General features: G+C 70.8%; 54 protein-coding genes (2 of these 54 running past the window's edge). 28 read left to right on the forward strand and 26 right to left on the reverse strand.

Annotated features, from left to right (window positions below):
* The 6 genes from ACFWNN_RS16790 to ACFWNN_RS16815 all read left to right on the forward strand — a co-directional run.
* Positions 1–1,197, forward strand: partial view of a type IIA DNA topoisomerase subunit B gene (locus ACFWNN_RS16790; protein WP_382440809.1) — the 3' portion only. Its footprint begins 855 nt before the window's first position; the window shows 1,197 of its 2,052 coding nt (coding positions 856–2,052); its start codon lies off the left edge, out of view; it ends in the stop codon at positions 1,195–1,197.
* A 34-nt stretch (positions 1,198–1,231) separates the two neighbouring features.
* The gene (locus ACFWNN_RS16795; RefSeq protein WP_382440810.1) at positions 1,232–3,712 is read left to right on the forward strand and encodes a DNA topoisomerase (ATP-hydrolyzing) subunit A; all 2,481 of its coding nucleotides are present in this window, start codon (positions 1,232–1,234) and stop codon (positions 3,710–3,712) included.
* A gap of 318 nt (positions 3,713–4,030) precedes the next feature.
* Entirely contained in the window at positions 4,031–5,212 is a 1,182-nt protein-coding gene (locus ACFWNN_RS16800) for a hypothetical protein (protein WP_382440811.1), read from the forward strand.
* Entirely contained in the window at positions 5,209–7,347 is a 2,139-nt protein-coding gene (locus tag ACFWNN_RS16805; RefSeq protein ID WP_382440812.1) for a tetratricopeptide repeat protein, read from the forward strand. The genes ACFWNN_RS16800 and ACFWNN_RS16805 overlap by 4 nt, the downstream gene beginning before the upstream one ends.
* Complete coding sequence (locus ACFWNN_RS16810) at positions 7,344–7,829, forward strand: flavin reductase family protein (protein ID WP_382440813.1); 486 nt, start codon at positions 7,344–7,346, stop codon at positions 7,827–7,829. The genes ACFWNN_RS16805 and ACFWNN_RS16810 overlap by 4 nt, the downstream gene beginning before the upstream one ends.
* Before the next feature lie 42 nt (positions 7,830–7,871).
* Positions 7,872–10,661 carry a BTAD domain-containing putative transcriptional regulator gene (locus tag ACFWNN_RS16815; protein WP_382440814.1) on the forward strand — a complete coding sequence of 930 codons (2,790 nt, stop codon included), beginning with the start codon at positions 7,872–7,874 and terminating at the stop codon, positions 10,659–10,661.
* Positions 10,662–10,677: 16 nt separating this feature from the next.
* Here ACFWNN_RS16815 and ACFWNN_RS16820 read toward each other — a convergent pair whose 3' ends face one another.
* Positions 10,678–11,232, reverse strand: a complete 555-nt coding sequence (locus tag ACFWNN_RS16820) for a TetR/AcrR family transcriptional regulator (protein WP_382440815.1) — start codon at positions 11,230–11,232, stop codon at positions 10,678–10,680.
* A gap of 38 nt (positions 11,233–11,270) precedes the next feature.
* Between ACFWNN_RS16820 and ACFWNN_RS16825 the strand changes: the two genes are divergently transcribed.
* From ACFWNN_RS16825 to ACFWNN_RS16835, 3 genes are read left to right on the forward strand one after another with little or no spacing between them, the layout of a single operon-like run.
* Positions 11,271–12,338, forward strand: a complete 1,068-nt coding sequence (locus ACFWNN_RS16825) for an epoxide hydrolase family protein (protein ID WP_382440816.1) — start codon at positions 11,271–11,273, stop codon at positions 12,336–12,338.
* 37 nt (positions 12,339–12,375) lie between these two features.
* Positions 12,376–12,927: a methyltransferase gene (locus ACFWNN_RS16830; protein WP_382440817.1), complete on the forward strand. Its 552-nt coding sequence runs from the start codon at positions 12,376–12,378 to the stop codon at positions 12,925–12,927.
* Positions 12,917–13,150: a methyltransferase gene (locus tag ACFWNN_RS16835; protein WP_382440818.1), complete on the forward strand. Its 234-nt coding sequence runs from the start codon at positions 12,917–12,919 to the stop codon at positions 13,148–13,150. Before ACFWNN_RS16830 ends, ACFWNN_RS16835 begins: the two co-directional genes overlap by 11 nt.
* Here the strand turns inward: ACFWNN_RS16835 and ACFWNN_RS16840 are convergent.
* On the reverse strand, positions 13,147–15,456 hold the full coding sequence (locus ACFWNN_RS16840; protein WP_382440819.1) for a pyruvate dehydrogenase: 2,310 nt from the start codon (positions 15,454–15,456) through the stop codon (positions 13,147–13,149). The two genes, ACFWNN_RS16835 and ACFWNN_RS16840, sit on opposite strands and share 4 nt — an antisense overlap.
* 131 nt (positions 15,457–15,587) lie before the next feature.
* On the opposite strand from ACFWNN_RS16840, the gene ACFWNN_RS16845 reads away from it, so the two are divergent.
* The 3 genes from ACFWNN_RS16845 to ACFWNN_RS16855 all read left to right on the forward strand — a co-directional run bounded on the left by ACFWNN_RS16845 (position 15,588) and on the right by ACFWNN_RS16855 (position 20,454).
* On the forward strand, positions 15,588–16,025 hold the full coding sequence (locus tag ACFWNN_RS16845; protein WP_285631181.1) for an Lrp/AsnC family transcriptional regulator: 438 nt from the start codon (positions 15,588–15,590) through the stop codon (positions 16,023–16,025).
* Between the two features lie 237 nt (positions 16,026–16,262).
* Positions 16,263–17,960, forward strand: a complete 1,698-nt coding sequence (locus ACFWNN_RS16850; RefSeq protein ID WP_382440820.1) for an EAL domain-containing protein — start codon at positions 16,263–16,265, stop codon at positions 17,958–17,960.
* A 112-nt stretch (positions 17,961–18,072) separates the two neighbouring features.
* Positions 18,073–20,454, forward strand: coding sequence for a glycoside hydrolase family 32 protein (locus tag ACFWNN_RS16855; protein WP_382440821.1), 2,382 nt, complete (start codon positions 18,073–18,075; stop codon positions 20,452–20,454).
* Positions 20,455–20,480: 26 nt separating this feature from the next.
* Here ACFWNN_RS16855 and ACFWNN_RS16860 read toward each other — a convergent pair whose 3' ends face one another.
* Both ACFWNN_RS16860 and ACFWNN_RS16865 read right to left on the reverse strand, forming a co-directional pair.
* A complete protein-coding gene (locus ACFWNN_RS16860) occupies positions 20,481–21,230 on the reverse strand; it encodes an SDR family NAD(P)-dependent oxidoreductase (RefSeq protein ID WP_382440822.1) in 750 nt (249 codons plus the stop codon).
* A gap of 113 nt (positions 21,231–21,343) precedes the next feature.
* Entirely contained in the window at positions 21,344–21,895 is a 552-nt protein-coding gene (locus tag ACFWNN_RS16865; RefSeq protein ID WP_382440823.1) for a DivIVA domain-containing protein, read from the reverse strand.
* A 95-nt stretch (positions 21,896–21,990) separates the two neighbouring features.
* Here ACFWNN_RS16865 and ACFWNN_RS16870 point away from each other — a divergent pair, with 95 nt between their 5' ends.
* The 4 genes from ACFWNN_RS16870 to ACFWNN_RS16885 all read left to right on the forward strand — a co-directional run bounded on the left by ACFWNN_RS16870 (position 21,991) and on the right by ACFWNN_RS16885 (position 26,394).
* Positions 21,991–22,359 carry a YchJ family protein gene (locus ACFWNN_RS16870; RefSeq protein ID WP_382440824.1) on the forward strand — a complete coding sequence of 123 codons (369 nt, stop codon included), beginning with the start codon at positions 21,991–21,993 and terminating at the stop codon, positions 22,357–22,359.
* Positions 22,356–23,033 carry a hypothetical protein gene (locus ACFWNN_RS16875; protein ID WP_382440825.1) on the forward strand — a complete coding sequence of 226 codons (678 nt, stop codon included), beginning with the start codon at positions 22,356–22,358 and terminating at the stop codon, positions 23,031–23,033. The genes ACFWNN_RS16870 and ACFWNN_RS16875 overlap by 4 nt, the downstream gene beginning before the upstream one ends.
* A gap of 203 nt (positions 23,034–23,236) precedes the next feature.
* Positions 23,237–25,549 (forward strand): hypothetical protein, encoded by a 2,313-nt coding sequence (locus ACFWNN_RS16880; RefSeq protein WP_382440826.1) that lies wholly within the window; start codon positions 23,237–23,239, stop codon positions 25,547–25,549.
* Positions 25,550–25,605: 56 nt separating this feature from the next.
* Entirely contained in the window at positions 25,606–26,394 is a 789-nt protein-coding gene (locus ACFWNN_RS16885; RefSeq protein WP_382440827.1) for a carboxylesterase family protein, read from the forward strand.
* Here the strand turns inward: ACFWNN_RS16885 and ACFWNN_RS16890 are convergent.
* Positions 26,391–27,398: a GDSL-type esterase/lipase family protein gene (locus ACFWNN_RS16890; RefSeq protein ID WP_382440828.1), complete on the reverse strand. Its 1,008-nt coding sequence runs from the start codon at positions 27,396–27,398 to the stop codon at positions 26,391–26,393. The two genes, ACFWNN_RS16885 and ACFWNN_RS16890, sit on opposite strands and share 4 nt — an antisense overlap.
* Before the next feature lie 105 nt (positions 27,399–27,503).
* Between ACFWNN_RS16890 and ACFWNN_RS16895 the strand changes: the two genes are divergently transcribed.
* On the forward strand, positions 27,504–28,442 hold the full coding sequence (locus tag ACFWNN_RS16895; protein WP_382440829.1) for a GlxA family transcriptional regulator: 939 nt from the start codon (positions 27,504–27,506) through the stop codon (positions 28,440–28,442).
* On the forward strand, positions 28,442–29,062 hold the full coding sequence (locus ACFWNN_RS16900; protein ID WP_382440830.1) for a DJ-1/PfpI family protein: 621 nt from the start codon (positions 28,442–28,444) through the stop codon (positions 29,060–29,062). Before ACFWNN_RS16895 ends, ACFWNN_RS16900 begins: the two co-directional genes overlap by 1 nt.
* Here ACFWNN_RS16900 and ACFWNN_RS16905 read toward each other — a convergent pair.
* Entirely contained in the window at positions 29,048–29,692 is a 645-nt protein-coding gene (locus ACFWNN_RS16905; RefSeq protein WP_382440831.1) for a response regulator, read from the reverse strand. The two genes, ACFWNN_RS16900 and ACFWNN_RS16905, sit on opposite strands and share 15 nt — an antisense overlap.
* Entirely contained in the window at positions 29,689–30,738 is a 1,050-nt protein-coding gene (locus tag ACFWNN_RS16910; protein ID WP_382440832.1) for a sensor histidine kinase, read from the reverse strand. The genes ACFWNN_RS16905 and ACFWNN_RS16910 overlap by 4 nt, the downstream gene beginning before the upstream one ends.
* A 99-nt stretch (positions 30,739–30,837) precedes the next feature.
* On the opposite strand from ACFWNN_RS16910, the gene ACFWNN_RS16915 reads away from it, so the two are divergent.
* The 3 genes from ACFWNN_RS16915 to ACFWNN_RS16925 all read left to right on the forward strand — a co-directional run bounded on the left by ACFWNN_RS16915 (position 30,838) and on the right by ACFWNN_RS16925 (position 32,889).
* On the forward strand, positions 30,838–31,698 hold the full coding sequence (locus tag ACFWNN_RS16915; RefSeq protein WP_382440833.1) for an ABC transporter ATP-binding protein: 861 nt from the start codon (positions 30,838–30,840) through the stop codon (positions 31,696–31,698).
* Positions 31,698–32,513: an ABC transporter permease gene (locus ACFWNN_RS16920; RefSeq protein WP_382440834.1), complete on the forward strand. Its 816-nt coding sequence runs from the start codon at positions 31,698–31,700 to the stop codon at positions 32,511–32,513. Before ACFWNN_RS16915 ends, ACFWNN_RS16920 begins: the two co-directional genes overlap by 1 nt.
* A 136-nt stretch (positions 32,514–32,649) precedes the next feature.
* Positions 32,650–32,889, forward strand: a complete 240-nt coding sequence (locus ACFWNN_RS16925; protein ID WP_382440835.1) for a hypothetical protein — start codon at positions 32,650–32,652, stop codon at positions 32,887–32,889.
* Here the strand turns inward: ACFWNN_RS16925 and ACFWNN_RS16930 are convergent.
* The 4 genes from ACFWNN_RS16930 to ACFWNN_RS16945 are packed head-to-tail and all read right to left on the reverse strand — an operon-like array spanning position 32,879 to position 35,800.
* Positions 32,879–33,925 carry a molybdopterin-dependent oxidoreductase gene (locus ACFWNN_RS16930; RefSeq protein WP_382440836.1) on the reverse strand — a complete coding sequence of 349 codons (1,047 nt, stop codon included), beginning with the start codon at positions 33,923–33,925 and terminating at the stop codon, positions 32,879–32,881. The two genes, ACFWNN_RS16925 and ACFWNN_RS16930, sit on opposite strands and share 11 nt — an antisense overlap.
* Positions 33,922–34,518: a class I SAM-dependent methyltransferase gene (locus tag ACFWNN_RS16935; protein ID WP_382440938.1), complete on the reverse strand. Its 597-nt coding sequence runs from the start codon at positions 34,516–34,518 to the stop codon at positions 33,922–33,924. The genes ACFWNN_RS16930 and ACFWNN_RS16935 overlap by 4 nt, the downstream gene beginning before the upstream one ends.
* The gene (locus ACFWNN_RS16940) at positions 34,518–35,165 is read right to left on the reverse strand and encodes a DUF2064 domain-containing protein (protein WP_382440837.1); all 648 of its coding nucleotides are present in this window, start codon (positions 35,163–35,165) and stop codon (positions 34,518–34,520) included. The genes ACFWNN_RS16935 and ACFWNN_RS16940 overlap by 1 nt, the downstream gene beginning before the upstream one ends.
* Entirely contained in the window at positions 35,162–35,800 is a 639-nt protein-coding gene (locus ACFWNN_RS16945) for a glycosyltransferase family 2 protein (protein WP_382440838.1), read from the reverse strand. Before ACFWNN_RS16945 ends, ACFWNN_RS16940 begins: the two co-directional genes overlap by 4 nt.
* A 121-nt stretch (positions 35,801–35,921) precedes the next feature.
* Here ACFWNN_RS16945 and ACFWNN_RS16950 point away from each other — a divergent pair, with 121 nt between their 5' ends.
* Positions 35,922–37,097, forward strand: a complete 1,176-nt coding sequence (locus ACFWNN_RS16950) for a hypothetical protein (RefSeq protein WP_382440839.1) — start codon at positions 35,922–35,924, stop codon at positions 37,095–37,097.
* Here ACFWNN_RS16950 and ACFWNN_RS16955 read toward each other — a convergent pair.
* From ACFWNN_RS16955 to ACFWNN_RS16970, 4 genes are all read right to left on the reverse strand, one after another.
* Positions 37,084–38,124, reverse strand: a complete 1,041-nt coding sequence (locus ACFWNN_RS16955; protein WP_382440840.1) for an NAD-dependent epimerase/dehydratase family protein — start codon at positions 38,122–38,124, stop codon at positions 37,084–37,086. The two genes, ACFWNN_RS16950 and ACFWNN_RS16955, sit on opposite strands and share 14 nt — an antisense overlap.
* 18 nt (positions 38,125–38,142) lie before the next feature.
* Positions 38,143–39,402 (reverse strand): sensor histidine kinase, encoded by a 1,260-nt coding sequence (locus ACFWNN_RS16960; protein WP_382440841.1) that lies wholly within the window; start codon positions 39,400–39,402, stop codon positions 38,143–38,145.
* On the reverse strand, positions 39,399–40,070 hold the full coding sequence (locus tag ACFWNN_RS16965) for a response regulator transcription factor (RefSeq protein ID WP_382440842.1): 672 nt from the start codon (positions 40,068–40,070) through the stop codon (positions 39,399–39,401). The genes ACFWNN_RS16960 and ACFWNN_RS16965 overlap by 4 nt, the downstream gene beginning before the upstream one ends.
* Before the next feature lie 82 nt (positions 40,071–40,152).
* The gene (locus ACFWNN_RS16970) at positions 40,153–41,319 is read right to left on the reverse strand and encodes a beta-1,3-glucanase family protein (protein ID WP_382440843.1); all 1,167 of its coding nucleotides are present in this window, start codon (positions 41,317–41,319) and stop codon (positions 40,153–40,155) included.
* An 83-nt stretch (positions 41,320–41,402) separates the two neighbouring features.
* Between ACFWNN_RS16970 and ACFWNN_RS16975 the strand changes: the two genes are divergently transcribed.
* Positions 41,403–42,374, forward strand: coding sequence for an alcohol dehydrogenase catalytic domain-containing protein (locus tag ACFWNN_RS16975; RefSeq protein ID WP_382440844.1), 972 nt, complete (start codon positions 41,403–41,405; stop codon positions 42,372–42,374).
* Here the strand turns inward: ACFWNN_RS16975 and ACFWNN_RS16980 are convergent.
* Together ACFWNN_RS16980 and ACFWNN_RS16985 are read right to left on the reverse strand one after the other, a co-directional pair.
* The gene (locus ACFWNN_RS16980) at positions 42,292–43,341 is read right to left on the reverse strand and encodes a YbfB/YjiJ family MFS transporter (RefSeq protein WP_382440845.1); all 1,050 of its coding nucleotides are present in this window, start codon (positions 43,339–43,341) and stop codon (positions 42,292–42,294) included. The two genes, ACFWNN_RS16975 and ACFWNN_RS16980, sit on opposite strands and share 83 nt — an antisense overlap.
* The gene (locus ACFWNN_RS16985) at positions 43,338–43,625 is read right to left on the reverse strand and encodes a muconolactone Delta-isomerase family protein (RefSeq protein ID WP_382440846.1); all 288 of its coding nucleotides are present in this window, start codon (positions 43,623–43,625) and stop codon (positions 43,338–43,340) included. Before ACFWNN_RS16985 ends, ACFWNN_RS16980 begins: the two co-directional genes overlap by 4 nt.
* Positions 43,626–43,711: 86 nt before the next feature.
* On the opposite strand from ACFWNN_RS16985, the gene ACFWNN_RS16990 reads away from it, so the two are divergent.
* The 3 genes from ACFWNN_RS16990 (at position 43,712) to ACFWNN_RS17000 (ending at position 45,703) form a co-directional block, all read left to right on the forward strand.
* The gene (locus tag ACFWNN_RS16990; protein WP_382440847.1) at positions 43,712–44,563 is read left to right on the forward strand and encodes a LysR family transcriptional regulator; all 852 of its coding nucleotides are present in this window, start codon (positions 43,712–43,714) and stop codon (positions 44,561–44,563) included.
* A 103-nt stretch (positions 44,564–44,666) separates the two neighbouring features.
* Positions 44,667–45,365, forward strand: a complete 699-nt coding sequence (locus ACFWNN_RS16995) for an SDR family NAD(P)-dependent oxidoreductase (RefSeq protein WP_382440848.1) — start codon at positions 44,667–44,669, stop codon at positions 45,363–45,365.
* 2 nt (positions 45,366–45,367) lie between these two features.
* Positions 45,368–45,703: a YybH family protein gene (locus tag ACFWNN_RS17000; RefSeq protein WP_382440849.1), complete on the forward strand. Its 336-nt coding sequence runs from the start codon at positions 45,368–45,370 to the stop codon at positions 45,701–45,703.
* Here ACFWNN_RS17000 and ACFWNN_RS17005 read toward each other — a convergent pair.
* The 3 genes from ACFWNN_RS17005 to ACFWNN_RS17015 all read right to left on the reverse strand — a co-directional run bounded on the left by ACFWNN_RS17005 (position 45,700) and on the right by ACFWNN_RS17015 (position 49,479).
* Positions 45,700–48,033, reverse strand: coding sequence for a glycoside hydrolase family 65 protein (locus ACFWNN_RS17005; protein WP_382440850.1), 2,334 nt, complete (start codon positions 48,031–48,033; stop codon positions 45,700–45,702). The genes ACFWNN_RS17000 and ACFWNN_RS17005 overlap by 4 nt on opposite strands.
* Entirely contained in the window at positions 48,030–48,707 is a 678-nt protein-coding gene (locus ACFWNN_RS17010) for an HAD family hydrolase (RefSeq protein WP_382440851.1), read from the reverse strand. The genes ACFWNN_RS17005 and ACFWNN_RS17010 overlap by 4 nt, the downstream gene beginning before the upstream one ends.
* A 70-nt stretch (positions 48,708–48,777) precedes the next feature.
* Positions 48,778–49,479 (reverse strand): VIT family protein, encoded by a 702-nt coding sequence (locus tag ACFWNN_RS17015; RefSeq protein WP_382440852.1) that lies wholly within the window; start codon positions 49,477–49,479, stop codon positions 48,778–48,780.
* Between the two features lie 176 nt (positions 49,480–49,655).
* Here ACFWNN_RS17015 and ACFWNN_RS17020 point away from each other — a divergent pair, with 176 nt between their 5' ends.
* Together ACFWNN_RS17020 and ACFWNN_RS17025 are read left to right on the forward strand one after the other, a co-directional pair.
* Entirely contained in the window at positions 49,656–50,300 is a 645-nt protein-coding gene (locus tag ACFWNN_RS17020) for a hypothetical protein (protein ID WP_382440853.1), read from the forward strand.
* A gap of 362 nt (positions 50,301–50,662) precedes the next feature.
* Positions 50,663–50,965: an iron-sulfur cluster biosynthesis protein gene (locus tag ACFWNN_RS17025; RefSeq protein ID WP_382440854.1), complete on the forward strand. Its 303-nt coding sequence runs from the start codon at positions 50,663–50,665 to the stop codon at positions 50,963–50,965.
* Positions 50,966–51,031: 66 nt separating this feature from the next.
* Here ACFWNN_RS17025 and ACFWNN_RS17030 read toward each other — a convergent pair whose 3' ends face one another.
* The 6 genes from ACFWNN_RS17030 to ACFWNN_RS17055 form a co-directional block, all read right to left on the reverse strand.
* On the reverse strand, positions 51,032–51,595 hold the full coding sequence (locus ACFWNN_RS17030) for a LysM peptidoglycan-binding domain-containing protein (protein WP_382440855.1): 564 nt from the start codon (positions 51,593–51,595) through the stop codon (positions 51,032–51,034).
* Between the two features lie 168 nt (positions 51,596–51,763).
* Complete coding sequence (locus ACFWNN_RS17035; protein ID WP_382440856.1) at positions 51,764–52,750, reverse strand: NlpC/P60 family protein; 987 nt, start codon at positions 52,748–52,750, stop codon at positions 51,764–51,766.
* Positions 52,751–52,971: 221 nt separating this feature from the next.
* Positions 52,972–53,940 carry a C40 family peptidase gene (locus ACFWNN_RS17040; protein WP_382440857.1) on the reverse strand — a complete coding sequence of 323 codons (969 nt, stop codon included), beginning with the start codon at positions 53,938–53,940 and terminating at the stop codon, positions 52,972–52,974.
* Between the two features lie 63 nt (positions 53,941–54,003).
* The gene (locus tag ACFWNN_RS17045; RefSeq protein ID WP_382440858.1) at positions 54,004–54,156 is read right to left on the reverse strand and encodes a hypothetical protein; all 153 of its coding nucleotides are present in this window, start codon (positions 54,154–54,156) and stop codon (positions 54,004–54,006) included.
* A 51-nt stretch (positions 54,157–54,207) separates the two neighbouring features.
* Positions 54,208–54,525, reverse strand: coding sequence for a hypothetical protein (locus ACFWNN_RS17050; protein ID WP_382440859.1), 318 nt, complete (start codon positions 54,523–54,525; stop codon positions 54,208–54,210).
* A gap of 28 nt (positions 54,526–54,553) precedes the next feature.
* On the reverse strand, positions 54,554–55,523 hold the 3' portion of the coding sequence (locus ACFWNN_RS17055) for an MFS transporter (protein ID WP_382440860.1). 260 nt of this gene lie beyond the right edge of the window; only the last 970 of its 1,230 coding nucleotides appear in the window; its start codon lies beyond the right edge, outside the window — the gene reads right to left on this strand; its stop codon occupies positions 54,554–54,556.

Consider the following 55,523-nt stretch of genomic DNA (forward strand, 5'->3'; position numbering starts at 1 on the left):
CGTCAAGCCGAGATCGAGGTCGCCCTCCGCTGGGGCACCGGCTACGACCGCACCGTCGAATGCTTCACCAACACCATCCGCAACGTGCACGGCGGCACCCACCGCCGGGGCTTCGACCGCGCGGTGGTGAAGTCGATCCAGGACGCCATCTCCAAGACCCGGGGGCTGCTGAAGCCCAAGGAGGAGATGCCCACGCTGGACGACGTGCTGGAAGGCATGACGGCCGTAGTCCACGTCCGCATCCCCGAACCGCAGTTCACCTCGCAGACCAAGGACGAGCTCTCCACCGCCGGCATCACCAAGGTGCTCCAGGGCGTCGTGGACGCCCACGTCCGCGCGTGGACCGAGGACCGCAAGAGCAAGGTGGAGGCCAAGACCGTCCTGCAGAAGGTCGTCGACGCCTCCCGCGTGCGGCTGACCCAGAAGCAGCAGAAGGACGCGGCCCGCCGCAAGACGGCCCTCGAAGGCGCCGCGATGCCGGCGAAGCTCGTCGACTGCCGCACCACAGGTGTTTCGCGGTCCGAGCTGTTCCTCGTCGAGGGCGACAGCGCCCTCGGCTCAGCGCGCATGGCCCGCGTCTCCGAGTACCAGGCGCTGCTCCCGTTGCGCGGCAAGATCCTCAACGTCCAGAAGGCCTCCCTCGCCGACACCCTGCGCAACGCCGAGATCGCCTCGATCGTCCAGGTCCTCGGCGCCGGCACCGGCCGCACGTTCGACATCTCGGCCATGCGCTACGGCCGCGTCATCCTGATGGCCGACGCGGACGTCGACGGCAGCCACATCCGCACGTTGCTGATCACGCTGTTCGCCAAGTACATGCGCCCGGTCATCGAGGACGGCCGCCTGTACGCGGCCATGCCCCCGTTGCACAAGGTCATGACCCGCGGCCGCAACGCCGAGACGCACTTCACCTTCACCCAGCGCCAGATGGAGCAGAAGGTCGCGTCCCTCGAAAAGGCGGGCAAGCAGGTCGTCACCCCGGTGCCGCGGTTCAAGGGCCTCGGCGAGATGGACGCGGACGAACTGTGGGAGACCACGATGAACCCGTCCAGCCGCTCGGTCCGCCGCATCACCATGGACGACGCCGACGCCGCCGAAGAAGCCCTCGAACTGCTGATGGGCGAAAAGGTCGAGCCGCGCCGCAACTGGCTCGTCGAGTCCGCCGCCAGGGTCGACCAGTCGGCCATCGACCTCTAAGCCTTCTTCAACGGACAGACGGAGTTACGAAGTCATGGCACGCCGCAAGGGACCCACGACCAAGGTCGACCCAGCCGCGTTCGACCGCGCCGGTGCGACGGTCCTCGACAACTCGCTGAAGACGGAGATCGAGGACTCCTACCTGGAGTACGCGTACTCGGTCATTCACTCGCGCGCCCTCCCGGACGCGCGCGACGGCCTCAAGCCGGTGCACCGCCGAATCCTCTACTCGATGCACGAGCAGGGCTACCGGCCGACGCACGCGTACGTGAAGTCGTCGCGCGTCGTAGGCGACTGCATGGGCAAGTACCACCCGCACGGCGACACGGCCATCTACGACGCCCTCGTGCGTCTCGCCCAGGACTTCAGCCTCAACGAGCCGTTGATCGACGGCCACGGCAACTTCGGTAGCCCGGACGACGGCCCGGCCGCGTCGCGTTACACGGAGTGCCGCATGTCCCCGGTCGCCATGCAGCTGGTCGGCGAGCTCAACGAGGAGACCGTCGACTTCCGCCCGAACTACGACGGCTCGCTCCAGGAGCCCGCCGTGCTTCCGGCGGCGTTCCCGAACCTGCTGGTCAACGGCACGTCCGGGATCGCGGTCGGCATGGCCACGAACATGATCCCGCACAACCTGCGCGAGGTCGTGGGCGCGGCGCGGTGGCTGATCAACCACCCGACGGCCGACCTCGACAAGCTGATGGAGTTCGTGCCGGGCCCGGACCTGCCGACCGGCGGCATCCTGCTCGGCCTCGACGAGGTCCGGAAGGCCTACGAGACCGGCCGCGGCGTCGTGCGCATGCGCGCCAAGGTCGAGATCGGCCCGCTGGAGGGCTCGCGCGGCCGTCAGGCCATCACGGTCACCGAGCTGCCGTACGGCGTGGGTTCCGAGCGGATCGTCGAGAAGATCACCGACGAGGTCAACAAGTCCAAGCGCCTCACCGGCATCGCGGACGTCAAGGACCTGACCGACCGCGAGAACGGCATCCGCCTCGTCATCGAGTGCAAGGTGGGCGTGAACCCGCAGGCGTTGCTGGCGGACCTCTACCGGCTGACGCCGATGGAGCAGTCGTTCGGCATCAACAACCTGGTGCTCGTCAACGGGCAGCCGCAGACGTTGGGTCTCAAGGAGCTGCTGGAGGTCTTCCTCCAGCACCGCTACGAGGTCGTCACGCGCCGCACGAAGTTCCGCCGCCGCAAGCGCGAGGAACGACTGCACCTCGTCGAGGGTCTGTTGCTGGCCCTGCTCGACATCGACAAGGTCATCAAGCTGATCCGGGGCAGCGAGAACGCCGCTGCCGCCAAGGACGGCCTGATGAAGCAGTTCAAGCTGTCGGAGATCCAGGCGAGCTACATCCTCGACACGCCGCTGCGCCGCCTCACCAAGTACGACAAGCTCGAGCTCGAGAACGAGCAGGACAAGCTCCGCCAGGAGATCGCCGAGCTGACCGCGATCCTCGACGACGAGGGCGTGCTGAAGAAGCTCGTGTCCACCGAGCTCGCGGCCGTGGCGAAGGAACTGGGCGGCGAGCGCCGCACGAGCCTCATCGACGGCGACCTGAAGGAGGTCCTGGCGGCCTCGAAGCCGGCGGGCCCGCTGGAGGTGGCCGACGACCCGTGCCAGGTCATCCTGAGCGCCGCGGGTCTCGTGGCGCGCACCGCGGCCGAGTCGGAGGAGGCCTCCGAAGGCAAGCGCCGGGCGGGCCGCGTGAAGCACGACGCCGTCGCGGCCGTCGTGCACTCCACGGCACGGGGCCAGGTCGTCCTGATCACGAATCTGGGCCGAGCCTTCAAGACGGACGTCCTGCCACTGCCGGTGCTACCGGAACAGAGCGGCACCGTGTCGTTGCGCGGCGGCATGGCGGCCTCCGAACTGGTCCCGCTCGACAAGGGCGAGAAGGTCGTCGGCATCGCGCCGCTGGACCCGAAGGACTCGCCGGGCATGGCGCTGGGCACGAAGCTCGGCACGGTCAAGGTGTGCGTGCCGGAGTGGCCGGTGAGGTCGGACGAGTTCGAGGTCATCACCCTCAAGGACGGCGACGAGATCGTCGGCTGCACCTGGCTCACCGACGGCAGTGAGACGCTGGCGTTCGTCAGCTCCGACTCGTCCCTGCTGCGTTACGACGCCAAACTCGTGCGCCCGCAAGGCCTCAAGGGCGGCGGCATGGCGGGCATCAACCTGAGCGGCGACGCCCAGGTGGTCTTCTTCGGCGCCATCCGCACGGACGACGACGTGCACGGCGAGCCGATGGTCGTCACCTCCTCCGGCCAGAGCGTGAAGGTCACCCCTTTCAGCGAGTACCCGGCCAAGGGACGCGCCACCGGCGGCGTCCGCTCGCAGCGCTTCCTCAAGGGCGAAGACCACCTGGTGCTCGCCTGGATCGGGTCCCGCCCGGCGGGTGCCGACGACAAGGGCAGCCCGGTGGAGCTCCCGGACATCGATCCGCGCCGTGACGGCTCGGGCCACGCGCACCCCGGCCCGGACGTGATCGGCCACCTGATCGAACGCGACTAGCTCGCGAGGTTCCACGCACGGGTGAGGGCGAGGCCACAGGCCTCGCCCTCACCCGTTTTCGCGTTCGAGGCCATCTCCCCACCGTCGACCGACTGTCGACGGACTGCAGACGACCCCTGGCAACTTCAAGGGCGTCGTTTGACCCGTGGGGAGGAGGAACCATGCAGAAGATGTCGATTCGCAAGGCCGGGACGATCCGCCTGACCAGCCCGAGCTACTACTGCCCGTGCTCGGCCAGCTGATCCCGTGACACGACCGGGGCCGGCCTGCGGATGGCGCGTCCGGCCCCGGTCTTCCACCTCAGAAAGGGTGTGCCGCATGTCCGTGCGCCTGCACCGGCTCACGATGGTGGCGGAACGCGACGGCGTCATGGTCGGTCGCCCGGACACCGGTTCCTACGCGATGTTCCCGGAGGAGGGCGCGGAGACGTTGCGCCGGTTGGGGGCCGGGACGCCGCTCGACGAGGTTGCCGCCTGGTACGAGCGGGAATGCGGTACGCCGCTGGATTTCGACGACTTCTTCGAGGTGCTCGACGACCTCGGCTTCCTGGTGGCCGAGGGTGCTGACGCACCGGTGCCCGAGCCGGTGCGCTGGCAGCGTGCGGGACGGTGGGCGTTCTCGTGGCCGGCGTGGTGCCTCTACGTCGCGTTGATCGTGGGCGCGGTCGTGGCGATGGTGCGGGTGCCATCGCTTCGGCCCTCGTACGAGGCGTTCTTCTTCACCGACCACATCTCGTTGATCCCGATCGTGCTGACCTTCACGCAGATCCCGCTGGTCTTGTTGCACGAGTGGTTCCACGTGCTGGCGGGGCGGCGGCTCGGGTTGCCGTCGACGCTCGGGATCGGGCGGCGGTTGTACTACCTGGTCGCGGAGACTCGGCTGGACTCGTTGCTGAGCGTGCCGCGACGGCAGCGGTACTTGCCGTTCCTGGCGGGGATGTTGCTGGACACGATTTTGGTGGCGGTGTTCACGTTGAGCGCTGCCGCACTCGACGACACCGTGCCGGCGTGGGTGTCAGGGATGCTGCTCGCGATCTCGTTCAGCACGTTGCTGCGGCTGGTGTGGCAGTTCATGTTCTACCTCGAAACCGATCTGTACCACGTGATCGCGACGGCGCTGCGCTGTGCGGACCTGCAGAACGCCACGCGGTTCCTGATCAAGTCGCGGTTCCGGCGGCTGCTCGGGCGCGCGCCTGCAGCTCCCGACGAGGAGTGGACGGACCGGGACCTCGTGGTGGCGCGCTGGTACGCGCCGCTGCTGGTCCTCGGGTACGGGTTCTCGCTGGGAAGCCTTGCGTGGGCGGGGATTCCCACGGTGTGGCGGTTCTGGTCGACGGTGTTCGAACGGCTCGCGGCGCCGGGCACGCCCACCTCGGAAGTGATCGACACCTTCATCTTCCTCGGCATGGCCGCCGCGCAGGCGGGTCTGCTGATCTACGTCACCGTGCGGGACCGGCGCGCCCGGAACCGCACCAGGGCTCGGCAAGGAGCGTTCGCATGACCTCATCGCAGGCCCGGCACAGCTGGGCCGTCACCTCGGACTCGCTGGCACCGGCGCCTGTCGCGCACGTCGGCGTCACGTGTCACCGCCGGCTGCGCGGGCCGTACACCGGCGCTGGTGCGCTGCTGCGGCAGATCGTGCCGGAACTGTTGGCGCACAACGCCGATCTGGTGCTGCCCAGGGCCACGAACGTCGTGGCGATCGCGCCGGAGCTCGCCGCCGTGCTGCCGTTGCCGGAGAAGACGCTCACCGAGGCGGCCGCTCCCAGGGAACGCACGCGGTTCTACTCCGCGGGCCGCACCGAACGGCTGGTGCACGGCGTCGCGGAGCTGCTGATGGACTGGGCACGGGTGCGGCACCCGGACGGTGTCGTCGTCGCGTTCCGGGACGTGGCGCAGGCCGATGAGACCGATCGCGAACTGCTGCGGGTGCTGTTGCGCCGCTGCGACCCGCGCGAGCTGACGGTGGTCGTCGAGCTCGACGACCCCGGTGAGGACACTGTGCTCGCGGAGGCGTTGACGAGGTACGCGACGACGAGCGCCCGCCTGCTGCAGAAGCCCGTGCTGGACGGGGACCTGGCGCAGCTGCACATCGACTCGGACGGCGTGCTCGACGTCGAGGAGGTGTTGAGGGCGTACGACGCGCTGGCGCCGGACGACCGGGCCCGCCGGCACGCCGAACGGGCGGAAGTGCTTGCGGCGTGGGGAGATCCGAGCTTCGAGCTCGGCGCCATCCCGTACCACCTGGAACGCGGCACGGACCTCGCCGCCGCGGGCGAGGCACTGCTCACCGCCACCACCCGATGCCTCGAGCTGGGCTACTACCACGCGTCGATGGATCTGGCGCTGCGCGGACGGGAGCTCGTCTCGGCGCAGGAGCACCCGCACCTGTACTGGAACCTGACGACGAAGGTCGCCGCGTGCCTGTCGTACCTCGGGCCGGGGGAGGAGGCCGCGCGGTACCTCGGCGAGCTGCGGCACACCACCGACGCCGAGATGCACATGCGGTCGAGCTACATGACGGCGATGCTGCACACCCGCTACCTGCCGAAGGACACCCTCGACCACGAGCTCGCGCTGGAGTGGTCGAACATCTCGATCGTCCTCGCCGACAACTACCCGAAGCCCGAGCGGCGCACGTTCAACGGCGCGTTCATGCGCAACGGCAAGGCGTTGGTGGAGTTGCACCGCGGGGATCTCCAGGCCGCGCTGGACCTCGTGAACGAGGCGATCCGGATGACCGACTCCCACCTGGGGCACGAGGAACAGCTGCTGCACCGCTCGGTGCTCACGCACAACCGGGCGCAGGTGCTCGCGGCGATGGGGAGGCACGCCGAGGCGTTGCTCGACTACGACGACGTCATCCGGCGCGATCCGAACTACGGCGAGTACTACTTCGACCGGGCCACCGTGCGCCGGGCGGCGGGGCGTGAGGCCGAGGCGCTCGAGGACTACGCGGCGGCGATCCGGCTGAGCCCGCCGTTCCACGAGGCCCACTACAACCGCGCGGACCTGCTGCGCGAACTCGGCGACGACGAGGCGGCGCTGCGGGACCTCGACTACGCGCTGGTGCTCGAACCGGACCACGTCGACTCGCTCGTCAACCGGGTCGACCTGCTGCTCGCGAACGGGGACGTGGAACGGGCGGCCGCGGACGTCGGCCACGGGCTCACGCTCGACCCGCGCAACGCCCGGTTGCTCGCGGCCCGCGGGAGCCTGCTCGCCGACGTCGGCGAGAACGAGGCCGCCTGGGAGCACTACTCCGCCGCGCTGGCCGAGGACTCGACGCTCGTGGCGGCCTGGGCGAACCGGGCGGTGCTGGCGTTCACGACCGGCAGGCCGGACCAGGCGGTGGAGGACCTCACGGAGGCGATCCGGCTGGAGGACGGTGGAACGCTGCGCGCGAACCGCGCGATCGCGTTGCAGGAGCTGGGAAACCACCGCCAGGCCGTCCGGGACCTCGACGCCGCGCTGGCCGGCGGCGCCGACGACCCGGACCTGCTCTACCTGCGGGGTGTGAGCCGGCACGCCGTCGGGGACGCCATCGGTGCCCGCGCGGACTGGGAGGCGCACCTCGCGGCCTACGGCGACGACGTCTCCCCGTACGCGGACCGGATCGCGGAGGGCGTGGCGTGACGACGACGGTTCCGGAGGGGCTTTCCTCGGCGCTGCATCAGCACGCCAAGGGCGTCGCCGTGGTCACCGCGGGACTGGTCACGCCGGTCGGGTTCTGCGCCACGTCGATCGCGCCGGTGTCGCTCGACCCTCCGCTGCTCTCCTTCGCCATCAGCACGAAGTCGGCGTCCTGGGCCGTCGTCGAGACCGCCGAGCACGTCGTGGTCAACCTGCTGGCGGACGACCAGGAGGACGTCGCCCGCGCGTTCAGCAGGCCGGGTGCGGACAAGTTCGGCCCTGGGACCCGGTGGTACCGCGACAGCGCGGGGTTGCCCGCGCTGCCCGGTGTCCTCTCGCGCTGGAGGATCGCGCCGCTGGAACGGATCCGGGTCGGCCGGCACGCGCTCGTCGTCGGTCTCGTGGTGGCCGTCGAACGCGAGTCGCCAGCCAGGAAGCCCCTCGTGCACTACGACGGCGGGTATGGCCGTTTGGCCCGCGGATGACCGTTTCTCTTGTGCGGCGGCAGTTTTGTCGCTCTGAGACAGATGCGTATCCCGGTTGTCGCGGGCGACTCCTTGTACAGCGTGGACACGGACCTCGCCGCGCGACAGCCCCAGTTCCAGGTGCTGGGGCCGTTCGAGGTGCGCGTGGACGACGAGGTGCTCGACCTGGGCGGGCCGCGGATCCGGACGTTGCTCGCGCTGCTGACGGCGAACGCGGGCCGGGTGACGACGGTCGCCACGATGGTGGAAGCGTTGTGGGGCGCGGTGTCCCCGCCCGACGCGCACCGCACCGTCCGCAGCTACGTCTCCCGGCTGCGCCGCGCACTCGCCGTCGAGCGGCTGATCGTCACGCACCGGGCGGGGTACGTGCTGCGGCTCGAACCGCACCTCGTGGACGCCCGGCGGTTCGAGCGGCTCGTCGAGGCGGGCCGGGACGCCCTGGCCGCAGGGCGGGCCGCGAACGCCGCCGAACAGCTCTCGCTCGCGCTGACGATGTGGCGTGGTGATGCGTACGGCGAGTTCGCCGCCACGCCGGTGCTGCGCACCGAGGCGGCCCGGCTGGAAGGAGTGCGGCTCGGGGCTGTGGAGGACCGCGTCGACGCCGACCTCGCGACCGGTGCGGGTGTGACGCTGGTCGAGGAGCTCGCCGAGCTGACCGAACGGCATCCCGGCAGGGAACGCCTGTGGGGACAGCTGATGACCGCCCTCTACCGGGCCGGCCGGCAGGCCGAGGCGTTGCAGTCCTACCTGCGCGCCCGTGCCGTGCTGATCGACCGGTTCGGGCTCGACCCGTCCCCGCGCCTCGCAGAGATCCACCAGCAGGTGCTGGACAACGACGCCCGGCTGTTCGGCGTGCCCGTCGTGGCACAGCACGATCCCGCCCGCGACGACCTCCCCGGCGACGTGCCCGACTTCGCCGGCCGCGACGCCGAGCTGGCGTTGCTGGAGACCGCGCGGGCCGCAGGCAGGCACGCCGTCGTGATCGAGGCGATCGACGGGATGGCCGGGGTCGGCAAGACCACGCTCGTCGTGCACGCCGCGCACCGGTTCGCCGGGGACTACCACGACCGGCTGTTCATCGACCTGCACGGGCACGCGCCCAGCCAGCAGCCGATGGCGCCGATGACCGCGCTGGACACGTTGCTGCGCGCCCTGGACGTGCCGCCGGACCGGATCCCGCAGGACCCGGACGCACGCGCGGCGCTGTGGCGGGCCGAGCTCGCGACGCGGTCGGTGCTCGTCGTGCTGGACAACGCCGCCGACGCGGCGCAGGTGCGCCCGCTGCTGCCCGGCACGTCGCGCAGCCTGACCCTGATCACGAGCCGGCGCCGCCTGGTCGACCTCGACGCGACCAGGGTCGTGTCGCTCGACGTGCTGCCGGAAGCCGACGCGGTCGCGTTGTTCACCAGCGTCGCGGGCGGCGGCGACGATCCGGCGGTGCACGAGGTCGTGGCGCTGTGCGGCCACCTCCCTCTGGCGATCCGCATCGCGGCCGCCCGGTTGCGGGCCCGTCCCGCGTGGACGGTCGGCTACCTGGCCGAGAGGCTGCGCCAGGCGCACTCGCCGCTCGTCGAGCTGGAGGCGGGGGACCGCAGCGTCGCGGCGGCGTTCGCCCTGTCCTACCAACACCTTCCGGCACCGCAGCGCCGCCTGTTCCGGTTGCTCGGCGTCCACCCCGGCCCGGACTTCGACGCGCACGCGGCGGCGGCGCTCGCGGCCGTGGACCTGGTGGAAGCCGAACGGCTGCTGCAGAACCTCGTCGACGACCACCTGCTGCAGGAACCCGCGCCGGGCCGGTACCGCTTCCACGATCTGGTCCGCCAGCACGCCCATTCCGTGGCGCTGGACGACGAGCCGGAGCGGGACGGGGCACTGCGGCGCGTCGTCGGCTACTACCTGCACACCGCGCACGACGGCAGCAGGCTGCTCGACCGGCAACACCCGCCGATCGCCCTGGACGCGGCCGACTGCGTCCCCCACCCGTTGCCTGATGGCGCGGCGGCGATGGCGTGGTTCGACGCCAACCACCGCTGTGTCCTGGCCGCGCGCGCCGAGGCCGAGAACGCGGGCTGGGACACGGTGGTGTGGCAGCTCGCCTGGTCGCTCGACAACTACCACTACCGCCGCGGGCACCTGCACGACAACATCGCCTCCTGGCAGGCGGGACTCACCGCCGCGCAACGACTGGGCGACCTCGCCGTGCAGGCCCGCGCCCACCGCAGGCTCGGCCTCGTGTACGCGCCGCTGGGCCGCGACGAGGACGCGTTGCTCCACTTGAGACGGTCGCTGGGGCTGTCCGCGGAGGTCGGCGACACCCTCGGCGAGGCGGGCGCGCACCTGGTCCTGGCGCTCGCGCTGACGTGGCGCAAGGACGACCTCGCCGTGCTGACCCACCTCACCGAGGCCAGGAACCTGTACCGGGTCGCCGGGAACACGCGGTGGGAGATCCGCGCCCTGAGCATGATGGGCGCCGCCTTCACCCGCCTGGGGCACCACGCCCGCGCCCACCGCATCTGCGAGGCCGCGCTCGCGCTGTGCCGGCGGGACGACGACGTCTACGGCCAGGCCGACAGCCTGGACAGCCTCGGCGCCATCGCCGGCAACACCGGGGACCACCGCCAGGCGCTCCAGCACTACACGAGCGCGCTGGCGCTGTGGCGCGACCTCGACAACACCTACCGGCAGGCGGGCACGTTCGCCGCGCTCGGCGACACGCACCGCGATCTCGGCGAACCCGAGCAGGCGAGGCGGTGCTGGCAGTCGGCGGTCGACCTCTACCGCGGCCAGAACCTCCACCAGGCGGCCGACCGCATCGCCCGGCGCGCGGGCTGAAGGCCTGTCGGCAGGCTCACCCGTCGGCGAGGCGCTGGATGGCGGCTCCCAGCCAGGCTTCGAGCTCCGCCGGGTCGCCCAGCTCGTCGCGCAGCACCCGCCGCCGGGTCGACACACCGAGGACGAGCGCGTCGATGGCCGCCGCCCTGCCGAACGCGTCCGCGACGCCGTTGTCGTGCAGGTAGCGCCGCAGCGGCAGCAGGGAGTGGGTGTCGAGGAACGCGGCCAAGGTCTCCGCCACCTCCGGGCGGTCGCCCGATGCCCGGTGCAGCACCAGCAACGGGTCCTCGCCCGGCTGGCCGCACCAGCGGCGCACGATGTTCGCCGCGAGTCGCGCGCCCAGGCCGGAGAGGTCGCCGTCGAAGGAGTTCTCGACGGGGATCTCCACCTCGCCGGCGGCGAGGAACAGGCCGTCCTTGCCGCCGAAGTAGCGGGTGATGAGGTTCGGCGAGACGCCGGCCGCGTCGGCCACCCCCTTGACCGTGACCGCCGTGTACCCGTGCTGGGCGAACTGGTGGCGTGCCTGGTCGAGGATCCGGGACCGGGTGGCGGCGGCGTTGCGGGACGTCATGTGTACGACCATACACAACGATGTGTATGGTCGTACACATGACTGAGGAGACACGCGAACGACTTCGCCGCACGCGACGCGTGACGACGCCCTGGGCCGACGACCCGGCAAGGGGGATCAGGCGTGCGCGCCTGGACGAGCTGCTGGAGCGGTGGGCTGACGGCTACGACTGGGCCGTGCACGAACGGCGCATCGCCGCGCTCCCGTGGGAGACGGTGCCGGCCGGTGAGATCGACCTGCGCGTGATCCACCGGCGGGCTGCGGACCCCGATGCTCCGGTCGTGGTCCTGCTGCACGGCTGGCCGGACTCGGTGCTGCGGTTCGAGCGCGTCCTGCCGCTGCTGACCGACGTGCACCTGGTGGTCCCCGCGCTGCCGGGTTTTCCCTTCGCGCCACCGCTGGACACCCCCGGCGTCTCGGTGGAGCGGATCGCCACGGTGATCGCGGCCGCCTTGGACGAACTCGGCTACGAGCGGTACACCGTGTCCGGCGGGGACGTGGGCGGCACGGTGGCGGAGATCCTCGCGACCCGGCACCCGGACCGCGTGGCCTCGCTGCACCTGACGAACGTGGCCCCGCAACGCGCCCTGACCGCGGACGCGGCGACGCTCGCCCCCGACGCCGCGGCCTACCTCGCCCGCACGGCGCAGTGGTTCCGGACCGACGGCGCCTACATCGCGGCGCAGTCGACCCGGCCGAACACGCTCGCCGTCGCGCTCGGCGACTCGCCGGCGGGCCTGGCCGCGTGGATCGCCGAGAAGCTGGAGTCGTGGTCGGACGACTCGGCCTTCGGCACCGACGACCTGCTCACCTGGATCACCGCCTACTGGGTCACCGGCACGATCGGCACCTCGTTCACCACCTACACCGAGCCCGCCGCGCTGTCCGGCCGGGTCGAGACGCCGACCGTGTTGTCGATCTTCCCGCGCGACATCAAGCCCGAGCCGCGAAGCTACGCCGAGGCGTTCCTGAACGTGTGCGAGTACGTCGAACACCCGGCGGGAGGTCACTTCGCGGCCTGGGAGCAGCCGGCGGCCTACGTCGAGGACCTGCGCCGCGCGGTCGCGCTGGTAGGTGGCCCCTTTGCTGCGGTCGCCGACATCTGACAGCTGAAATCGTGAACACGCGGCGAAAGAGCGTCCTGTGTGGACTTTCGGCGAGGCGCGCTCCTACCTGAAGTCCGCCGCCCTGCGCGCGGTGGCGCAACTCGGGGTCGCCGACCGGCTGGGCGACGAGCCGCGGCATGTCGAGGAACTGGCCGCGGAGACCGGTGCGGACGCCGATCACCTCAGGCGGGTGCTGCGGTTGCTCGCGACCATCGGGGTGTTCCGGCAGGAGGCGGACGGCCGTTTCGCCCTGACGGAGCTCGGGCAGGGGCTGCGCACCGACTCGCCTTACTCCGCGCGGTGGGGAGTGGTCATGAGCACCATGCACACGCACTGGGCCAGCGCGTTCGACCTCGGCCACAGCATCCGGACCGGTGAGCCGTCGTTCCCGGCGCTGTTCGGCAAACCGTTCTTCGACTACGTCGCGGGGGACGCGCGGGCCGAGTTCCACGGTGGGATGGGGAGTTTCTCCGGGGCGGCCCGGCGGCTCGCACTGGACGTCTACGACTTTCCCACCACCGGCACCGTGGTGGACGTCGGAGGCGGGACCGGGGGCTTCCTGCGTGACGTCCTGCACGGTGCCGAGTGACGTCGCACCCGCGCGGTGGAGCGAAGTGGCCGGTGACTTCTTCGACGGGGTGCCGCCCGCAGACCTCTACGTGCTGTCGTGCGTGCTGCACGACTGGAACGACGACGAGTGCGTGTGCATCCTCACCAACTGCCGCAAGGCGATGAGGCCCGGCGGCCGGATCGCCGTGTTCAACGCCGTCGTCCGGCCCGGCGACGAGCCGGACGACGCGAAGTTGGTCTAGGGGATCACGTCCAGGGCGGCGCTGATGATGCTGTCCGTGTCGATGCCGTGGTGGCGGTAGACGCTGTCGAGGTCGCCGGACTGACCGAACGCAGAGACGCCCAGGTGCACGGCGCCCCGGCCGGTGACGCCCGCCAGGAACGCCAGGGTGTGCGGGTGGCCGTCCAGCACGGTGACGAGGGGTGTGGGGGACGGGAAGAGCGTGTCGAGGATCCACGTCGGCGCGGACGAACGTCCGCGACGTGCCTGCACCGCGCGGAAGATCAGGTCCGGGCTCGTCAGGCAGACGACGTCGGCGGTGGTGCCGAGCGCGGCGAGGCGGTCGGCGGCGAGGAGGGCCTCGGTGACGAGCGCGCCCATGGTCACGATCGTCACGTCCGCGGTGGCGTTGCGGCGCAGCGGGTAGCCGCCTGCCACCACCTGGCGACGGCGTCGTTCGCGGGCGGCGGGGTCCACAGGCACCGCTGCCAGGGTCTGGTCGACCGGGCGGGTGGAGAGGCGCAGGTAGGTGGAGGTGCCGTCGGGGCGGCCGAGTTGGCCCAGGGCGGCCAGCAGGCACCACTCGGTGTCCAGGGCGAACGCCGGTTCCCAGGTGGTGCAGCCGGGCTGTTCGATGCCGATGGACGGCGTGGTGATCGACTGGTGCGCGCCGCCCTCGGGGGCCAGCGTGACGCCGGACGGGGTGCCGACGAGGATCGACTGGCCGCCCGCGTACAGGCCGAACGACCACGGCTCCAGGGCGCGGGACACGAACGGGTCGTAGAGCACGCCGATCGGCAGAAGTGGCTGGCCCCAACGGTTCCAGGTCGCGCCCAGCTCGCCCAGCAGGCCGACGAGGTTGGTCTCGGCGATGCCGAGTTCGATGTGCCGGCCGGTCGGGCGTTCGCGCCAGTGCAGGATCGTCTCGGCGTCGTCGGCGAACCAGTCGACGTTCTCGCTGGTCGACCAGACGCCGACCTTGTTCACCCAGCCGCCCAGGTTCGTGCTGGAGCTGACGTCCGGCGAGACCGTGACGACCCGCGCGCCCGCCTCGGGTGCCACCCGGTTCAGGTCGAGCAGGGTGCGGCCGAGAGCCGACTGCGTGGTCGCGGTTCCGGACGGCGTGCGGCCCAGATCCGTTGGCACGGCGGGAGGAGCGGACGGCGGAATCGGCTCGCGGCGCAGGCGGGCAGCGGCGGAGAAGCACAGCAGTTGCTCGGCGGAGCCGTCGGCAAAGCGTTGCCACGGCTGGGAAGCGGACATCCCCGACCGCTCGGCCAGCTCCTCGAACTGGGCGCCGGTCAGCAGCGCCGAGTGGTTCTGCGGGTGCCCGGCGGTCGGCAGGCCGTGTCCCTTCACGGTGTAGGCGATGATCACGGTCGGCCGGCTGTCGTCGATCTCGGCGAACGCCCCGCGCAACGCGGCGTGGTCGTGCCCGCCCAGGGAGCGCAACGCCGTCGCGAGCTCCGCATCGTCCAAATCGGACACCAGCGAGGCGATGCGCGCGGCGTCGGGGCCGTCGCCGGGCAGCAACGAGCGCAGCTTTTCCGGGGTGTGGCGCAGAAGTCGCTGGTACTCGGCGTTCGTCATGGTGTCGATGCGGTCGCGCAACGCCTCCCCGCCGGGCCGGCGGAACAGCGCCTCCAGCGCCGCGCCGTACTTGACGGTGATCACCTGCCAGCCCGCCGCCGTGAACAACGCGCGCATCCGGTCGGCCGCGAGCACCGGCACCACCCGGTCCAGCGACTGGCGGTTGAAGTCGACGATCCACACGATCTCGCCCAGGCGCTCGACCATCGGGTCGCAGAGGGCCTCCCAGACCGCGCCCTCGTCCAGTTCGGCGTCGCCCACCAGCGAGTACTGCCGGCCCAGCGGCTGCTCGGCGAAGTGCCCGCCGACGTACCGCCGCGACAGCGCGCCCCAGATCGGCGCCGTCGCCCCGATGCCCACGGAACCGGTCGAGTAGTCGGCCGGCACCGGGTCCTTCGTGCGCGACGGGTAGCTCTGCAGGCCGCCGAACGCGCGCAACGTCGTCAGGTGCTCGGCGTCGAGCTGCCCCAGCAGGAACTCGATCGCGTGCAGCACGGGGGAGGCGTGCGGCTTGACCGAGACGCGGTCCTCCGGCCGCAGGTGCTCGAAGTAGAGCGCGGTCATGATGCTCGTGATCGACGCGCTGGACGCCTGGTGGCCTCCCACCTTGAGGCCCGAGGCGTTGGGGCGCACCCGGTTCGCGTGGTCCACGATCGCCGTCGACAGCCACAGCACGCGCTGCTCCACGCTCTGCAGCACATCCAGGTCCGTCGCGGTGGGCGCGCTCAACGTCGTCATGCACGAAGTGGAGACGAGCCCGCGAACGCGCCGCAAGTATCACGCGCGATTTCGAGGTCATCGTGCAGTTTTCCGTCGCGGAAACCGCCACGACCTGATGGAAAACTGCGCAAACCACTAGAGTTTGGCTCATGGCGGACTCGATCGACGACCTGGACCGCGAGATCCTCGCGCTGCTGATCGAGGACGGCCGCCGGTCGCTGGTCGACATCGCCGATCGGGTGAGTCTGTCGCCCGCCCCGGTGAAGCGCCGCATCGAACGGCTGGAGCGCCTCGGCGTCATCACCGGCTACACCGCGCTCGTCGACCACGGCAAGCTCGGCGCGGGCCTGGAGGCGTGGGTGGAGCTCCGGTTCGCGGGCGACGTCAGCGTCGAGGAGGTCACCGACGCGATGATGCGCATCCCCGAGGTGCAGGAGATCGTCACCGTCGCGGGTGATCCCGACGCCCTGGCCCGCGTGCGGCTGACCAACGTCGCCCAGGTGCGCGACGTGATCGATCGGATGCGCGAGGGCGGCTTCGTGATCGGCACCAAGACGTTGATGGTGCTGGGCCGCAAACGTCGCTGAGCCACGCCTGCGTGTACCGTCGATCAAGCGCATCTGCGCAGGTCAGCAGGCCAAGTCGGGTGGAATTCGGTGGCGGGTGAACCGAATGCGTTTTCGGCCCGAACGTTGTCGAGGGGACCCCCGTGGAGAGGAACGGACGGTGGAAGCGATGAACCTCGGCATCGATGTCACCCCGTTGGCGCAACCTCCGGGGTATTGCTCTTGTGCTGCCCGAACGGCTTGGTGTGAGGTATCGCGGTGACGACGTCCAGCGGTGCCCCGCAGCGCTTCGACGCGTTCTTCCGCGCCTGCCCGGCGGCCGCGGTCATCACGGATCCCGATGGCGTCGTGCGGGCCGCCAACCCCGCGTTCACCGACCTCGTCGAGAAGACCGAGATCGGGGCGCGCCTGGGGTTCGGCATCGGCGAGATGGCGACGACGAGCACCACCGGGGCGTTCCTGGCCGACGCGGTGAACAAGCTGCGGCTCAACGCCGACCTGGTCGTGCGCGGCGAGGCGGAGATCGTCTCGGCCGAGACGCCGAGCCGGTACGTGCGCGTGTCGGCCACGGCCCTGCCGGAGGAAGGGCTGCTGTTCCTGTTCGAGGACGAGCAGGAGCTGCGGCAGCTGCAGGAGACGTTCCGGCACCAGACGTTGCACGACTCGTTGACGGGCCTGCCGAACGACGCCTACTTCCGCTCCAAGCTGGAGGGCATGGTCGCGGGTGACGGCGACCGGATCGCCGTGCTGTTCGTGGACGTCGACGGGTTCGGCGTGATCAACGACGGCCTCGGGCCCGACCTCGCGAACCGTGTCCTGCACGCCACCGCCGCCACCCTGCGCGAGGTCTTCGCCGGCGAGGACGCGTTCATCGCGCGGCTGTACCGCGACGAGTTCGCCGTGGCGCTCAAGGGAGATCTCACCCAGCAGTCGGTCGTGGCGCTGGTCGAGGAGATGATCGACCGGCTCGCGCAGCCCGTCTACCACGGCTCCGACATCGGGGTCGGCGTGAGCGCCAGCGTGGGCATCGTGGTCGCGGACCGCGCGGGCGCCGACCACGCGGCGCTGGCCCGGTCCGCCGAGGTCGCGTTGCACCGGGCCAAGGAGCTCGGCAAGTCGCAGTGGGTCCTGTTCGACCCGGAGACGGACCGCGCGGCGCGGGACCGCTACTTCCTGGCGGCGTCGCTCGCCGGTGCGATCGAGGTCGGTGAGGTCGGCTTCGTCTACCAGCCGCAGGTCGTCCTGCCCGACGCCCCGGTCATCACCTCGCTCAAGGCGAGCCTGGCCTGGCGGCACCCGTCGCTCGGGATGCTGCGCGCGGACGAGGTGTACGCCCTCGCCGAGCTCACCGGCATGACCATGCCGCTGGGCCGGCACCTGCTCGCGGAGTCCGTCGAGACCGCCGCCGACTGGTACGCCCGGTTCGCGGACGGAGCGCCGGTCGTGTGCCTGAACCTGCCCCAGCGCATGGCGATCGACCCCGACCTGGTCCGCATCATCCGCACCGAGCTCGAGCGCCACGGCCTGGAGGCGCGGCGGCTGATGCTGTGCACGAACAGCGCGTCGCTGCTGGACAAGCGGGGCGACCTGCAGGAGTCGATCGGCGTGCTGGCGCGGCTCGGCATCGTGTTCGTGATGGACGTGGCCGGGCTGCCCGACCTCGAACTGCTGTCCGCGCTGGAGCTGCCGGTGCCCGGGGTGATGCTCGTCGGCCCGGTCGTGGCCGTCACCGCCACCGGCGACGCTCCCGAGTGGGCCCGGCGCCAGATCAGCCACATCGTCGAGCGGGCGGCGGAACTGGGCATCGTGGTGGGCGCGCACGGCGTGGCCTCGCAGGCGCAGGCTGACCTGCTGCACTCGCTCGGCGTGCTCGTCGCCGCCGGCCCGTACCTGCCCCAGTACGAGAGCAGGGAAGAGGCCGAGATCTGGGCCGGCCGCGTCTGGTCTGCGGGCTGACGGTCCCTGTCGAGACGGAGTGGGAACGCTCTCACCCATCCGGACGGTTGTGACGCGCGCTCGTTCCGGGCCACGGTGACCAACGGCTGACAACGTTGTCCCGGGAGGTCTCGTGCGTGCGCTGCTGGTCGTGCTGCTCGTCGCCCTGTTCGTCCCGGTCGGTCCCGCTGCGGCGGGCACGACCCCGGAGTACCCAGAGTTCCCTTACGCGCCAACGACTTACTCCGAGCCGTTCCGCGGTCAGTTCCACTTCAGCTCGCAGTCGGGGTGGATGAACGACCCCAACGGGCTGGTGTTCGCCAACGGCCTCTACCACTTCTTCTACCAGCACAACCCGCACGGCCTCGAGTGGGACACGATGCACTGGGGCCACGCGACGAGCCCGGATCTCGTGCACTGGACCCAGAAGACCGTGGCGCTGGAACCGGGCGTGCACCCCGGCACGCTGTTCTCCGGCGGCGGGGTGGTCGACCAGGCCAACACCTCGGGACTCAAGACCGGTGCGCTCGACCCGATCGTGGTCTTCTCCAACGTCAACGGCGTCAGCGTGTTCTACAGCAACGACAACGGCCGCAGCTTCCAGGCGTACGACGGCGGGCGCAAGCAGATCGAGATCCCGGAGGAGAGCCGCGACCCCAACGTCGTCTGGGACGCCGAGCGACGGCAGTGGGTCATGGTCGTCTGGTCGAACCGCGGCGGCAACGGCGTCGACGTCTACACCTCGCCGAACCTCCTCAAGTGGACGTTCGCCAGCCGATACGCCGCCGACTGGTTGTTCGAGTGCCCGGAGCTCTTCGTGGTGCCGCTCAACGGGGTTCCGCGCTGGGTGATCACCTCGGCGACCGGCGAGTACGTCGTGGGCTCGTTCGACGGCAAGGCGTTCCGCACCGACCAGCCGCAGCCGAAGAAGATGAACCACGGCACCACGTTCCCCGGCGGCACCTTCTACGCCGCCGAGACGTTCCACAACACCCCGGACGGCCGCGTGGTGCAGATGGCCTGGCAGGGCGGCAACCGGGGCAGCGTCTGGACCGGCAACGCGACCTTCCCGGTGGCGCTGGGCTTGATCAGCTCACCCGACGGCCCGCGCATCACCCGGACACCCGTTGCCGAACTGGACTCGCTCCGCGCCGACACCCGGACCTGGCGCAACACCACCGTGACGGCCACGAACAACCCGTTCTCCGGCGTGCTCGCCGACACCTACGAGATCACCGCCCGCTTCGACCTGCGCGGCGCGACCGCCCGCGAGTTCGGCTTCGCGCTGCACAGCCGTTCCGACGGCAGCGCCGACCGGACCGTCACCTACGACCGCGCCGCGAAGACGTTGTACGGCAAGCCCTTCCAGCCCAACGGTGACGAGGTGAGCGTCAAGCTCCTGGTCGACCGCGGCCAGCTGGAGATCTTCGGCGGCGACGGCGTGTTCTCGTTGGCGGACAACGTGAACTTCGACTCCGCCGCCGTCAGCCAGGGCATCAGGTTGTTCGCCGACGGCGGCACGGTCCGGTTGGTGGACGCGAAGTTCACCCGCCTCAGCACGAGCTGGGGCACCGCCCAGTCCACTTTGGAGAGCAACCTGCGCGGCCCCTGGTCCGCCACCGCCGGTTCCTGGACGGACGTCGCCGGCGGCAAGCGCGCCCAGGCGACCGGTGACGCGTTCTACCTGAGCGCGAGCACGGCCGCCGACGCGACCTACGAGGGCGACCTGCGCCTGGACGGGGCCCAGGCGGCCGGTCTGGTGTTCCGCGCGGGTGCCGACGGCGCCGGCTACACCGCCAACATCGACGCCTCGGGCGTGGTGAAGCTGTGGCGGCCCGGTCGTGACATCGCGACCTTCGCCATGCCGATCGCGCAGGGCCGCAGCTACCACCTGAAGGTCCAGGCGACCGGGTCGCGGTTGCGGGTCTGGCTCAACCACGGCACGAACCCGATCATCGACGCGACCGACACGGCGCACACCTCCGGGCGGTTCGGTGCGAACGTCTACCGCGGCGCGGCGACCGTGCAGAACCTGAACACCGGCGGGTCCGGCTTCACCGCGTTCCCGTCCGGCCCGTGGACCGCCCCGAGCGGCACCTGGACCACGACCCCGGACTCGTTGCGCGCCCAGACCCCCGGCGACGCCTTCTACCTCAGCGACCGCACCGCGTCCGACCTCGTCTACGAAGGCGACCTGACGATCGTCAACGGCGGGGCGGCCGGGCTGACGTTCCGCGCGGGTGCCGACGGTGCCGGGTACACGGCCAACATCGACGCCTCGGGTGTGGTGAAGCTGTGGCGGCCGGGACGGGACATCGCGGCCGTCGCCGCGCCGATCGTGCCCGGACGGAGCCACCACCTGAAGGTGCAGGCCACGGGGCAGCGGATCCAGGTGTGGTTCGACCGGGGTGCGGCGCCGGTGATCGACGCGACCGACTCGGCGTACGGGGAAGGGAGGATCGGGGTGAACGCGTACGCCGGCACCGCCACGATGCGCAACCTCGTGCTCGGTTAGCGCCACGAGGGCGTCCTGGTGCTCGGCTAGAGGCCGAAGCCGCCCGACACCTCGACGTTCTGCGCGGTGATCCACCGCCCGTCCGCACCCGCCAGCGCCGCGATCGCCACGGCCACGTCGTCCGGTTCGCCGACGCGGCCCAGCGCGGTGTTCGCGGCCAGGGCGGGGATCACCTCCGGGTACTTCTCGAAGGCGTCGCCGCCCAGCCGGGTGCGGGTGGCGCCGGGGGAGACGGAGTTGACGCGGATGCCGCGCGGGCTCAGCTCCTTGGCCAGGTAGCGGGTCAGCACGACCAGCGCGCCCTTCATGGTCGCGTAGCCGGAATAGCCGGGTTCGGCCTGCTCGGTGGAGCTGCTCGTCGTGTTGACCACCGCGCCGCCGTCCGCGAGGAGGGGGAGCAGGGTCTGGGTGAGGAAGAACGGGCCCTTGAGCAGCACGCGGTAGAACCTGTCGAACAACTCCTCGGTGGTGTCGGGGAACAGAGCGGTCTCGGCGAAGCCCGCGTTGTTCACGAGCACGTCGAAGGTGTCCCTGCCCCAGCCGCGCAGCACCTCGGCGACCTGTGAGCGGAACGCGGCGAAGGTGTCGCTGCGGCCCAGGTCCAGGTGCAGGGCGGTGGCCCGGCCGCCGTTCTGCTCGATCAGGGCGACGGCCTGCTTGGCGCCTGCCTCGTTGGAGCCGTAGGTGAGGATCACGGCGGAGCCGCGCCCGGCGAGTTCGACGGCCGTGCTCCAGCCGATGCCGGAGCTGCTGCCGGTGACGATCGCTACTGACATGTTCCTGCCGCCTTGTCGGTTCGCTCGGATTTCCGGTGAACCAATAAGACCAAGCAGACACCTGTGGTCGGGAGACCGAAGCTCCCAAACTCTTGCCTGATCCTCCCAAACCGCTACTCGATGTGCAGGCTCTGGATCTTGGCCTCGGCGACGATGCGTTCGGCCTCGTCGCGGGCCACGTTGCGGAGCTCGGCCAACGCGCGCATGGCCTCGGCGCGGCGTGCGGACATCGCGAGACGGAAGTCCTCGCGGATCTCCTCGCGCTGGGCGGCCGACTGTTCGTCCAGGTCACGGGCTCGTTGCTCGGCCTCGCCCACGATCATCAACGCCTTGAGCTGGGCGTCGCGGATGACGTCCCGGCGCTCCTCCTCGGCGAGGGCGACCATGCGGGCGAGCCGTTCGGGCAGGCCCTTCGGGTCGATCGGGGTGAGGCAGATGCGGTGCAGGCCGTCCTGAAGGGCGGCGTTCTCCTCCTGCACGGTGACCAGCCTGGTGGCCAGGGCCTCCGCGCGGGCTTCCGACGCGTCGCGGTCGGCCGTGACCAGGCGGAGCTCGGCCTCCAGCTCGGCGACGTAGTCGTCCACCTCGTCCCTGTCGTAGCCGCGCCAGCGCAGCCCGAACCACGTGCGCAGCGGTACGAGCTCTGTCCTGCTGTCGACACTCACTGCCGTCTCCTCTGCCTCCCGCGAGTCAGTCTTGCCAAGGGGTACGTACAGAGCGCGGCATCGGTTCTAACGGGATTACCAGGCACAATGTCGGCGTGAACAACAAACTGTGTCCCTGCGGCACCGGCGGCTCCTATGTGGACTGCTGTGGCGCGCTGCACTCGGGAGCCCGCAAGGCGGCCACCGCGGAGCAGCTGATGCGGTCCCGGTACAGCGCTTTCGCGGTGCACGACGAGGACTACCTGCTGCGCACGTGGGCCGCTCGGCACCGCCCGTCGAGCGCCGGGATCGACTCGACCGACCGCTGGCTGAAGCTCGAGGTCCTGGAGACGGTGAACGGCGGGTTGCTCCAGAACGAGGGCGTCGTGGAGTTCCGCGCGCACTACGTCGGCGGCATCGTGCACGAGCGCAGCAAGTTCGTCCGGGAGAACGGCCAGTGGGTGTACCTGGAGGGCCAGGAATGAGCGCGGTGAGGGTCGCGAGCAGGTTCAACGGACCGCCCGGCATGGGCAACGGCGGCTACTCGGCGGGGCTGCTCGCCGCGCACGTCGACGCGTCCGCCGTGAGTGTCCGGTTGCGCAAGCCCGTGCCGCTCGACCGCGACCTCGAGGTCGTGAACGGCGAGCTGCTCGACGGCGAGACCGTGATCGCCTCGGCCGAGCCCGCGACGCTCGACCTGGAGGTGCCCGCCGCGCCCAACCTCGAAGAGGCGCTCAAGGCGTCCGCGCAGGTCCCGTGGCGCGACAGGCACCCGTTCCCGACGTGTTTCGGCTGCGGCCCGAACCGGGAGGACGGCATCGCCGCGTTGCTCGGCCCGCTGGAGGGCCGCAGCGAGTGGGCGGGCGTGTGGCGGCCTGCCGAGATCCTGCCGAACGACGGCGTGAGCGTGCTGCCGGAGATCGTGTGGGCCGCGCTCGACTGCCCTTCCGCGCAGCCCGTCGCCCCGGACGGCGGACCGGCGTTCGTGCTCGGCACGTTCGTGGCCCAGGTCGAGCAGCCGGTGAAACTGGGCGTGGACCACGTGCTGCTGGCGTGGGAGCTTGGCAAGGACGGGCGCAAGGCCTACTCGGCGTCCGCGATCATCGGCCCTGACGGAGTGTGTGGACGAGCACGCGCTGTGTGGGTCTCGATCGGATGAGATCAAACCACCCGACTGGGTGACACGAGTGCGGCGCGTCTTGATAGCGTGCACGACCGTTGCCCGATTACACCGAAAGGGCGAGTGACCGGGATGGCACGGAGGTGATCAGGCGCTTGTTGGGCCGACGTGCCGCCGCCCAAGGCGAGCAGCAACCACAGATCCAGCAGACCCAGCAGAGTTCTGGCCAGAGCGTTTTCGGGGTGCAGACCATCACGAGCACTGAGCAGGACCAGGATCTGTACGAGCCGCCCCCGGCCGCGGTGCCGCCGCCGGAGCCGGTGTCGGTGCCCCAGAGGACGCCGTTCGCGGCCAACCTCGTGGGGGCGACGCTCGTCGTCTCCGCTCCGGACGGCCCGAGCCAGGGCGCCACGGGCCTCGCCCGCGCGCTGCCCGCCGACCCCGGTCGCACGGTGGTCGTCGTCGACTTCCCGAGCGGGGACCAGAGCACTTTCTGGCCGCACGTCGTGACGGCGCTGCACGGCCGTGGGCCCATCCGGCTCGCGGTGTCGCACGCCGGCACGATGCGGCCGACCGCGCCCGCGCAGTGGCTCACCGAGCAGCTGCAGGCCGAGGTCGTCGCGCCGGACGGCGTGCTGACCACCGTGCCCGGTGCCGCGTTCGTCGTCGGCACCCAGGGCTACGGCAGCTGGGTCAAGTTCCAGCCGAACGCGTCCCCGATGCCGTTCGGCCGCCGCTTCCCGGTGCCGCAGTGGGAGGCGATGGACCCGAACTCGCCGTGGCCGACGGGCGAGATCGGCATCTCCGAACCCATCCCGAGCGGCATGTGGCTGCGCGCGCAGGTGCCGCCGTTCGACCCGGCCGCCCAGGACTCGCGGCCGATCGTGGCGCTGCCGTGCCGCGACAACGTGCTGACGGTCGTCGTCGGCGGGCCCGGCCAGTCGGCGATCCCGATCGACGAGGTGTGCCGCCTGCTCACGGCGCTGCCCCAGGCGGCCCGGTCGCGCGTGCGGCTCGTCCCGTACGGCATCGACGCCAACATCGGCGGCCTCGTCGCCGACGAGATCGGCGAACCGATCGCCATGTTCACCGGCCTGCCGGTGGGCAACCTGCGCACCGGCGGTCCCGCGGTGATCGCGGTCGACCCGCGCGGCCAGCAGACCTGGCGGCCGTTCGTCACCGAGGTCACCTGCCTGCCGAACGAGTCCGTGCCCGTCGTGTCCGGCTACCGGGCACCCGTGCAGGGCCTCACCGAGGTCTCGCCCGGCGTGTTCGCGCTCGGCGACGGCGTGGTGCTGGAGGTCGTTCCGTCCGGTCTGTGGGTGCGTGAGCAGGACGAGCCGTACAACGCGGCCGAAGTGCGCACACAGCCGTTGGACCCGGAGTGGGCGCGTCTGACCGTGGGCACGCCGGGACGCACGACGCCCGGTGCGGTCGCGGTGCACGGCGCTGCTCTCGTGGAACGTCTTGAGCCCGAGGTGCGCAAGCTGCTGCGTCTCGTGTTCTGCGACTCGAAGGTGACGGCACCGCCGCCGCCTCCGCCACCCGCTCCCGAACCGGCGCCCAGCACGGCCGCACACGCGTTGACGCGGCGTGAGTCGTCGGACAGCGGCACGGGTTTCTTCACGCCCGCCACCCCGGCCGAGTCCGGCCCCGCCTACGCGTCCATCAGCGCCGGTCCGGCGATCGCGAAGGTCACCTCGCACGCGCTGGACGACCCGGACGAGGCCGCGTTCCCGTCGGACGACCCGGACTCGACCCCGATCAGGTTCCGCGTCGACGGCCCGCTGCCGTTGCAGCCGCTGGCGATGTGGGAGGCCCCGCCCGAGGACGACGGCGAGCGCGAGACGGTCGCCCGCGAACACAGCAGCACGGACGCGGAACGCGACACGGTCCGCCGCGCGCTCGGCGAGCGTTACGGCGTGCACGCCGCGACGGTCGTGCGGCTGCTCTCCCAGCGCCCGGACGCCGAGGAGGACCCGGCCGCGTTCGAGGCCACGGTCACCGACCTCACGGCGTTGCTGGCGTGCGTGTCGCAGGACGAGGACATGGTCGTCGAGACGCTCCGCATGGGACGCCTGGGCCGCCTGCGCCCGTACGTCGCGTGCATCGTCTCGGGCCTGAACCGCCTGCCGGTGCACAGCGGCGTGGCGACGGTCTGGGGCGTCAGCGGCCCGACCGGACCGCGCCGGTACCGCAGCGGTGACGTCCTGGTCGACCACGGCCTGCTGGACACCATCGCGAACCCGCAGCAACGCATCGACGGCGTCACCGAGTACCTGATCTGGTCGGTCACCGGCCGCCGGGTCGAGGTCTCGGACCGCGTCACGGTGTCCACCGAGGAACGCGTGGTCTTCGCGCCCGGCACGCCGTTCCGGGTGCTGGCCGTCGCCGACGCCGAGGGCGATCACCCGCAGCAGGTGCTGCTGCAGGAGATGGCCGGGCCGATGGCGGACCAGGAGATCGCGGGCCTGCGCCCGAGCGTGCTCTCGCAGCTGGAACGGGCGGCCGCCAACCTGCGCGTGCTGCCGGTCTCGCACCAGGTGACGGCCTGAACCTGGGCATCCGCTACGCCGAACCCCCGGTCGGCTCGCTCCGCCTCCACCCACCGGTGGACCGCGACGGCGAGCCGACCGGCGCGTTCGGGGACGCGCACACGCTGAACGTCTGGTCCGAAGTGGACGGTCCGGCGCCGGTGCTGCTGTGGGTGCACGGCGGCGCGAACACCGTCGGCTCCTCGTCCCAACCGGAGTACGCCGGCGACTTCCTGGCGTCCCTCGGCATCGTCTTCGTCAGCTGCGACTACCGGCTCGCGGAGGACGGTTACGGCGCGCTGGAAGGAGTCCAGCACAACCGCGGGCTGCTCGACGTCGTGTCCGCGCTGCGGTGGATCCAGCGCAACATCGCCCGGTACGGGGGAGATCCGTACAACGTCACCGTCGCCGGCCAGTCGTCCGGGGCGCAGACCGTCGCGAGCCTGATGGTGATGCCGTCGGCCGCGGGCCTGTTCCACCGGGCGATCGTGCACAGCCTCGCCGGGCGGTTCTTCACGCCGGCCGAAGCCGTGCGGGTGCAGCGGGCCGCCGACCCGGAAGTCGTGCTGTACCAACCGATCGTGGACGGCGACACGCTGCCGCGCAGCCCGCTGGAAGGCCCGTGCGATGTCGAGTTGATGGTGTGCCACACGGCCGACGAGGACGTGGAACTGTTCCAGCGCCCCACGATGAGGCTCGCCGACGAGCATCGCGGCGCGTTCCGGTCGATCTACGCCCGGCATCCGGCGCACCACGGCGCGGACGTCCCTGACATGTTCCGCGGCGACATCGCGCGGGCGTGGGCCGACTTCGCGCGCACAGGTGATCCCGGCTGGGACCGCGACGAGCTCAAGCTCTGGGTCTAGCCCTCGGTCGAGAGGCCGAGCGAGCCGTCCAGCTTCGGCACGCACGCCCCGTCCCGCTTCTCCGGCGACGCCAGGAACTCGCTCAGGCACCGGGCGATCTGCTCGTGCCCGAGGGCGTTGGGGTGGAACGACTCCTGCAACGCGTGTGAGGCGCGCCGCTCGTCCCGCAGCCCCTCCCAGTCCACCGACAGCCGGGTGAACCACTCCTCAGACGGGTCGTCGCCTCCCACGCACGCCTCGTGCCCCTCGCCGGCGCGCGCCAGGTCGAGGAACCGGGCGTTGACCTTCGTCGCCGCCGTGCGCAGGCCGTTGGACAGCTCCGGCACGGCCTCCTCGACGACCCACTCCAGGTCGGTGGTGCGCAGCGGGCAGCCGGAGAGGTTCTGCAGCGAGCGCGGCATCTTCGGTGACACCGGCGCCGCGTACGACTGCACGACCAGCTGGTACTGCGAGTCGAGGTAGCCGGAGTCGCGCATGGTCTGGCGGATGGCGTTCAGGGTGTTCTCGACCTTGGGGATCATCCGCTTCACGCGCTTGGTCCACTCCGGCGCGACGGACGACGTGCAGTCGCTGCGCTTGCCCCACGCCTCGAAGCACTTGTTGAGGATCTCGGAGAACCGGGGGTCGTCGTTCGCGCCGATGGCCACGACGATCGCGGTGACCTGGTTGGCGCCCGCGATCTGGCGCAGCCTGGGCAGCTGTTCGTTGCGCAGCTTGTCGGAGTTGGCGCCCGAGCAGGCCAGGTTGATCTTCTGGTCGGCCTGGAACTCGGTCTTGAGGATCTCGGCGTCACGGGAGCGGTGGCACCAGTCGCCGCCCTCCTCACCGTCGGTGCCGGGCTCGTAGGAACCCGCGCCCTCGCCCGACATCGTGCTGTCGCCGAGCGCGACGACGGCGGTGCGGGTCTCGCGGTCCGGTTCCGAGGGCGGCGGGAACACGTGGTCGCTCACGACCAGCAGGATCGTGAGCAGGCCGATCGCAGCGAGGAAGAGCGTTTTGCGCATCGCGCACCAGTTTACGGGCGTGGCCGAATGCGAGGGAGATGTGGCGTTGCCGCCCCGGCCGGTCATGGGGAAAGTGGAGGTGTGGGGAATCCGAGGGAAATAGTTGTGGTCGGGTACGACCGCACGGCGTTGCTCGACCTGGCGGGACCGATCGAGGTGTTCGCCGCCGCGAACTACCGCGAGCAGCGCTATCAGGTCACGATCGCCACGCTGGGGGGAGAGCCGTTCGTCGCCACGGCCGGGGTGCGCATCGAGGCCGGCGCAGACCTGAGCACGCTCGACCGTCCGATCGACACGCTGCTCGTCGTGGGCGGCTGGGGCTACGACGAGGCCGCGGCCGACGCGGTGCTCACGACGAACCTGCGCCGCCTCGCGTTGCGCTCCCGCCGGGTCGCGGGCGTCTGCACCGGCGCGGTCGTGCTCGCCGGGGCCGGGCTGCTCGACGGCAAGCGGGCGACGACGCACTGGGCGTTCACCGGCGAGCTGGAGAACCGCGGTGTCGAGGTGGAGCCGGACGCGATCTTCGTGTGCGACGGCCAGGTGGCCACGTCGGCGGGCGTGACGGCGGGCATCGACCTCGCCCTGGCGATGGTGGAGCAGGACCACGGGCCCGCGCTGGCCCGCAAGATCGCGCAGTACCTGGTCGTCTTCCTGCAACGCTCCGGCGGCCAGTCGCAGTTCAGCGTCCACACCCGCGCCAAGCCGGTGGAGGACGGTTCGCTGCGCGCGTTGCTGGACGACATCCACGCCGATCCGACGCGGGAGTGGACGGTGCCGGTCATGGCCCGCAAGGCCATGATGAGCGTGCGGCACTTCGCCCGCGTGTTCTCCCGCAGCGTGGGCACCTCGCCCGCGCAGTACGTCGAACGCGCCCGCGTCGAGGCCGCCGCCGACCGGCTGGCGAGCACCGGCGACTCGCTCGACCTCGTCGCACGGCAGTCGGGCTTCGGCTCGGCCGAGACCCTGCGACGGGCCTTTCTGCGCGTGCTCGGCGTGTCGCCGGGCAGCTACCGCGCCCGCTTCCGGACCACTGGGGTTGCCTGATGGACGCCACTTTCGTGCTCTACCCGAACATGACCGGCCTCGACTTCGTCGGCCCGTACGAGGTGCTCGGCGCCGTGCCGGTGGTGAACACCCGGTTCGTCGCCGCGACCCTCGACCCGGTGAGGTGCGACAGCGGGCTGACCGTCGTGCCGACCGACACGTTCGACTCGCTGAAGGCCACCGACATCGTGGTGGTGCCGGGGTCGGGGCACTGGAAGGAACTGCTGAAGGACTCCGGCGGCGTCGTCGAGTGGCTGCGGGAGGTGCACCCGACGACGAAGTGGACCACGTCGGTGTGCACCGGCTCGACCTTGCTCGCCGAGGCCGGGCTGGTGGCGAAGGCGACCACGCACTGGGCGGCGCGCGAGGACCTGGAGGTGCGCGGGGTCGAGGTGAGCACCGACCGGGTCGTGTTCGACGGCAAGGTCGTCAGCGGCGCGGGCGTGTCCGCGGGCATCGACATGGCGTTGCGGCTGGTCGAGGCCGAGTTCGGAGAGATGGTCGCGCAGGCCGTGCAGGTGGGCATCGAGTACGACCCGCAGCCGCCGCGCGCCTACGACTCGATCCCGCCGGAGATCGCCGCGGGCCTCAGGGCCGCGTTCGCGTCAGGTCAGGCCTGACTGGACGGCGAACACCACGAGCTGGGCGCGATCGCGTGCGCCCAGCTTCACCATCGCCCGCGACACGTGCGTGCGGACCGTCGCGGGCGAGATCACCAGCACGGCGGCGATCTCGTCGTTGGACGCGCCGGACGCCACGTGCCGCATGATCTCCCGCTCGCGTTCGGTGAGCTTGTCGAGGTGCGGCACCGGCCGGGCCGAGGCGCCGGACGCGAACCGCTCGATCACGCGGCGCGTGACGGACGGCGAGAGCAGCGATCCGCCGTCGGCCACCACGTGCACGGCCCGCAGCAGGTCCGTCGGGTCGGAGTCCTTGACCAGGAACCCGGACGCGCCGGTGCGCAGCGCCTCGAAGACGTACTCGTCGAGGTCGAACGTGGTGAGCATGACGATCCGCACGTCGGCGCAGGCGGGGTCGGCGGAGACGCGCCTGAGCACCTCCAGGCCGTCCATCAGCGGCATGCGGATGTCGAGGAACACCACGTCCGGTTTCGCGGCCTGGATCAGCTGGAGCGCCTCGCGGCCGTCGGCGGCCTCGCCGGCGAACGCGACGCCGTCCTCGGTCTCGATCAACGTCCGCAGCCCCATCCGGACCAGCGGCTGGTCGTCGGCCACCACCACGCGAATCATGACGGCAACGGTATCCGGGCGATCACCGCGAAGCCGTGCGATCCGGTGACCTCCAGCGTGCCTTGCAGCGCTTCGGCTCGCGAACGCATGCCCGTGATGCCGTGGCCCTCGACGAACGCCGTGGGCGTGCCGGTGTCGGTGACGTGCACGACCAGGTCGCCGCGCACGGTGTAGACCTTCACGGCCGCGGTGACGCCGGGGGAGGAGTGCCGCAGCACGTTGGTCAGCGACTCCTGCACGATCCGGTAGACCGCGAGCTGGTAGGTCTCGGGCAGGTCGACGTCCTCGACCTCGACGGAGACCTCCAGGCCCGCCTCGCGCATCCGCGTGGCCAGCGCGGGGAGGTCGGCGAGGGTGATGGTCGGGGTGAGCGGGGCCGAGCCGCGCAGGGTGTCCAGTTCGGACCGCAGGCCTTCCAGCGCCTCCTTCGACGTGGAGCGGATGGCTTCCAGGGACGCGCGGGCCTTCGCCGGGTCCTTGTCCAGCACGTAGAGGGCGACCCCGGCCTGCATCGCGATCACCGAGAGCCCGTGGCCGACGACGTCGTGGACCTCCTGGGCGAGCCGCAGCCGTTCGGAGATCACGGCCCGTTCGCGAACGTCCACAACGGACTTCTTGCGCAGCTTCATCAGCACGCCCGCCGCGACCGGCAGCAGGATCCAGCCCGCCGACCAGGTGATCCACGACGTGATGGAGTCGTTCCACCACGGCAGGATCGCCAGTGCGTAGACGAGCGCGCTGCCCGCGGCCAGTTCGATGCGCGCGTACACCGCCACCGCGTACATGGCCGCGACGCCGCTCATCAGGATCGGGCCGAACGGGTAGCCCTGCGCCAGGTAGACGGCGATGGCGACGGTCGTGAACCCGACCGTCCACAGCGGACGCGCCGAGCGGAACAGCAGGCCTGCCGCGGCCACCGTGATCAGCAGGTAGCCGAGGACGTCGAGCTGCTCGGCGCCCTGCAACCGGGCCGCGAACCGCGTGCCGCCGAGGCCGAAGACGAGCAGGACCACCGTGAGGGCGATGTCCTGCCATTTGATCCGCATGGCCCTGACCATACGACCGGGCGCGTACGCAGATGTGCGTATCTTCATGACGCTCCGGAGCGGACGCTTTCGGGTTCGCCGGCGGCCAGTGTTGTCCGCATGATCGTGACGACGGAGAAGCTGACGAAGCGCTACGGCGACCGCGCCGTGGTGGACGAGGTCAGTCTGTCCGTGCGGCGGGGCGAGGTCTACGGGTTCCTCGGCCCCAACGGCGCGGGCAAGACGACCACGATCCGCATGCTGCTGGGGCTCGTGAAGCCGACCAGCGGATCTGCCCGCGTGCTGGGCGAGGCGCCGGGCACGCCCAGAGCGTTGCTCAAGGTCGGGTCGCTGATCGAGGGACCCGGTTTCTACCCGTACCTGTCCGGGCGCGACAACCTGCGCGTGCACGCCCACCGCAGGGGCGTGCGGCCGTCGGAGGTCGAGGCGGCGCTGAAGCAGGTCGACCTGACAGGCGCGGCGGGGGAGAAGTTCCGCCGCTACTCGCTCGGCATGAAGCAACGGCTCGGCGTCGCCGCGGCCCTGCTCGGCCAGCCGGAGCTGTTGATCCTCGACGAGCCGACCAACGGCCTCGACCCGGCGGGCATGGCCGACATGCGCGACCTGGTGCGGGCGCTGGCCGCGCAGGGCCAGACGGTGCTGCTGTCGAGCCACCTGCTCGGCGAGGTCGAGGAGATCTGCGACCGGGTGGGCGTGATCTCGGCCGGGAAGCTGGTGGCCGAGTCGACCGTCGAGCAGCTGCGCGGCGACTCCGTGCTGCTGATCCGCGCCGACCCGCTGGAGAAGGCGCTCGTGCTGATCGAGGGCAGCACGCGGCACGGCGACGTGCTGCACGTGCGTGAGACGGACGCGGGCGCGCTCGTGCGGACGTTGGTGGCCGCCGACGTGGACGTGCAGGAGGTCCGGCCGCTGCGCCGGACGTTGGAAGAGGTCTTCTTCGAGATGACGGGAGCGGCGTGATGGGCAGCGTGAAGGCGGAGCTGCTGAGGCTGTGGAAGTGGCCGGCGACCTGGGTGCTGATCGGCGTCTGGCTGGTGATGACGCTGACGTTCGGCTACGTGTTCAACTACCTGGCCCTGAACGGCGGCACCAACACGCGCTCGATGTCGCAGCAGCAGCTGATCAGCGCGATGCAGCCGGAGAACGTCGGCCTGGCCGTCGTGCGCGGCCTGCCGATGTTCGGCGGCGCGATCATCCTGGTGCTGGCCGCGCTGGCGGTCGGCAGCGGTTATGGCTGGGGCACCTGGAAGACGACGCTGACCGCCGGTCCGCGCCGGGTGTCGGCGATGGCGGGCACCCTGGGCGCGTTGGCGGTCGTCGTCGTGCTGTTGGTGGCGTTGACGTTCGCGGTGAACCTCAGCGCGTCTGTGGTGATCGCGTCGGTAGAGGGCTGGGACTGGAGTCTGCCGGGCTGGGACGCGGTCGAGGCGCTGGGCGCGTCACTGCTGATCGCCGCCATGTGGACGGGGTTCGGGGTGTTCCTCGGCGTCGTCACCAAGGGCCCCGCGCTGGCCGTCGGGCTCGGGCTGATGTGGGCGATCGTGACGGAGAACCTGTTGCGGGGCGTGGGTTCCCTGCTCGGACCCGTCGAGACCCTCACCAAGGTGTTGCCCGGTGGTTCGGCCGGCAACCTCGCCGGAGCCGTCGGCGGGCAGGGCGCTCCCGGCGTGCTGACCGATCTCAGCGGCACCACCGCCGCGGTGTTCCTCCTCGGGTACGTCGTGGTGTTCGTGGGCGCGGCGACGCTGCTGAAGGTGCGCCGCGACCTCGTATAGGGCCACGGCGGCCCAGGTGATGCCGAGTGCGACCGCGACTCCGGTGGGGTAGTCGCGGTCGTGCAGGCCGGGGTTGACCGGGCCGCTGTGCTCGCGCCACAGCAACGGGACCGCGAGGAGGCCGAGCACTCCGGTCGTGACCAGGCCGACGCCGATGGACGGGCGTTTGACCACGAACCCGGACAGGCCGACCAGCGGGGCGATCAGGAAGTCGTGCAGGACGACGCCTCCGCCGAGCCAGAGCAGCAGTTCGAGGGTGACCTGGGGGAGCAGCAGCCAGGCGCCCCACGCCCCCAGCCCCACGCCCGCCGCGCCGATCGCGACCCGCGCGCCGAGTACGGCCGGGTTCGTGCCGGTGTTCGCGCTCATGCCGTGACCTCCAGCGACGTGACCCACTTCGTCTGCAACACACCCGGCCGGTTCGGGGCGATCAGCCGGCACGGGTACCCGTGGTCCGGACTCAGCTCCTCGCCGTCGAGTTCGAGCGCCAGCAAGGTCAGCGGGTCCTGTGCGAACGCCTCCGGCAACGTCGTCGCCCGGTACAGCCCGTCCTTCTCCAGCGACTCGACCCGCACGTCCCCGCCGCTCACCAGGTCCCGCACCCTCACCCCGGTCCACGTCGCGTTCTGGCTCCACCCCTCGACGCACGCGATCGGCAGCTCGACGGTCGTCTGCGGCATGGCCCGCAGGTCCTGGAGCGAGTAGGCCTCGGCGCCGACCTTCAACCGCCAGCCGTCGGGCACGACGATCTTCGCGGCCGCCGCCGTCCGGTTCACCGGCAACGTGCTGCCCGACCGCCACGCCAGTACCGACACCTTGCGCAGCCACGGCACCGTGACCCCGGCCGTCGCCACCACCGCCACCCCGGTCGTGAGCGCGGTGGTCCGCAGGAAAGCCCTGCGCGACAACACGGTCCGCTCCTCCGACCTCGGTTCCAGCGTCCGCCGGACCACGGGGATCTTCACCGCGATGTGGACGAGCATCGACCCGATCGCGATCCACGCCACCGCGTAGTGCGCCGTCGGGAAGTAGAACGACCACGGGTAGTTCTGCGCCGCGTTGAACAGCCCGGTCACGAGCTCGAAGAACGACGCCCCGAGCAGCACGAAGATCGACCCGCGCTCCAGCGCGTGCGGCACGGACTTGACCAGCGGCCGTTCGAACAGCTTCGGGTACACGCTCCACAACTTGGCCAGCAGCAACGGAACCGCCGCCACGCCGGAGATCACGTGCACCCCCTGCGTGATCCGGTAGAGGTTGACCGGGCGGGTGGGCCACGGCCAGTCGTGCTGCACGCCGTGACTGATCAGCCCGGTGACGAAGCACAACCCGAACGCGATGCCGAGCCACGTGCCGACCCGGCTGGTCACGCCGACGTGGTGCGCGGGCGCCTTGAACACGGGAAGTCTCACAACCGCTCCCAGCACGCGAACCAGCGCCCGGCCCGTTCCACCTGCCACAGCAGGAAGAACCCGTCGGCCGCGACCGACTCGGCGTCGCTCCACGCCCACGGGAACCGCTGCCCGCAGGAGTCCGCCGTCCGCACCCGCGCCAGCCCGACCGTGAGCCCGGTTCCCGGCGCCTCGACCTCGACGACCACGGTTCCGCTGGGCCCGAGCAACCGCCGGACGCGCCGCAGCAGCGCCGCCGGATCGCCGCCGATGCCGATGTTGCCGTCGGCCAGCAGCACGTGCCGCCACCGCCCTTCGCCGGGCAGCGGACCGAACACGTCCCGCCGGATCGCCATCCCGCCCCGCGCCGTGGTGCGCCGGACGGCCTCGGGCGAGACGTCGACGCCGAGCGCGTGGATGCCTCTGTTCGCCAGGGCGGTGACGAGACGGCCGGGTCCGCAGCCGACGTCGAGGGTGGGGCCGGAGCAGGCGTCGAGCAGCACGGCGTCGCCGTCGTCGGCGTCGGCCTGCCACCGGGCGACGCTGAGCTCGCGCGAGGTGACGCCGGGGAGGTCGAGCCAGCTGGGGCGGCCGCGCAGGGCCTGGTCGAACATCACGACGTCACCACCGTCCGCGCTGCTCCGGTCCGCAGCAGCGCCGCGGCGAACCTGCTTCCCGGAATCTCCCGCGCCACCGCCCGCGCGTCCTCCACCGTGTCCACATCGGACAGCGTCGGCAGCGTCCGCACCCTCAACGGCCGCAACGCCTCCAGCGTCCGCACTCCGGTGTCGGACCGCGACATCGGCACGTCCCGCAGCACCGACGCCCGCAGCGGGTCCCGCAACCCGAGCGCCCACCACCCGCCGTCCTCGGCGAACCCCAGCGCCGCCTCCCCGAACTCGCCGCACGACTCCAGCAACTCCGGTGTCACCTGCGGCGTGTCCATGCCGATCTGCAGCACCGGCATCCGGTACCGCGCCACGTCGGCGTGCGCGTGCACCAGCCGTTCGGCGAACGTGTCACCCCGCTGCGGGATCACCAGGCACTCCGCCAGCGCGTCCCGGACGTCCTCGCGCCGCACCACCCCCGCCAGCGCCACCACCGGCACGGCACCCGGCGTGTCCAGGGCGGCCGACAGGGTGTCCAGCAGGGAGGCCGCCGCCACGTCCGCCGCCTCCGCAGGGGTCAACGGCGGGCACAGGCGCGTCTTCACCTGGCCGGGGATCGGCGACTTGGCCATGATCAGCAGGCAGAACCTCATCGCAGCACCCCCGCCATGTCGCGGGCGGCGCGCATCGTGCCGCGCACCGAGCCCGACACCTTCGACTTCGTGCCGGCGGCGCGGGCCCGGTAGGTCACGTCGACCTCGACCACTCGCCACCCGGCGGCGGCCGCGCGCACCAGGAGCTCCAGGGGATAGCCGAAGGCGCGGTCCTGGACGTCCAGCGCCAGCAACGCTTCCCGGCGGCACACGCGCAGCGGCGCGATGTCGTGCACGGCCAAACCACGGCGCCGCAACAAGGACGCGATCACGGCGTTGCCGGCCCGTGCGTGCCAGGGCCAGACACCGGCGTCGACGGGCCTGCGCCGGCCGACCACGAGGTCCGCATCGTGCAGAAGAGCCGCCATCGCGGGCAGTTCGGCCAGGTCGAGGGACCCGTCCGCGTCGGCGAACGCCACCACGTCCGCGGTGGCGGCCAGCAGGCCGGTGTGCACGGCGGCGCCGTAGCCGCGCCGGGTTTCGTGCACGACCAGGGCACCGCATGCGGCGGCCACGGCGGGCGAGCCGTCGGCAGATCCGTTGTCCACCACGATCGCGCGGTGGCCGGGAGGCAGGGAGGCGAGGACCGCGGGCAGTGCGGCGGCCTCGTCCAGGCAGGGCAACACGACATCCATGGGTCCACCTTGGACCACGGGAAAGTGTTGTGGTGCTTACGGAATTGTGACGCACGAAAGAGTTCTTACGGTTGTCTTGCGAGCTCTGCGACGGCCACCCGGACCCCCTAGGTTGGGCGCGGTGCGTCTAGTCATCGCAGGCCTGCTCGTCGCTGCCGCCATCATCACCGGGGTCGTCGTCAACGTCAACGATCCCGGAGTCCTGTTCGCCGCCGCGGCACCGCTGTTCGGCGACTGGCAGCCGCACGTCGGCCCCGGCACGCCCGCGGCGATCCTGATCGCGTTCCTCGTCGTGGCCAAGGGACCTGAGCTGGCCCAGCACAGGTTCGCGCTGCCGATCGCGTACGCGGCCTCGGTGGCGTTCACCTTCTCACTGGCCATGATCGACGGCTGGGGCCGGTTCGTCACCAGGCTCACCACCGAGGACGAGTACCTGCACGAGGTGCCGGGAATCACCGACATCCCGGCGATGCTCAGGGGGTTCGCCGCGCGCATCCCCGACTTCCAGCCCGACTCGTGGACGACGCACGTCTCCGGTCACCCGCCGGGCGCGCTGCTCACGTTCACGCTGCTCGACCGCATCGGGCTCGGCGGCGGAGCGGCGGCGTCGTTGTTCTGCGTCCTGGTCGGTTCGCTCGCCGTCGTCGCGATCCCCAAGGCAGTGAACAACAACGCCGTGCTGCCGTTCCTCGTGCTGTTCCCCGGCGCGGTCTGGGTGGGCGCGTCCGCGGACGGCATGTTCCTGGGCGTGGTGGCGGTCGGCATCTACCTGCTGACGCGGTGGCCTGTGCTCGGCGGCGTGGTGCTCGGCTGGTGCCTGTTCCTGTCGTACGGACTGGTGCTGCTGGCCCCGCTCGCCCTCGTCGCCCTCGGCAAGGACTTCAAGAAGATCGGCTGGGCCCTCGCGGGCGTGCTCGCCGTCGTGGGGGCGTTCGCGATCGGCGGGTTCTGGTGGCTCGACGGCTACGAGCTCGTCAAACTCCGCTACTACCAGGGCATCGGCGACACCAGGCCGTACTGGTACTGGGTGTGGGCGAACCTGGCGGCGCTCGCGCTCGTCCTCGGCCCGGCCGGGATCAAGGGCCTGCGCAAGGACAAGTGGATCCTCGCGGCCGGCCTCGCGATCCTCGCGGCCGACCTGTCGGGCCTCAGCAAGGCCGAGACCGAACGCATCTGGCTGCCGTTCGCGGCCTGGCTGCTCGTCGGCACGGCCAAGCTGGACCACCACAAGAGGTGGCTCACCGCCCAGGCCGTCACGGCCCTGGCGGTGAACCACCTCGTGCTCACGAACTGGTGACCGGCTCCCGTTGCGCGGAGAAGGCGAACTCCCGCACCCCGTCCTCGAACCCGACCTGAGCCTCGAACCCCAGCACCTCCAGCGCCTTCGCCGGAGACGCGACGACGTGCCGGACGTCCCCGGCCCGTGCCCCGCCCACGATCTCCGGCGCCGGCCCGCCACACGCGTCGGCCAGCGCGAACGCCAGGTCGCCGATCGTGTGCGGGGTGCCGGAGCAGACGTTCACGGCCTCGAAACCCGGCCGGGGCGACGCGAGCGCCAGCGCGTTGGCCCGCGCCACGTCCGTGACGTGCACGAAGTCCCGCCGCTGCCGCCCGTCCTCCATCACCCGCGGTGCGACCCCGTTCTGCAGGGCGGACCGGAAGATCGAGGCCACCCCCGCGTACGGGGTGTCGCGCGGCATCCGCGGCCCGTAGACGTTGTGGTAGCGCAACGCCCACACGCTCCCGCCGGTCTGCCGCGCCCACGCCACCGCCAGGTGCTCCTGCGCGAGTTTCGTGGCGGCGTAAGTGCTGCGCGGCTCCAGCGGCGCGTCCTCGGGCACCAGTTCCGACACCACGAAGTCACCGCAGAAGCACCGCGGCTCGTACATTCCGTTCGCCACGTCGGCGGCCGTGCGTTCGGCGCGCACGATCCCGTGCGTGAGGCACCGATAGCGGCCCTCGCCGTAGACGACCATCGAAGACGCCAGGACCAGCCGCGACACCCCGGCCCGGTGCATCTCGGCCAGCAGCACCGCCGTGCCCAGGTCGTTGTGCCGCGCGTAGGAGGGCGCGTCGAACGGGTCGACGCCGTGCCCGACCATGGCCGCCTGGTGGCACACGGCGTCCACAGAGGACAGAAGAGGTCGCAGCACGTCCGGGTCGGTCACGTCGCCGACGACGAGTTCGTGCTCCAGCAGCGGAACGGCGCCGTGGGCCTCGGGCAGCAACGCGTCGAGCACCACGCAGTCGTGGCCCTGGGAGGTCAGCTCGTCCGCGACGTGCGACCCGATGAACCCGGCCCCGCCGGTGATCAGTACTCGCATGAACCGACCGTAGGGCCGTCACGCACGCCCGGCGCCGCGAGACGGCCAGCCGTCAGAACTCCGTAAGACCATTTCCACGACGAACCGCGCACCCCGTGGTGAGCGGTCCTCCACCCACACCTGGCCGCCCAGCCGGTTGACGTGCTCGCGGACCAGCGCGAGCCCCAGCCCGCTGCCGGTGTCGTCACCCCGGCTGCCCGCCATGACGCCGCGCGCGAACCGTTCGAAGATCTCCTCCCGCAACCGCGCGGGCACCCCGGGCCCGGCGTCCTCGACCTCCAGCCGCACGGACGTGCCCGCGACCCGCAGCGCCACCAGGACCGCGCCGCCCGCGTGCCGTTCGGCGTTGTCGAGCAGGTTCGTCAGCACCCGGTCCAGGCGCCTCCGGTCGCCCAGCACGACGGCGGCCTCCAGCTCCACCGGCACGGGTGTGGAGCGGGTCGCGATCACGTTGCGCACCAACGCGTCCAGTGCGATCTCCTCCGGCGGCGGGTCGTCGGTCTGGTCGGCGCGCGAGATCTCCAGCAGGTCCACCACCATCCGCGCGAACCTGTCGACCTCCGAGGTCAGCAGCTCCAGCGCGGTGCCGGCGGTGCCCGGCAGGTGCTCCCGCCGGCGCCGCAGCACCGCGCCCGCGTTGACCATGGTGGTGAGCGGCGAGCGTAGCTCGTGCGAGACGTCCGAGGCGAACCTGGCCTCCCGCAACGCCCTCTGCTCCAGTTCGCGCGCCATCGAGTCGAACTTCGCCGCCAGCGACCGCCGCGAGGCCCACGACCCCAGCGCGGCGCCCAGCAGGGCCGCGCCGACCGTGACGGCGATCAGCACCGCGATCAGGCACGCGAACACGCTGTTGAGCTGCTGCAACCCGAACAGCTCGACGTAGACGGAGCCGCCCGCCACCGGTTGGGCGACGGCGAGCATCGGCAGCCCGTCCACGGTGACCCGCTCCCGGCCGGGCGGGTGCTCGACGAGGTGCGCGGGCAGCTGGGACGGCTCGACCCGGCGGCCCGCCGACACCAGTCCTTCCGGCCTCATCACCAGGATCGACGAGTCGGGCCCGGTGGTGAGCCCGGTCAGCAGCTCGCCCAGCCCCGGTGACGCCAGCGACCGTTCGACCAGCCGGACGTTGACCTCGGCCTGCCGGGTCGCGCTCGCTTCCCGTTGCCGCATCATGTACCCGGAGGCGAGGTGCCAGGTCGCGAACGCCAGCACGCCCGTCACGACCAGCAGGCCGAGGCTGAACGACAGCGTGACGCGGGTGCGCCGCGTGCCCCTCACGAGCGGATCCGGTACCCGGTGCCGCGCACGGTGAGCAGCAGGTCGGGATCGTCGGGATTGGCCTCGATCTTGCGGCGCAACCTTCTTATGTGCACGTCCAGCAGACGGGTGTCGCCGAAGTAGTCGTATCCCCACACCTTTTGCAGCAACTGTTCCCTCGTGACGATGCGGCCGCCCGCACCAGCGAGTTCCAGCAACAGCCGGAATTCCGTCCTGGTGAGATGAACGCGTTCGCCCGCACGGTGCACGAGTCCTTCCTGCGGACGGATTTCCAGATCTCCTATCCGGACCGCCTCGCGACCCGGCCCGCGCCGTCTCAACAACGCGCGGATGCGCGCGGCGAGAACGCTGGCCATCAAAGGTTTCGTGACGTAGTCGTCCGCTCCCGCCTCCAGTCCGGCGATCACGTCCCGCGCGTCCGTGCGTGCCGTGACCACGATGATGGGCAGGTCGCCGCGCTTGCGCAGGGTTCTGACCACCTCCAGACCGTCCACGCCGGGCAGCGTGAGGTCGACCAGCACCACGTCGAACGACTCCGTCCCCAAACGGTGCAACGCTTCTTCGCCCGAACACGCCTCGTCCACCGAGAAACCCTCGTCGGACAAGGCGAGGCTCAACGCCTGCCGGATTCGCTCGTCGTCTTCGACCAGCAGGACCCGTACGCACACAACGACTCCACTGTGTGAGAGCCGCGGCGACGGCGTCTCACACAGTGGAGTGAAAGTCGATCAAAATCAAGATTGCTTCGGTTTAAAATCCGGTCAGCGTGATCTTTGCGGAACGCGGGTTCGGTTCGTGGACAAGTGACTCGAAGCCGCCGACGTCGTCGAAGGCGAACCCGTAGGCGCGTCCGTCGACCATGTTGGCGTGCACGATCTTCGAGAAGTGGTTGGTCGTCGCACGGGTGTAGAACTCACTCGCGTTGTACGTCGGCGCCGTGTGGATGAAGCCGAGCGTGGAGCGGTTGAGCGACGCGCACAGCGACCGCGAGATCGCGCCGAGCTCGTTGTTAGGCGCCGCGAGCCGTCCGTCGCAGTTGAGCACGTCCCGGGTGGACGGCTGCTGGAACTCCGCGACCTGCTGGCCCGCCGTGTTCGTGAACCGCATGACGCCACCGCTGACGCGGCCGGTGAACTTGCGGTTCGGCTCCGCCTGGAACGGCACGACGGTCAGCGGCGTGTTCTGGTACGTCGACCAGACGCTGTTGACGTAGGACTGGAAGTAGGAGCTGGAGAACAGGCCTGCGTCGAGACCCTTGCTCGGGTTCAGCACGCGCAGCCGCGTGCCGTCGGCCCGGCTGTAGGCGAGCTTCGCCCAGTCACCGCCGAGCGTGCGGTGCGCGTCGAAAATCCGGTTCCGCCCGTTCGCGACGAGCTGGCCCGCCTTCTTGGTGACGCCGGACTGCGAGGTGGCCTCGACAGCGTGCGGGACCGCGAACATGTCCACCTGGGAGCTGTTCAGCCACAGACCGCCGCCGTCGTAGCTGAACTCGCTCCAGTCGAACAGGATGTCGCGGTTCGGGTCGCCGCCCGCCCACGGCGCGGGCTGCACGAGCCCGTTCGGCACGAGGCTGAACTTGAGCTTGTCGCGGAAGGCCATGTAGATGCGGCCGCCCGCGAAGTTGAGCGGGATGTTCACCGTCTTGCTGGCGCCGTTGCCCGGGCCGGGGATCGAGAAGTCCGGCGCGGGCACCGGCGGGATCGCGCCGCCGGTCCACGGGGTGAACTGGCCGTTGCCGTTCAGGTAGCCGAGCCGGCCGTTCATGATCCCGGTGATGTAGAGGTGGACCGCGTCACCGCGCCCGGAGTTGTTCGTGACGGTGAGTGGAAGCTGGCTCGGCGGAGCCGCCTGGACCGGTGCAGACATCGTTGTCAGCCCTAGTAGGGCCGATGTCGCGAGCAGCAGGAGCTTGCGCATCGACTTATCTCCTCACTGAGACAGGGTCGTGAGAGCGCTCTCATGGTCGGCGGTCCGCTGTTGATGTGTCAAGAATGGTCTTCATGCGCGCACTGATGGTCGATCTTGCCCGGGCCGGAGCCCTGTCCCTGGAGGAACTGCCCGATCCGGTGCCCGGACCAGGGGAGTTGCTGGTCGCCGGGGTCGCGGTCGGCATCTGCGGGACCGACCGCGAGATGGTGCGCGGCGAGTTCGGCGTCGGCGGGCGGCTGGTGATCGGCCACGAGTCGCTCGGACGGGTGATCAGCGGCCCGGGCTTCGAGCCCGGCTCGCTGGTGGCGGGCGTGGTCCGCAGACCGGACCCGGTGCCGTGCGTGGCGTGCGCGCGCGGCGAGTTCGACATGTGCCGCAACGGCCAGTACACCGAGCGCGGCATCACCGGCCTGGACGGCTACGCCGCGACGCTCTGGACCGTGCCCGCCGAGTACGCCGTCGCTGTCAGCTCCTCGGCAGGTGTGCTCGTCGAGCCCACGTCCGTGGTCGTGAAGGCGTGGGAACGGCTGGACCAGCTGGCCCTGTACCCGTTCGAGTCGGTGCTGGTGACCGGGGCGGGACCTATCGGGCTGCTGGCGGCGTTGATCGGGGTGCAACGAGGCCTGGACGTGCACGTGTTCGACGTGGCCTCCGACGGACCGAAGCCCGCTCTGGTGTCCTCGCTGGGCGCCACCTACCACCGGTCGCTGCCCGACATCCCGGTCGTGATCGAGGCGACCGGTGCGCCGTCGCTGGTCGCCTCGGTGCTGGGACGGGACCTGGTGTGCCTGACCGGCGTGCCGTCCACCGAGGTGCTGCCGGCCGACATCGGGCAGATCAACCGGGACCTGGTGCTGCGCAACGGAATCGTGTTCGGCACGGTCAACTCGAACCCGCGCCACTACCGGGAGGCGTCCGCAGTGCTGGACCGGGCGGATCTGGACTGGTTGTCGGCGTTGATCACCCGGCGGGTTCCGCTGGAGTCGTTCGCGGAGGCGTTCGAGACGCGGCCGGGTGACGTGAAGGTCGTGCTGGAGCTGTGAGGGCTGCCGCCGCGACTGTGGCGGCAGTCAGGAGGAGCGCCTGGTCGTAGCCGTTCGCGAGCAGTGGGGTGACGAGGAGCGGGCCGATGATCTGGCCCGCGGTGAGGACGGCGGCGGCGTTGGCGACGCCCAGTTCGGCGCCCTGGTTCAGGGCCGTCGCGGCGATGCCGATGAAGGTGCCGCCGAAGAGGAGCGTGGCTGGGAGGGCGGACCCCGGTATGAGCGCCGGCAGGGCGATGCCCACGGCCTGGACGGCCAGTGCCGCGGAGAGGGTGCGGCGGCGTGGCTTGATGAGCACGGGGGAGAGGGCGGCCGCGAGGCCCACGAGGACCCACGCGCCGGTGCCCAGCGGGCCGCTGATGGCGGCGACGAGGAAGGTGGCCGCGATGATGTAGCCGACGCCTTCGAGGGTGTAGGCGGCGAAGAGGCGCCCGAACGCCCGCCGCGGTAGGTCTGGCACGTTCAGCGCCGCGGGCGGCTCTGGCGCTGCCGGCCGCAGCCCCCACGCCGCGACGCTGACCAACCCCGCCACCCCCGCCGCCGCCCACCAGGCGGCCTGCCACTGCCCGAACCCCAGCACCACCAGCCCGGACAGCGCGATCCCCACCCCGACGCCGCTCATGCCCCACCCCGGCCGCGCGTTCACGGCCGCCACGAACACCACCGCGCTCGCCATCCCCGCGACCAGCCGAAGCCCGAACCACGCGGCCATCGAGTGCGTGAGTGGCATTCCGGCGAGCGTTGTCACGAGCAGCACGAGAGCCACACGGTTCGCGGCGCGTGATGGGGCGCGCACGATCGTGGCGAGTGCGCCGACGAAGTAGCCGAGGTAGTTGGCGGTGGCCAGGGATGCGGCGGCAGAGGTCGACAGGCCGGCTTGCGCCGTCATCAAAGGCAGGATCGGGGTGTAGACGAAGCGACCGATGCCCATGCCCGCCGCCAGGGCCGCGGCGGCGCGGACGCTCACCTGCCCGGGTCGTTCGGGTGCGGGTCCAGGGCGGTGACGGCGATCGCGGTCATGTACGGGCGGAACGGGAGCGAGCCGAGCACGGCGGCCCGCAGGTCGTCCTCGTCGGTCGCGCTCCAGATGCCGACGCTGCGCTTCTCGCCGGTCGGGCGCCACAGGCGGACGAGGTTGCCGGATGTCGCGAGTTCCGCGGCCCGCAAGGCTTCCGCGGCGCGCAGTGAGTCCACTTCGGACTCGGTGAGGCCGGGGAACGAGGTGGTGATCTCGACCAGGAACTCTCTCATGGCGTCCATCGTGCGGCGAGCCCCGGCGGGCGTGCCACGACCGGCTTGCTCCTGCGTGGGAGGCTCAGCCTCCTAAGATGCGGAGCGTGGAACTGCGTCAACTCAGGTACTTCCTCGCCGTCGCGGACGAGCTCCACTTCGGCCGGGCGGCGGCTCGGCTGCTGATCGCGGGGCCGTCGTTGTCGCAGCAGATCAAGGCGCTCGAACGCGACCTCGGCGTGGCCCTGTTCGCCCGCGACCGGCGGACCGTGGCGCTCACGTCCGCCGGGGCCGCGCTGGTGCCCGAGGTGCGGGCGTTGCTGGAGCGGGCCGACGAGGTGCGGCGGCACGCTCGGCAGCTCGCCGGGTCGCGGCCGGTGCGGATCGGGTACGTCAACTGGCTGCCGCCGGACCTCACGGCACGGGTGGCAGGGGTCGCGCAGCTCTACGTCGACGCGTGGGTCGTGCCGTCGCACCAGCAGGCGGCGCGGGTGGCGGACGGGAGTCTGGACCTGGCCGTGTGCTGGATCCGCGAGGCAGACGCGGCGCGACTCGGGTTGACGGCGCGGCCGCTGGGCGTTGATCGGCTGTACGCGGTGGCGGTCGGGTCGGACGCGAGTCCGGTGCGGGCCGCGGACATCGCGGTGCTGGTGGACGACGACGTGACGTCGTGGCAGTCCTGGAACGACTACGCCGAGGAGTTCTCGCGCGACACCGGCTGCGCGGTGCGGCGCATCCACAACGGCGCGATCACCGGGCCCGCGTTCTTCGACCACGTGCGGGTGTGCACGACGCCCGTGCTCAACTCGCCCAAGGGGCAGACCACGCCGTTGCCGCCGGACCTGGTGGCACGGCCTGTGGTCGAGCCCGAGCCGCTGTGGACGTGGTCGCTGGTGCGGCGCGAGGACGAGGAGCGCGAGGACGTCGTCGCGGCCGCTGACGCGATCGTGGGAGGCTGAGCCTCTCACGAGGGAGGAAACGGGTCGCAATTCCGCGAAATCAATCGGGTTCGCGGGCGGTTGTGGCTGTCAGTTGCTTCTCCTCCGAGAAAGTGAGCAGGAAATGTCCAGCAAGGTCGTCATCGTCACGGGTGCGTCGCAGGGAATCGGTGAGGCGCTCGTTCCCGCCTATCGCAAGCTCGGTTATTCGGTCGTCGCGGTGTCGCGTTCCGTTCAGGACTCCGACGACCCCGAGGTGCTGGCGGTTCGCGCCGATCTCTCGCAGACCGGGGAGGGCGCGCGGGTCGTCGAGGAGACCCTGCGCCGGTTCGGCCGGGTCGACTCGCTCGTGAACAACGCCGGCGTCTTCGTCGCCAAGCCGTTCACCGAGTACACCGACGAGGACTACGCCGCCGTCACCGGCACGAACCTGACCGGGTTCTTCGACATCACCCGCGCCGCCGTCGGTGCCATGACCGGGCCCGGGCACGTCGTGAGCGTGTCGACGACGCTGGTCGAGCACGCGCTGTCCGCCGTGCCGTCCGCGCTCGCGTCGCTGACCAAGGGCGGTCTGAACGCCGTCACGAAGTCGCTGGCCATCGAGTACGCGGCCCGCGGCATTCGCTTCAACACCGTCGCGCTCGGCATCGTCCGCACGCCGATGCACGCCCCGGAGACGCACGAGGCGCTCGCCGCGCTGCACCCCGTGGGCCGGATCGGCGAGATCTCCGAGGTGGTCGACGCGATCACGTTCCTGGAGCAGGCGGGCTTCGTCACCGGCGAGATCCTGCACGTCGACGGCGGCCAGAGCGCGGGGCACTGACCATGGCCCTCGAAGACGTTCTGGATCGCTGGAAGGCCGGAATCGCCGCGCACGATCCCGAGGCCGTGGCCGCGAACTTCACCGAGGACGCCCTTTTCCAGGGCCTCAAACCGTACGGGGTGGGCAGAGCCGCAGTGGCTGCCTACTATGATTCTCAGCCCGCCGGAATGACGGTGGAGTACGAGATCCTGGAAACCCGTGAAATGGCCGAGGATCTGGTTCTCGGCTATTCGAAAGTCGATTTCTCGTTCGTCGACCGGCCGACGCTCACGCTTTATCTGAGCGTGCTGGTCCGGGGAGACCTGATAGCGCACTACCAGGTCTCCCGGCTCGGCTAGCGCCTGCGCGGCTCCCGCCCGAACGGTCCCTTCGGCCGTTCGAGGTCGGGGGCCTTCGGGATCGGCACGGTCACCGGGGCGTCCGCCGTGATCGTGATCGCCTCGCCGTGGTGCCTCGTGGACAGCTCGGTGCCGTCCACGATCCGGTAGGTGGCCTCGGTCGCGCACACGTCGACGGCGATCCTGGTGCCCTGGAACGACATCCGGAACGAGAAGCGGGTCAGCGCGTCCGGCAGCCGCGGCGCGAACGTCAGCTCGCCGCCGTGGTCGCGCATGCCGCCGAACCCCGCCACCAGCGCCGTCCACGCACCCGCCAGCGACGCCATGTGCAGGCCGTTGTTCACGTTGTCGTGCAGGTCGTGCAGGTCGGTGAACGCGGCCTCGACCAGGTAGTCGTACGCCAGGCCGAGGTGCCCGACCTCGGCCGCCAGCACCGCCTGCGTGCCGGCGGACAACGACGAGTCACGCACCGTGCGTGCCTCGTAGTAGGCGAAGTTGCGTGCCTTCTCGTCGTCGGAGAACGCATCGCCACGGACGTGCATCGCCAGCACGAGGTCTGCCTGCTTCACGACCTGTTTGCGGTACAGGTCGAAGTACGGGAAGTGCAGCAGCAGCGGGTACTTCTCCTCCGGTGTGTTCTCGAAGTCCCACTCGGCGTGCTTGGTGAAGTTGTCCGCCTGCGGATGCACCTGGAGCATCTCGTCGTACGGCACGGACATCGCGTCGGCGGCCCTGCGCCACGTCGCGATCTCCTCTTCCGTTGCGTCACAAGGATTTCGTTCGGCAGCGTCGGCGGCAGCCCACAGGTTCTGCTGCGCGATGAGGTTCGTGTAGACGTTGTTGTCGACGATCGCCGAGTACTCGTCCGGGCCCGTCACGCCGTCGATGCGGAAACCGTCGTGCGGGTCGTGGTGCCCCAACGACACCCACAGCCGTGCGGTCTCCACGAGGATCTCGGTGGCTTCGTCGCGGTCGAAGTCCTTGTCGTTGGTGGCGTTCAGGTACTGCTGCGTGGCGTAGGCGACGTCACCGGAGACGTGGAACGCGGCCGTGCCCGCCGGCCAGTACGCGCTGCACTCGGCGCCGTTGATCGACCGCCACGGGAACGCGGATCCCTTGAGCCCCAGCACCTTCGCGCGTTCACGGGCCTTGTCCAGCGTGGCGTGGCGCCAGCGCAGCGCGTCGCGGGCGGCGTCCGGCACGGTGTAGGTGAGCACCGGCAGGACGAACATCTCGGTGTCCCAGAACGCGTGGCCGTCGTAGCCGGGACCGGTGAGGCCCTTGCCGGGGATGGCCCTGGACTCGCCGCGCGCACCTGCCTGCAGGATGTGGAAGAGAGCGAACCGGATCGCCTGCTGGAGCTCGTCGTCGCCCTCGATCTCGATGTCGGCGACCTCCCAGAAGTCGTCCAGGAACGCCTTCTGCTCGGCGAGCAGCCCGTCCCAGCCGGTCTGGCACGCACCGGCGAGCGCCGCCTCGACCTGGGCCCGCAGCGCCGGCGTCGACCGCTGCCCCGACCAGCCGTAGGCCAGGTACTTGGTGAGCTTCAGGCACCCGCCCGCGGGCACGTCGACCGCGACGGTGAAGCGCGCGAGGTCGTCCTCGGCGTGGATCTCCGTGCGCGGCTCGTCGTGCAGCTCGTTCTCCGAGCGGGTGACCGCGACCTCGTGGTCCATCGCGGCGGCCATGCGCAGCCCCGACACCTTGGTGTGGTGGCACAGGACCGCGCGGGACTTCCCGGCCATCGTGAAGTCGTTGACCAGCGGGGAGTCCAGGGCGGCGGCGACGCGGGGGTCGTTGCTGCGGCTCCTGGTCGGTTCGTTGGCCAGCAGGTCCGACTGGACGACGAGCTGGAGGTCGTCCTCCGGCTCCACCTCGTACCGGATCGCGGCGACAGCGCGCTGTGTGAACGACACGAGCCGTTCGCTGCGCACGGTCACGCGTCGTCCCGTCGGCGACTCCCAGACCGTCCTGCGGCGGAGCGTGCCGGTGCGGAAGTCGAGCGTGCGTTCGTGCTCGATGGCGTTGCCGTAGCGCATGTCCAGCGGCTCGTCCTCGACCAGCAGGCGGATGATCTTGCCGTCGGTGACGTTGACGACGGTCTGTCCCGCCTCGGGGTAGCCGTAGCCGCCCTCGCCGTACGGCAGCTGGTGCTCCTCGTAGAAGCCGTTGAGGTACGTGCCGGGCAGCCCGCGCGGTTCGCCCTCGTCGAGGGTGCCTCGGAAGCCGATGTGGCCGTTGGCCAGCGCGAACGTCGACTCGGTCTGGTGCAGGTGGTCCACCGACAGGCCCTGCCAGCGCAGCTGCCACGGTTCGACGGCGTAGCTCATGACAGCAGCTCGTCGAGCTCGTCCACGACGATCGTCGCGCCGTGGGCCGTCAGCGCGTCCCTCTGGTGACCGCGGTCGACGCCGACGACGAACCCGAAGCCGCCGTCGCGTCCGGCCTGCACGCCCGCCAGCGCGTCCTCGTAGACGGCGGCGTTCTCCGGCTTGGTCCTGAGTCTTCTCGCGCCCTCGATGAACGAGTCCGGCGCGGGTTTGCCCTGGAGGTTCGACGCGGTGATCACGTTGCCGTCCACCAGCGCGTCGACGTAGTCGAGGAGGTTGCCCGCCTTGAGCACCCGCATGGCGTTGGCGGAGGAGGTGACCACGCCGATGGGGATCCGCGCTTCGCGGGCGGCCTTGAGGTAGGTGACCGACGCGGGGTACGGCGTGATGCCCTGCTCGTCGATGATGGCGTTGAACAGGTCGTTCTTCTGGTCGCCGATGCGGCGGACCTCGTCCTCCGGCGGCGTGAGGCCGCGTGAGGTGAGGAAGCTGCGGACGCCGTCGTAGCGCGGTTTGCCGTCGACGTAGGCGAGGTAGTCCTGCTCGCTGAACGGCTGGCCCATGGCCTCGAAGGTCTGCCGCCACGCCTGGCGGTGCAGCACGGCGGTGCTGGTGAGCACGCCGTCGAGGTCGAAGAGCAACGCCGTGATCTTCTCCGGGATGCCGAGGCTCATAGGTCGATCATGCCTCCGTCTCGGTTTCCGTGCCGCGTTCTGGTCATGGTTCGCAGTACCCCGCCCGGCGTCATCCGATGCTTTGGCCGACGACAGAGCCGATGGCGTAGGTCACGCCCATCGCGATCAGGCCGCCGGCGATGTTGCGCACGACCGCCCGTCGCTTGTCCGCGCCGCTGAGCCTCGCGCTGATGAAGCCGGTCAGGGCCAGCGTCAGGATCGCGGCGGCGACCGTGACGGGGACGCGCAGGCTCGTCGGGGTGAGCATGACCGCGGCCAGGGGGAGGAGGGCGCCGATCGTGAACGAGACGAAGCTCGCGATGGCCGCGCCCCACGGGTTCGTCAGCTCGTCCGGGTCGATGTGCAGCTCGGCCTCGGCGTGCGCGGCCAGTGCGTCGTGCTTCGTGAGCTGCTCGGCGACCTGTTTCGCGGTCTGCTCGTCGAGGCCCTTGCTCTCGTAGATCTCCCTGAGCTCATCGAGTTCTTCGTCGGGGGTGTTTTTCAGCTCTTCACGTTCCTGGGCGAGCAGCGCGCGTTCGGCGTCCCTCTGGCTGCTGACGGACACGTACTCGCCGCTCGCCATGGACATCGCGCCCGCGAACAGGCCCGCCAGCCCGGCGACGAGGATCTGCGTGCGGTCCGTCGTCGCCCCGGCCACGCCGACCACCAGGCTGGCGGTCGACACGATGCCGTCGTTGGCCCCCAGCACCCCCGCGCGAAGCCAGTTCATCCGATCGCCGGTGACCTCGTCGTGCGGCTCGTGGTGGCTCATTTCCGCAGGTTAGCGGGGTGTTGGTCGTTTGGCGCGCGACGTCCGGGTGACCCGTGCCGTTGTGCTGAACGGGTGAGTTTTGCCTGGTCAGCGCCAGGAGGTTCATTTTTTGTCAGACCCCCGTGGCAGCATGTCGAACAGGTGTTCGTGTGCGAGCTTGAGGAGGTCAGTACCCGATGCAGATCGAACCCAGCCGCTGGCCAGGCCGCGTGGTGCCGTCCACCAACGCAGACGTGGACGTGGCAGTCGAGTCCCTGTGCGACCGAGCCTCCTGGCCGGATGCCGACCGACGCTGGATCCGCCGAGTCCTGGAACCGTGGTTCCTCGCGAAGTGGAACGTCGACTCCCTCCTGGTGGCCATCGACACCAGGCCGGACGGCACCCGCCAGGGCCGCCCCCGTTCGCGCGCACAGGTGGCGCACGAGTTCCTGCGCGCCCGCCTGCGCGCCTGGACGGCGGACGGCTCCGGCCTGGCCGACGCGCCGCTGCCGGGCATCACCCTGGGCCAGTGGTACCGGGTCAACCGCCGCAACGCCGCCCTGAACGCGCCGCGCCGCGGTGCCGGTCTGAGCGCCGAGGGCCGGCAGGCGCGGGCGGAGACCCGCGCGCTCGCACACCGCCGCGACCCCGTCGAGCGCAGCCGGGAGAAGGGCCGCCGGCGGCAGGAGGTGCTGGACAGCCTGCTCGCGCCGGGGCAGGAGGTGCCGTCGTTCGCCGACTCGTGGCGGCTGGTGGCGGATCTGATCCCGGTGCAGCGGGTGTGCTCGGCCTGCGGGCACGTGCGGAACGAGGTGTCGCGGCAGGCGCACCGGGTGGCGTGAGGGGGCGCGGGTTCGCCGGGCCGCGGGGAGACTGCTGGGCGAGCCTGCGGGTAGGCCACCCCTCGCCGCCCTTTCGCGCGGCGATCCACCACCTGGCGACTCACCACGCGGCGAAGGTGCGCCGCCACCACCCGCGCGAGCAGTCGGCAGGCGTGTCGGCCGGTGCGCTGGAACTTTCGACTGGATCTTGCGTCATTCGAGCGACGGCCTTCCGGCGCCCATTTCATGCCCCTGACCAGCGCGAACACTCTGCGTGCCCGCCTCCTCGATCACCTCGGGCGAGTGCGAGTTCGGTGAGCGGTGGTTGAAACCCGGCTGGGCGGGCACCCACTGACGATCTGTTTCCTGATGAAGGGGCCGACATGCTCGAAGTGACGCCGATGGCCGCCGAGGTCATCAACGAGCTCACGTCACAGTCAGCCGCCGCCAACGACGATGTCGGCCTGCGCTTCGCCTTGACCGCCGAACAGAACAGCCAGGCAGCCCTGGAGCTGTCGCTCAGCGAGGCCGCAGACGGCGACCAGGTGGTGACCGCCGACGCCGGGGCCAAGGTCATCATGGAGCCCGGCGCGGCGCAGTACCTCGAGGACAAGGTGCTCGACGTGCGCCAGGACGAGGAGGGCAACCCGGCGTTCGCCATCGCGCGCCAGGACCTGCCCAGCTGAGGCAAAGCAAACGGGCCGGGTCTCCCAACGTGGGGAGACCCGGCCCGTGCTGTCGGAACAGCTGGATCACGGGATGGTCAGGACCTGACCGGGGTGGATGAGGTCCGGGTTCGCGATGCCGTTGGCGTTCGCGATCTCCATGTAGCGGTTGCCGTCGCCGTAGAAGCGCTCGGCGATCGCCCACAGCGAGTCACCGCCCGCGACCTCGTAGGTCTGCACGGCGGGGGCGGCCGGAGCTGCCGGGGCCTCCTCGACGACCGGGGCCGGGGCTTCGGCTTCCGGGGTGGCCTGCGGCGAGTCGGTGTTGGTGTTGGTGGCCCACTTCGCGCTGCCGTCGCCGCCGACGACGACCAGGTTGCGGTCGTTCTGCAGGACGAGGTGCGCGCCCGAGTTGCCCTGGGTGCCGGTGGACCACACGGCGTCGTTGCCGTCGGTGTAGAGGACGAAGTTGCCGTCGTCCTGGAACGACGCGCGCACGGCGCCCTTGCCGTCGGTGCCGCTGGCCCACACCGTGCCGGTGTTCTCCGAGAGGACCAGGTTCCCGTCGGACTGCAGGGTCAGCTGGTAGCCGTTGGCGCTGGTCAGCTGCTGGCCGCGGGTGAGTTCCTGCCCGGCTTGCAAGGTGTCCACAAAAAGCTCCACTTCAGACGATCACCACCGCCCGATCCGGCGGCGCCCGAAGCGGAACCTAGTCAAGGCGCACGAACTCCGCGCGTCCACAACGGAACGTGCACCCGAGGGAGTGAAAGAAGAACGCCCCCTGCCCGAAGGCAAGGGGCGTTCCCCGGAGCAGAAGCGTCAGCCCTCGATGCGGCGGATGACCGAGATCGGGCCGATCGAGTCGATGTCGGCGATCTTCACCGGCACGCCCTCGGTGGACGCGTGCACGGCGCGGATGCCGTCGACCGCCATCGCGACGTGCGACTGGCTGGAGTAGTACACGATGATGTCGCCGGCCCTGACGTCGCTGCGGCTGACCGAACGACCGGCCGCCGCCTGCGCGTAGCTGGTGCGGCCGATGGTCACGCCCGCCGAGCGGTACGCGGCCTGGATCAGCGACGAGCAGTCCCAGGAGTTCGGACCGTTCGAGCCGTAGACGTACGGCTTGCCGCGCTGGTTGAGCGCGAACTGCAGGGCCGCGCCCGCGGCGCCCGCCGGCACCGAGATGTTCGACATGTCGCCGGCCGCGGCGAGCTGGTTGCGCGTGGCCGCGCTGAAGCCGTCGTAGACCTTCTTGGCGTCGGCGAGCTGCTTGTCGAGCTCCGCCTTCTTCTGGTCCATCTCGGCGACGATCTTCTTCGACGCCTCGGTGGCGTCGTTCGCGGTCTTCGTCGCCGAGTCGGCGGCGTTGACGGCGTCGGTGAGCTTCTGCAGCGCCTCGGCGTTGTCGGCCGCGAGGATGTTGATGGCCGACATGCGGTTGAGGAAGTCCTGCTGCGAGTCGCTCACCAGCAGCGCGGAGATCTGGCTGAAGTTCGCGCCGGAGTTCGTGGCCTCGGTGAGGAGGTCCACCTGTCCGCGCAGGGCCTCTTCTGCCTGCTGCGCGGTGGCCAGGTCACCCTTGGCCTTGTCCAGTTCGCCCTGCTTGGCCTTCAGGTCGTCCTGGGCCTTGAGGTGGTCCTGGTTGAGCTTGGACGCCTGCTCCTGCAGCTCGTTGTACTTCTTGAGCGCGTCCGCGGCGTTGGGCTGAGCGGTGGCCGGCGCCGTCGGGAGTGCTGCCGCGACGACTGCTGCCGTCGCTACGAGAGCTCCACGCACGATGCGGCGTGAGGGTTGCGACACCACGTCGCGGGTCCTCCTTTTTCCTGGCGGCCGCTCCGCGAGAACTACTCCGCGTGAGGCGACAACCTTGGCGTGTGCCCCGAGTGGGTTAACTGCTGGGCCGAAGGTCTCGGACAGGTTACGGAATGACCTTGCCTTCGTCCAGCACCGGGGGCCGGCACCTTGCTGGCCCGCACGCTCTCACAGTCGTCTACGTCGCCATATCGCGGGGTAGGAGAGAAGCGTCACCCGACTACCCGTCGAATCACCGAAATGGGTCCGATGGAGTCGATGTTCGCCACCTTCACCGGCACGCCCTCGGTGGAGGCGTGGACCGCGCGAGTGCCGTCCACGACCATCGCGACGTGGGACTGACCTGCGTAGTAGATGACGAGATCGCCCGGGGCGACCTCGCCGCGACCCACCGCGCGGCCGATCTTCGCCTGGTCGTAGGTGACGCGGGGGATCGACACGCCCGCCGAGGCGTAGGCCTTCTGCATGAGCGACGAGCAGTCCCACGAGTCGGGACCGTTCGAGCCGAAGACGTACGGCTTGCCCTGCTGGGCCATGGCGAAGTTCAGCGCCGCGCCCGCCGCACCGGCGGGCGCGTTCACCGTCACCTTCGGACCGGTGCTCGCCAGCGTCTGCTGCTGCGGCCTGGTCAGCGACTGGTACTTCGAGCGGGCGGTCGACACCTGCGCGTCCATCGCGACCTTGCGGGTCGACACGTCCGCGGCGAACTTCTCGGCGGCACCGGCGGCGGTCGTCGCGTCCGTGCGCGCCTTCTGGGCCGTGGTCAGCGCCGCGTCCAGCCGCGCGACGGCCTCGTTCTGGTCGGACGCGAGGATGTTCATCGCCTGCATCCGCGCCAGGAAGTCCTGCTGGGACGTCGACGTGAGCAGCGCCGAGAGGTTGTTGAACCGCGCGCCCTCGAACGACGCCTCGGTCAGCACGTCGACCTGGCCGCGGAACTGCTCGGAGTCCGCGAGCGCCTTCTTCTCGGCGTCGGTCGCGGCGGCCACGATCGAGTTCGCGTGCTGGAGGTCGCTCTGCGCCTTGAGGTGGTCCTGGCTGAGCTTCTCGGCCTCGCGCGTGAGGTCGTTGTAGACCTTCAACGCGTCCTCGGCGGGTTGCGCGTGTGCCGAGGGCATCGACACCACCGTCGCGGCGATCACGGCGGCCAGGGCGGTGGTCCTTGCAGCACGGCCGGGCACGCGGCCTCCTCAAAAGTCGGAATCGGCTTCTGAGGAGGCGTACGGACTAACCCGATCGGGGGTTCAGTCGAACTCGACGAGCGGTCCTTCGACGACGACCGGGGGAGCGTCGACCTCGACGTCCACCAGTTCGTCGGCGAGCGCGGGCGTCGCGGTCACGAGCGCGACCCCCGCGGTGGCGGCCAGAACAGTTGCGATGCGTGAAGAAAGGGACACGCAGAGCAACCTAACCCACTCAAACAACGCAAAACGGGCGAACTCACCCGATCAGGCGGCCCGATGTGCCTCGATCGAGGCACGGCACGCGGCGATCAGCCGGGCCGTGGCCGCGCTGCCCCCGCACCCACAACGGGGACAGCGCATCGCGACGTCACCGACGAGCTCGTCGACCACGACGACCAGCGGTGAGTCGCAGCCACGGCACCAGCGGTGCCGCGTGACCGGGTTGACGTGCACGGGCGACGACACACACTGGTGGATCCACCTCCCGTGCACGTGGCAGGTCAGCCGGTCGTCGGGCGCCAGGACGCCGTCGTCCTCCGCGTGGTCCTCCTCGACCAGTGTGGCGATGAGCGTGGCGATCATGGCGACCCTCCGATCCGGAAACTGCCTTCTACCCAGACGTCGAAGGGACGGGCCCCGAATCGACACGCGCCACCAAGATTTTCAGCGCCCACGCACATCCGAGTCCCATACAGACAAGGACCAGCCACGGCGCCCACGGCACGCCCGCGCGCGCAGCCGCGTCGAACCCGACCCCGGTCAGCAGGTTGCCGAGCAGGATTCCGACGCCCACCACGGTGTTGTAGAGCCCATAGTGCGTCGCCACGAGCCGGTCGCCGGACAACGAGACGATCTTGTCCATTTCGAACGGGAACACCACCATCGTGCCCAGCGCGAGCAGTGCCGCGCACAGCACCAGCCCGGCCCACCCGAACCCGGCGGGCAGGAAGGCCAGTCCCAGCAACGCCATCCCGGCCACCAGCGCCCGATCAGGACCGAGGCGGTCCCGCGCCCACGCCGTCACCCGCAGCTGCCCGGCGATCGCCAGCACCCCCGACACCGCGAACAACACGGCCGTCAGCGCGGTCGAGCCCGCGGCCAGCGGCAGCGCCAGGTACACCTGGAACGACAGCACGTACGACCCGGTCATCGCGAGCGCGAACAGCACGAACCCCCGGTTGGCGAACACCAGCCGCCAGTCCGCGAGCACCGAACCGCCGGACGACGACCCGGCCCGCGCGGGCAGCGACCGCCACTGCAGCACCGTCAGCACCAGGAACACCAGCGCCGCCACCAGGCACGTCAACCGGAAGTCCACAGTGGTCAGCGCGAGCCCGAGCAACGGCCCGACCAGGATCCCGGTCTGGTAGAAGACGTTGAACAACGCGAACGCCTCCACCCGCCGCGGTCCGGCGTCGGCTGCCACGTACGCGCGCACGGCCGGGTTGAACAACGCCCCGGCGAACCCGGTCGCCGCCGACGCGATCACCAGCGCCGGCACCCCGTCCACGAGCCCGAGCAACGCGAACCCGCCCGTGCGCAACGCACACCCGGCCACGATCAAGGGGTTGTACCCCAAC

It is taken from the genome of Lentzea sp. NPDC058450 (assembly GCF_042721395.1).
Lineage (GTDB): Bacteria > Actinomycetota > Actinomycetes > Mycobacteriales > Pseudonocardiaceae > Lentzea.

Excerpts from the sequence above, each read along its gene's own strand:
- ACFWNN_RS16795 (WP_382440810.1), top strand. The coding sequence starts at position 1,232 with ATGGCACGCCGCAAGGGACCCACGACCAAGGTCGACCCAGCCGCGTTC.
- ACFWNN_RS16800 (WP_382440811.1), top strand. The coding sequence starts at position 4,031 with ATGTCCGTGCGCCTGCACCGGCTCACGATGGTGGCGGAACGCGACGGC.
- ACFWNN_RS16805 (WP_382440812.1), top strand. The coding sequence starts at position 5,209 with ATGACCTCATCGCAGGCCCGGCACAGCTGGGCCGTCACCTCGGACTCG.
- ACFWNN_RS16815 (WP_382440814.1), top strand. The coding sequence starts at position 7,872 with ATGCGTATCCCGGTTGTCGCGGGCGACTCCTTGTACAGCGTGGACACG.
- ACFWNN_RS16820 (WP_382440815.1), bottom strand. The coding sequence starts at position 11,232 with ATGACGTCCCGCAACGCCGCCGCCACCCGGTCCCGGATCCTCGACCAG.
- ACFWNN_RS16825 (WP_382440816.1), top strand. The coding sequence starts at position 11,271 with ATGACTGAGGAGACACGCGAACGACTTCGCCGCACGCGACGCGTGACG.
- ACFWNN_RS16840 (WP_382440819.1), bottom strand. The coding sequence starts at position 15,456 with ATGACGACGTTGAGCGCGCCCACCGCGACGGACCTGGATGTGCTGCAG.
- ACFWNN_RS16845 (WP_285631181.1), top strand. The coding sequence starts at position 15,588 with ATGGCGGACTCGATCGACGACCTGGACCGCGAGATCCTCGCGCTGCTG.
- ACFWNN_RS16860 (WP_382440822.1), bottom strand. The coding sequence starts at position 21,230 with ATGTCAGTAGCGATCGTCACCGGCAGCAGCTCCGGCATCGGCTGGAGC.
- ACFWNN_RS16875 (WP_382440825.1), top strand. The coding sequence starts at position 22,356 with ATGAGCGCGGTGAGGGTCGCGAGCAGGTTCAACGGACCGCCCGGCATG.
- ACFWNN_RS16890 (WP_382440828.1), bottom strand. The coding sequence starts at position 27,398 with ATGCGCAAAACGCTCTTCCTCGCTGCGATCGGCCTGCTCACGATCCTG.
- ACFWNN_RS16900 (WP_382440830.1), top strand. The coding sequence starts at position 28,442 with ATGGACGCCACTTTCGTGCTCTACCCGAACATGACCGGCCTCGACTTC.
- ACFWNN_RS16905 (WP_382440831.1), bottom strand. The coding sequence starts at position 29,692 with ATGATTCGCGTGGTGGTGGCCGACGACCAGCCGCTGGTCCGGATGGGG.
- ACFWNN_RS16910 (WP_382440832.1), bottom strand. The coding sequence starts at position 30,738 with ATGCGGATCAAATGGCAGGACATCGCCCTCACGGTGGTCCTGCTCGTC.
- ACFWNN_RS16915 (WP_382440833.1), top strand. The coding sequence starts at position 30,838 with ATGATCGTGACGACGGAGAAGCTGACGAAGCGCTACGGCGACCGCGCC.
- ACFWNN_RS16920 (WP_382440834.1), top strand. The coding sequence starts at position 31,698 with ATGGGCAGCGTGAAGGCGGAGCTGCTGAGGCTGTGGAAGTGGCCGGCG.
- ACFWNN_RS16935 (WP_382440938.1), bottom strand. The coding sequence starts at position 34,518 with ATGTTCGACCAGGCCCTGCGCGGCCGCCCCAGCTGGCTCGACCTCCCC.
- ACFWNN_RS16940 (WP_382440837.1), bottom strand. The coding sequence starts at position 35,165 with ATGAGGTTCTGCCTGCTGATCATGGCCAAGTCGCCGATCCCCGGCCAG.
- ACFWNN_RS16945 (WP_382440838.1), bottom strand. The coding sequence starts at position 35,800 with ATGGATGTCGTGTTGCCCTGCCTGGACGAGGCCGCCGCACTGCCCGCG.
- ACFWNN_RS16955 (WP_382440840.1), bottom strand. The coding sequence starts at position 38,124 with ATGCGAGTACTGATCACCGGCGGGGCCGGGTTCATCGGGTCGCACGTC.
- ACFWNN_RS16970 (WP_382440843.1), bottom strand. The coding sequence starts at position 41,319 with ATGCGCAAGCTCCTGCTGCTCGCGACATCGGCCCTACTAGGGCTGACA.
- ACFWNN_RS16975 (WP_382440844.1), top strand. The coding sequence starts at position 41,403 with ATGCGCGCACTGATGGTCGATCTTGCCCGGGCCGGAGCCCTGTCCCTG.
- ACFWNN_RS16985 (WP_382440846.1), bottom strand. The coding sequence starts at position 43,625 with ATGAGAGAGTTCCTGGTCGAGATCACCACCTCGTTCCCCGGCCTCACC.
- ACFWNN_RS16995 (WP_382440848.1), top strand. The coding sequence starts at position 44,667 with ATGTCCAGCAAGGTCGTCATCGTCACGGGTGCGTCGCAGGGAATCGGT.
- ACFWNN_RS17000 (WP_382440849.1), top strand. The coding sequence starts at position 45,368 with ATGGCCCTCGAAGACGTTCTGGATCGCTGGAAGGCCGGAATCGCCGCG.
- ACFWNN_RS17005 (WP_382440850.1), bottom strand. The coding sequence starts at position 48,033 with ATGAGCTACGCCGTCGAACCGTGGCAGCTGCGCTGGCAGGGCCTGTCG.
- ACFWNN_RS17010 (WP_382440851.1), bottom strand. The coding sequence starts at position 48,707 with ATGAGCCTCGGCATCCCGGAGAAGATCACGGCGTTGCTCTTCGACCTC.
- ACFWNN_RS17015 (WP_382440852.1), bottom strand. The coding sequence starts at position 49,479 with ATGAGCCACCACGAGCCGCACGACGAGGTCACCGGCGATCGGATGAAC.
- ACFWNN_RS17020 (WP_382440853.1), top strand. The coding sequence starts at position 49,656 with ATGCAGATCGAACCCAGCCGCTGGCCAGGCCGCGTGGTGCCGTCCACC.
- ACFWNN_RS17025 (WP_382440854.1), top strand. The coding sequence starts at position 50,663 with ATGCTCGAAGTGACGCCGATGGCCGCCGAGGTCATCAACGAGCTCACG.
- ACFWNN_RS17050 (WP_382440859.1), bottom strand. The coding sequence starts at position 54,525 with ATGATCGCCACGCTCATCGCCACACTGGTCGAGGAGGACCACGCGGAG.